Annotated in this window: 44 protein-coding genes and 7 pseudogenes (1 of these 51 running past the window's edge); 12 read left to right on the top strand and 39 right to left on the bottom strand. The window is 60.8% G+C overall.

Going from position 1 to position 57,671, the window contains the following annotated elements:
* The 33 genes and pseudogenes from HT737_RS23650 to HT737_RS23490 all read right to left on the bottom strand — a co-directional run.
* On the bottom strand, positions 1-1,364 hold the 5' portion of the coding sequence (locus tag HT737_RS23650) for a sigma-54 dependent transcriptional regulator (protein WP_041073001.1). 112 nt of this gene lie to the left of the window's left edge; the window shows 1,364 of its 1,476 coding nt (coding positions 1-1,364); its start codon is at positions 1,362-1,364; the stop codon falls past the left edge of the window.
* 172 nt (positions 1,365-1,536) lie between these two features.
* The gene (locus HT737_RS23645; RefSeq protein ID WP_003222861.1) at positions 1,537-1,833 is read right to left on the bottom strand and encodes a hypothetical protein; all 297 of its coding nucleotides are present in this window, start codon (positions 1,831-1,833) and stop codon (positions 1,537-1,539) included.
* Positions 1,834-1,844: 11 nt separating this feature from the next.
* A complete protein-coding gene (gene fliS / locus HT737_RS23640; protein ID WP_027614233.1) occupies positions 1,845-2,243 on the bottom strand; it encodes a flagellar export chaperone FliS in 399 nt (132 codons plus the stop codon).
* A gap of 129 nt (positions 2,244-2,372) precedes the next feature.
* The gene (fliD, locus tag HT737_RS23635; RefSeq protein WP_047292526.1) at positions 2,373-3,845 is read right to left on the bottom strand and encodes a flagellar filament capping protein FliD; all 1,473 of its coding nucleotides are present in this window, start codon (positions 3,843-3,845) and stop codon (positions 2,373-2,375) included.
* A gap of 83 nt (positions 3,846-3,928) precedes the next feature.
* Complete coding sequence (locus HT737_RS23630) at positions 3,929-4,288, bottom strand: flagellar protein FlaG (RefSeq protein ID WP_047292524.1); 360 nt, start codon at positions 4,286-4,288, stop codon at positions 3,929-3,931.
* 72 nt (positions 4,289-4,360) lie between these two features.
* The gene (locus tag HT737_RS23625; protein WP_007958307.1) at positions 4,361-5,221 is read right to left on the bottom strand and encodes a flagellin domain-containing protein; all 861 of its coding nucleotides are present in this window, start codon (positions 5,219-5,221) and stop codon (positions 4,361-4,363) included.
* A 236-nt stretch (positions 5,222-5,457) separates the two neighbouring features.
* Positions 5,458-5,730, bottom strand: a complete 273-nt coding sequence (locus tag HT737_RS23620) for a hypothetical protein (RefSeq protein WP_095667183.1) — start codon at positions 5,728-5,730, stop codon at positions 5,458-5,460.
* Positions 5,727-7,016 carry a 6-hydroxymethylpterin diphosphokinase MptE-like protein gene (locus HT737_RS23615; RefSeq protein WP_182404124.1) on the bottom strand — a complete coding sequence of 430 codons (1,290 nt, stop codon included), beginning with the start codon at positions 7,014-7,016 and terminating at the stop codon, positions 5,727-5,729. Before HT737_RS23615 ends, HT737_RS23620 begins: the two co-directional genes overlap by 4 nt.
* Positions 7,017-7,102: 86 nt before the next feature.
* A complete protein-coding gene (locus HT737_RS23610; RefSeq protein ID WP_182404123.1) occupies positions 7,103-8,029 on the bottom strand; it encodes a ketoacyl-ACP synthase III in 927 nt (308 codons plus the stop codon).
* A gap of 228 nt (positions 8,030-8,257) precedes the next feature.
* Positions 8,258-9,310, bottom strand: a complete 1,053-nt coding sequence (gene pseI, locus HT737_RS23605) for a pseudaminic acid synthase (RefSeq protein ID WP_145593073.1) — start codon at positions 9,308-9,310, stop codon at positions 8,258-8,260.
* Positions 9,303-10,809 (bottom strand): annotated as a pseudogene (gene pseG, locus HT737_RS23600) (UDP-2,4-diacetamido-2,4,6-trideoxy-beta-L-altropyranose hydrolase). The gene pseI and the pseudogene pseG overlap by 8 nt, the downstream one beginning before the upstream one ends.
* Entirely contained in the window at positions 10,806-11,501 is a 696-nt protein-coding gene (gene pseF / locus HT737_RS23595; protein WP_047292511.1) for a pseudaminic acid cytidylyltransferase, read from the bottom strand. The pseudogene pseG and the gene pseF overlap by 4 nt, the downstream one beginning before the upstream one ends.
* Complete coding sequence (locus HT737_RS23590) at positions 11,498-12,118, bottom strand: pseudaminic acid biosynthesis-associated methylase (protein WP_182404122.1); 621 nt, start codon at positions 12,116-12,118, stop codon at positions 11,498-11,500. The genes pseF and HT737_RS23590 overlap by 4 nt, the downstream gene beginning before the upstream one ends.
* Before the next feature lie 31 nt (positions 12,119-12,149).
* Positions 12,150-13,307, bottom strand: coding sequence for a UDP-4-amino-4,6-dideoxy-N-acetyl-beta-L-altrosamine transaminase (gene pseC, locus HT737_RS23585; RefSeq protein WP_182404121.1), 1,158 nt, complete (start codon positions 13,305-13,307; stop codon positions 12,150-12,152).
* A complete protein-coding gene (gene pseB / locus HT737_RS23580; protein ID WP_027614222.1) occupies positions 13,304-14,305 on the bottom strand; it encodes a UDP-N-acetylglucosamine 4,6-dehydratase (inverting) in 1,002 nt (333 codons plus the stop codon). The genes pseC and pseB overlap by 4 nt, the downstream gene beginning before the upstream one ends.
* Before the next feature lie 28 nt (positions 14,306-14,333).
* Positions 14,334-17,248 (bottom strand): annotated as a pseudogene (locus HT737_RS23575) (TIGR00180 family glycosyltransferase).
* A gap of 55 nt (positions 17,249-17,303) precedes the next feature.
* A complete protein-coding gene (locus tag HT737_RS23570) occupies positions 17,304-18,041 on the bottom strand; it encodes a cephalosporin hydroxylase family protein (RefSeq protein ID WP_047292500.1) in 738 nt (245 codons plus the stop codon).
* A gap of 17 nt (positions 18,042-18,058) precedes the next feature.
* The gene (locus tag HT737_RS23565) at positions 18,059-19,129 is read right to left on the bottom strand and encodes a class I SAM-dependent methyltransferase (protein WP_047292498.1); all 1,071 of its coding nucleotides are present in this window, start codon (positions 19,127-19,129) and stop codon (positions 18,059-18,061) included.
* Positions 19,126-19,977 carry an NAD(P)-dependent oxidoreductase gene (locus HT737_RS23560; RefSeq protein WP_182404120.1) on the bottom strand — a complete coding sequence of 284 codons (852 nt, stop codon included), beginning with the start codon at positions 19,975-19,977 and terminating at the stop codon, positions 19,126-19,128. Before HT737_RS23560 ends, HT737_RS23565 begins: the two co-directional genes overlap by 4 nt.
* Positions 19,974-21,201, bottom strand: a pseudogene (locus HT737_RS23555) (methyltransferase domain-containing protein). Before HT737_RS23555 ends, HT737_RS23560 begins: the two are co-directional and overlap by 4 nt.
* Positions 21,198-21,759, bottom strand: a pseudogene (gene rfbC, locus HT737_RS23550) (dTDP-4-dehydrorhamnose 3,5-epimerase). Before rfbC ends, HT737_RS23555 begins: the two co-directional pseudogenes overlap by 4 nt.
* The gene (gene rfbG, locus HT737_RS23545; RefSeq protein WP_182404119.1) at positions 21,756-22,838 is read right to left on the bottom strand and encodes a CDP-glucose 4,6-dehydratase; all 1,083 of its coding nucleotides are present in this window, start codon (positions 22,836-22,838) and stop codon (positions 21,756-21,758) included. Before rfbG ends, rfbC begins: the two are co-directional and overlap by 4 nt.
* A complete protein-coding gene (gene rfbF / locus HT737_RS23540) occupies positions 22,820-23,593 on the bottom strand; it encodes a glucose-1-phosphate cytidylyltransferase (RefSeq protein ID WP_095139348.1) in 774 nt (257 codons plus the stop codon). Before rfbF ends, rfbG begins: the two co-directional genes overlap by 19 nt.
* Positions 23,594-23,848: 255 nt before the next feature.
* Positions 23,849-25,855: a calcium-binding protein gene (locus tag HT737_RS23535; RefSeq protein WP_121184313.1), complete on the bottom strand. Its 2,007-nt coding sequence runs from the start codon at positions 25,853-25,855 to the stop codon at positions 23,849-23,851.
* A gap of 220 nt (positions 25,856-26,075) precedes the next feature.
* Complete coding sequence (locus HT737_RS23530; RefSeq protein ID WP_182404118.1) at positions 26,076-29,669, bottom strand: glycosyltransferase; 3,594 nt, start codon at positions 29,667-29,669, stop codon at positions 26,076-26,078.
* 109 nt (positions 29,670-29,778) lie between these two features.
* Positions 29,779-31,350, bottom strand: a complete 1,572-nt coding sequence (locus HT737_RS23525) for a flagellar hook-associated protein 3 (protein WP_047292481.1) — start codon at positions 31,348-31,350, stop codon at positions 29,779-29,781.
* Positions 31,351-31,363: 13 nt separating this feature from the next.
* Positions 31,364-33,409 (bottom strand): flagellar hook-associated protein FlgK, encoded by a 2,046-nt coding sequence (flgK, locus tag HT737_RS23520; RefSeq protein WP_182404117.1) that lies wholly within the window; start codon positions 33,407-33,409, stop codon positions 31,364-31,366.
* Positions 33,410-33,430: 21 nt separating this feature from the next.
* The gene (gene flgJ, locus HT737_RS23515) at positions 33,431-34,717 is read right to left on the bottom strand and encodes a flagellar assembly peptidoglycan hydrolase FlgJ (protein WP_182404116.1); all 1,287 of its coding nucleotides are present in this window, start codon (positions 34,715-34,717) and stop codon (positions 33,431-33,433) included.
* 11 nt (positions 34,718-34,728) lie between these two features.
* Positions 34,729-35,817, bottom strand: coding sequence for a flagellar basal body P-ring protein FlgI (locus HT737_RS23510; protein ID WP_161794916.1), 1,089 nt, complete (start codon positions 35,815-35,817; stop codon positions 34,729-34,731).
* 27 nt (positions 35,818-35,844) lie between these two features.
* Positions 35,845-36,540, bottom strand: coding sequence for a flagellar basal body L-ring protein FlgH (flgH, locus tag HT737_RS23505; protein ID WP_007965503.1), 696 nt, complete (start codon positions 36,538-36,540; stop codon positions 35,845-35,847).
* A gap of 51 nt (positions 36,541-36,591) precedes the next feature.
* A complete protein-coding gene (gene flgG / locus HT737_RS23500) occupies positions 36,592-37,377 on the bottom strand; it encodes a flagellar basal-body rod protein FlgG (RefSeq protein WP_003222804.1) in 786 nt (261 codons plus the stop codon).
* Between the two features lie 45 nt (positions 37,378-37,422).
* A complete protein-coding gene (locus tag HT737_RS23495; RefSeq protein WP_007965507.1) occupies positions 37,423-38,163 on the bottom strand; it encodes a flagellar basal body rod protein FlgF in 741 nt (246 codons plus the stop codon).
* A gap of 349 nt (positions 38,164-38,512) precedes the next feature.
* Positions 38,513-40,076: pseudogene (locus HT737_RS23490) on the bottom strand (sigma-54-dependent phenylalanine hydroxylase transcriptional regulator PhhR).
* Between the two features lie 389 nt (positions 40,077-40,465).
* Here HT737_RS23490 and phhA point away from each other — a divergent pair.
* From phhA to HT737_RS23465, 6 genes and pseudogenes are all read left to right on the top strand, one after another.
* Positions 40,466-41,257, top strand: a complete 792-nt coding sequence (gene phhA / locus HT737_RS23485) for a phenylalanine 4-monooxygenase (RefSeq protein ID WP_047292472.1) — start codon at positions 40,466-40,468, stop codon at positions 41,255-41,257.
* Positions 41,258-41,376: 119 nt separating this feature from the next.
* Positions 41,377-41,733, top strand: coding sequence for a 4a-hydroxytetrahydrobiopterin dehydratase (locus tag HT737_RS23480; RefSeq protein WP_003222798.1), 357 nt, complete (start codon positions 41,377-41,379; stop codon positions 41,731-41,733).
* Positions 41,733-42,926 (top strand): amino acid aminotransferase, encoded by a 1,194-nt coding sequence (locus HT737_RS23475; protein ID WP_182404115.1) that lies wholly within the window; start codon positions 41,733-41,735, stop codon positions 42,924-42,926. The genes HT737_RS23480 and HT737_RS23475 overlap by 1 nt, the downstream gene beginning before the upstream one ends.
* A 272-nt stretch (positions 42,927-43,198) precedes the next feature.
* Entirely contained in the window at positions 43,199-43,330 is a 132-nt protein-coding gene (locus HT737_RS31930) for a hypothetical protein (RefSeq protein ID WP_257012244.1), read from the top strand.
* Positions 43,331-43,400: 70 nt separating this feature from the next.
* On the top strand, positions 43,401-43,583 hold the full coding sequence (locus HT737_RS23470) for a hypothetical protein (protein ID WP_007965516.1): 183 nt from the start codon (positions 43,401-43,403) through the stop codon (positions 43,581-43,583).
* Between the two features lie 104 nt (positions 43,584-43,687).
* Positions 43,688-44,888 (top strand): annotated as a pseudogene (locus tag HT737_RS23465) (MFS transporter).
* On the opposite strand, the gene arfB reads toward HT737_RS23465, so the two are convergent.
* Both arfB and HT737_RS23455 read right to left on the bottom strand, forming a co-directional pair.
* Positions 44,885-45,298, bottom strand: coding sequence for an alternative ribosome rescue aminoacyl-tRNA hydrolase ArfB (gene arfB / locus HT737_RS23460; RefSeq protein WP_182404113.1), 414 nt, complete (start codon positions 45,296-45,298; stop codon positions 44,885-44,887). The pseudogene HT737_RS23465 and the gene arfB sit on opposite strands and share 4 nt — an antisense overlap.
* 167 nt (positions 45,299-45,465) lie before the next feature.
* Positions 45,466-46,833, bottom strand: a pseudogene (locus tag HT737_RS23455) (amino acid permease); the annotation flags it as partial.
* Positions 46,834-47,727: 894 nt separating this feature from the next.
* Here HT737_RS23455 and HT737_RS23450 point away from each other — a divergent pair.
* Both HT737_RS23450 and HT737_RS23445 read left to right on the top strand, forming a co-directional pair.
* On the top strand, positions 47,728-47,865 hold the full coding sequence (locus tag HT737_RS23450; RefSeq protein WP_003222780.1) for a hypothetical protein: 138 nt from the start codon (positions 47,728-47,730) through the stop codon (positions 47,863-47,865).
* A 70-nt stretch (positions 47,866-47,935) separates the two neighbouring features.
* Positions 47,936-48,901 (top strand): hypothetical protein, encoded by a 966-nt coding sequence (locus HT737_RS23445; RefSeq protein WP_041073062.1) that lies wholly within the window; start codon positions 47,936-47,938, stop codon positions 48,899-48,901.
* A gap of 225 nt (positions 48,902-49,126) precedes the next feature.
* On the opposite strand, the gene HT737_RS23440 is transcribed toward HT737_RS23445, so the two are convergent.
* On the bottom strand, positions 49,127-49,501 hold the full coding sequence (locus HT737_RS23440) for a DUF6124 family protein (protein WP_182404112.1): 375 nt from the start codon (positions 49,499-49,501) through the stop codon (positions 49,127-49,129).
* A 380-nt stretch (positions 49,502-49,881) separates the two neighbouring features.
* Positions 49,882-50,850, bottom strand: a complete 969-nt coding sequence (locus HT737_RS23435) for a LysR family transcriptional regulator (RefSeq protein WP_108181735.1) — start codon at positions 50,848-50,850, stop codon at positions 49,882-49,884.
* A gap of 280 nt (positions 50,851-51,130) precedes the next feature.
* Between HT737_RS23435 and HT737_RS23430 the strand changes: the two genes are divergently transcribed.
* From HT737_RS23430 to HT737_RS23415, 4 genes are all read left to right on the top strand, one after another.
* Positions 51,131-52,630: an efflux transporter outer membrane subunit gene (locus HT737_RS23430; protein WP_182404111.1), complete on the top strand. Its 1,500-nt coding sequence runs from the start codon at positions 51,131-51,133 to the stop codon at positions 52,628-52,630.
* 232 nt (positions 52,631-52,862) lie between these two features.
* Entirely contained in the window at positions 52,863-55,055 is a 2,193-nt protein-coding gene (locus HT737_RS23425) for an FUSC family protein (protein ID WP_108181737.1), read from the top strand.
* A complete protein-coding gene (locus tag HT737_RS23420; RefSeq protein WP_003221811.1) occupies positions 55,045-55,245 on the top strand; it encodes a DUF1656 domain-containing protein in 201 nt (66 codons plus the stop codon). Before HT737_RS23425 ends, HT737_RS23420 begins: the two co-directional genes overlap by 11 nt.
* Before the next feature lie 10 nt (positions 55,246-55,255).
* Positions 55,256-56,122: an HlyD family secretion protein gene (locus HT737_RS23415; RefSeq protein ID WP_182404110.1), complete on the top strand. Its 867-nt coding sequence runs from the start codon at positions 55,256-55,258 to the stop codon at positions 56,120-56,122.
* Positions 56,123-56,232: 110 nt separating this feature from the next.
* On the opposite strand, the gene HT737_RS23410 is transcribed toward HT737_RS23415, so the two are convergent.
* Both HT737_RS23410 and HT737_RS23405 read right to left on the bottom strand, forming a co-directional pair.
* Positions 56,233-57,057 carry an SDR family oxidoreductase gene (locus HT737_RS23410; RefSeq protein ID WP_182404109.1) on the bottom strand — a complete coding sequence of 275 codons (825 nt, stop codon included), beginning with the start codon at positions 57,055-57,057 and terminating at the stop codon, positions 56,233-56,235.
* Positions 57,058-57,092: 35 nt separating this feature from the next.
* On the bottom strand, positions 57,093-57,557 hold the full coding sequence (locus HT737_RS23405) for a multidrug transporter (protein ID WP_182404108.1): 465 nt from the start codon (positions 57,555-57,557) through the stop codon (positions 57,093-57,095).
* Between the last annotated feature and the right edge of the window lie 114 nt (positions 57,558-57,671).

Here is a 57,671-nt window from a genome sequence, read left to right as displayed (position 1 = left end):
CCATTGGCATCGTCCAGCGCCTGCTGGATCAGACCCTGCTCCAGACCACCGAGGTAGTCTTTGAGGTCCAGACCTTCCGGCGGCAGCAGAGCGTTGGCGGTGAAGTCCGGGGTATGACCGTTGATCGCCACGCGCTCTTCGAGATCGCTGCGCAGACTGTCGACCATCTGCTCGTCTTCATCATCGACGTAGCGGAACTTCTTCGGCAACTCGACCACACCGATGACCCCGTACGGGTGCATGATCGCCATGCGCTCCACCAGGTTGGCCAGCTCGCGGACGTTGCCCGGCCAGCCGTGACGGCACAGCGACATGATCGCTGCCGAGTTGAAACGGATCGAACCGCGCTTTTCGTGCTCCATGCGCGAGATCAGTTCGTTCATCAGCAGCGGGATGTCTTCAACGCGCTCACGCAACGGCGCCATCTCGATCGGGAACACATTCAAGCGATAGTAGAGGTCTTCGCGGAAGGTGCCGACCTCGATCATGCTTTCGAGGTTCTTGTGGGTCGCGGCAATGATGCGTACATCGACGCTCTGGGTCTTGTTGCTGCCCACACGCTCGAAGGTACGCTCCTGCAGCACGCGCAACAGTTTGACCTGCATCGGCAGCGGCATGTCGCCGATTTCATCGAGGAACAGCGTACCGCCGTTGGCCAGCTCGAAACGTCCGGCGCGGCTGGTGATCGCGCCGGTGAAGGCGCCCTTCTCGTGGCCGAACAGTTCGCTTTCCAGCAGCTCGGCCGGGATCGCCCCGCAGTTGACTGGCACGAATGGCGCGTCGCGACGTTTGGAGTGGTAATGCAGGTTGCGCGCAACCACTTCCTTGCCGGTGCCGGACTCGCCGAGGATCAGCACACTGGCGTCGGTATCGGCCACTTGCTGCATCATCTGACGGACATGCTGGATCGCCCGGCTGGTGCCGACGAGGCTACGGAACAGATTGGGTTCGCGATGACGGCCGCGCTCGCGGGCCTGGTCGTACATCTCGCGATAGACCTGGGCACGGTGCAGGGAGTCGAGCAGCTTGCTGTAGCTGGGTGGCATTTCCAGCGTTGAAAGCACCCGGCGGCGCTGGTCTTCCGGCAGGTCGACGGAAGAATTATCGCCCATCAGCAAAACAGGAAGGAACTCATCCCATGTCGAGAGTGTCTTTAACAAGCCCAACAGTGCACCCGGAGCATTTACCGTCCCGATCAGTACACAGATGACTTCACGACTTGATGACAAAGAGCCGACAGCCTGCTGCCAGTCATGGCTGCCGCAGGGTAAATTTTCTTCGCCGAGAAAATTTAAAATCACCGCCAGGTCGCGGCGGCGGACGCTATCGTCATCGATCAGCAGAATTTTGGTTTCACGCCACATGCAATAGCAACTTCCCTAGTCAACTCAATGCCCGAAAAATGGGGCAAGCGAGACGCTTGCAGGACACCTTGTGCCTGTAGACGCCTGAAATCTGAAAACAGCCACTAGTTAAGTCAAAAAACCGTGCACAGTCAAATTTATGGCGCACATGTCTGGATTAACTGGGGGTTAATTAACCAAACAGATGGTAAACCTTTGCCGCCTTTTGCGCTTGGGTGATCTGCGACATCTCGTTGGCTATCGCCTGCCGCTCACCCATCGCCGCCTCCAGAAGCTCCTTGTAGACGTGGAGCAGCTCCTCAAGGTTATTGCGCAGGGCCTCCTCATCCAGCGAGGCCTCGGCCATGACGTCTTCCATGCAGGATCGGCAAGCCAGATCCAGCTCGCCAATGGCTTCCCAGTTGCGTTCGGCCAGCGCACTGACCAGCGCTTCACGGGTGTCGGCGATTCGCTGCAATACAAGACTCATGGTGCTCTCCTTCAAAACTGCGGAGCAGGCTCGGGGGCGATGGCATCCCAGCCTTCTTTGACCGTGCTCAGCAAGCCGGCAACCTCATCGAGAATGCGCGGATCGCTGTTGATGTTGGCCTCGGCGAGGCGCTTCATCATGTAGATGTACAGCCCGTCCAGATCGGCCAGTTCATCGGCACACTTTTCCAGGTCCAGACCTTCACGCAGCCCGCTGACAATGCCAATGGCCTTGCTGATCGAGGTGCACTTGCCAGGAATGTCCTTGCGCTCGATGGCACCCTTGGCCTGAGCGATGCGGGCCAGCCCGCCTTCCATCAACATTTGTACCAGACGGTGCGGACTCGCCTCGGAGGTCTGGGCGTGCGCGCCGACTTTCTGATATTGCCGAAGGGCTAACATTGGGTTCATGTTCTACCTCATTGCCACAATGACTCGTATAACCAGTGTATCGCCAACGAATCACAGAACTTTAGATCAAAAGACAAAAACCCGGCGCACGCCGATAAAGCGTAGCCGGGTTTTTGTCGTTCTTGCAGGTTACTTCGCGGATTGCTGAGCGTTCAGCGAGCTGAAGAACGACGTGATGTTGCTGGCCGTCGCTTTCATCTGCCCTACCAGCAAGTCCATGGCGTTGTACTTGGCCGTCAACGTCTTGGTCAGGTTGGCCACACGCAAATCCAGCGCCAATTGCTGACTGGTCAGGCTCTTGGTGTTGTTGTTCAGGATGGACATGCGCTGATCAAGCAGGCCTACGGCAGTAGGTGCGCTACCGGCAGGTGCCTTCAGATACGGGTCCACCGCCTTGTTCATGCGCGCCAGCAGACCGTTGGTATCGTTAGTCCCGGTGAACATCTGCTGCACCTGGCCAGCCTTCCCGGGCTGAGCCATGGTTTTGGTGAACGCAGCAGTATCAAACGTCAGGTTGCCGGTGTTGCGATCGGTCATCACACCGATCTCCGACAGATAGGACAAAGAACCCTCTGCACCAGCACCAGGAGCAGTCAACTGGCCACGGATGTCGGAGATCAGCGAGCGCGGCAACGAGTCACCGGTGAAAGCGGCCTGCACCGTCAGTTTGCCATCGGCGTCCGGTGTTGCCTTGGACAGGGTGTCGATGGTGGTCTTCAGGGTGTTGTAGGCGTCAACAAACGCCTGAACCGAAGCCTGCAGCCCTTTGGTGTTGGTATCGACGCTGACAACGGTCGGCGTGGCAACGCCACCAACGACAGGGCTGACAGTGGTCAGATTCAGGGTCAGGCCGCTGATTGCACCACTGACCGTGTTACTTTTGCTGGAAACCTGCAGGCCGTCGATGGTCACCTTGGCATCTTGTGCAAGGCCATTGACGTTGCCCGAGGCGCCTGCCGCCGGATTAGTACCCATCGACTGAGTACCGTCGATCTCCAGACCGGCGATCCCGCTGACAGAGAGATCGGTACCCGCGCCAGTCTTGTTGGAGCTGATCACCAGGCGCGAAGCACCACTGCTGTCAGTCACGATGTTGGCAGAAATGCCATTGGCGCCCTGAGCCGTGTTGATCGCATCACGCGTGCTCTGCAAGGTCGCATTGGCCGGGATCGTGACATTGTAATCAGTGCCATTCTGACTGATTTTCAGGGTACCACTCGGAATGGCACTGGCAGCACCGCCGGCGAAAGAAGCGCTGGCAACTTTCGAGCCAGTGGCCAATTGGTTGACAACAACGTTGTAAGTCCCCGACACCGCAGTGTTATCGGAGGTGGCGCCGAGAATCGCTGTGTTGCTCGAGGTCGCCGTGAAGCCGGCAAATGCCGGGTTGGTCTTGCTGCCCAGGTTGGTCATCGCCGTCTGGTACGCGGTCAGCGCACTCTTCAACGTGCCGACACCGGAAATCTTCAGGGTATTGGTCTTGGTCGCGGAATCGATCTGCGTCTGTTTCGGCGACTTGTCGGCGTTGACCAGCGCGGTCACGATCGCGCCGATGTCCAGGCCGGAACCCAGTCCGGAACCCGGTAGAATTGGACTTGCCATGTGCATCTCCCTTCAGATTGTTGCCAGACTTTTGACCCATCCAGGCGTCATTCAAGAAAGACAAACACTATTCATGCCAGCTATCAGACTTTGGCGTCGAACAACACATGGCTTGCGTTGGCGAGGCTGTCTGCGAGCTTGAGTGCTTCTGCGGAGGGGATCTGGCGTACGACCTCACCCGTCTCGCTTGCGATCACCTTGACGATGACCTTGCCAGAGTGCTCGTCGATCGAGAACTCCAGGTTACGCTTGATCGATTGAACGAACTTCTCGATCTCTTGCACGGCCAGTTTCAACTTGGCGTCATCCGTTTGCTGACTTTTCCTGTCAGCGACCGGAGCGTCGGCCGATGCAACTTTTGGCGTCTCCGACGGCTTGTCAGCAACAGGCGTCGCTGGCTTGGGAGCCGGATAAGACACGTTAAGCTTTACGCTCATGTCCATGCTCATCACCTCCTAACGTAAAAAAGCGAGAGAGCGCGACCAGCGCACCCTCCCGCCCAAACTCATTCCGAATTACTGAAGCAGCTTCAGTACAGCGGAAGGCAGTTGGTTGGCTTGAGCCAGAACAGAGGTCGAAGCCTGTTGCAGGGTTTGCTGCTTGGTCAGGTTAGCAGTCTCTGCGGCGAAGTCGGTATCTTGTACGCGACCTTGTGCAGCAGTGGTGTTCTCGGTGATGTTCTGCAAGTTCTGGATGGTGCTGGTCAGACGGTTTTGCGAAGCACCCAGGCTGGCACGAGTTGCACCGATTGCAGCGATAGCGGCGTCGATTGCAGTGATCGCGTTGTCGATGTTCTGCGAAGCAGAACCAGCGCCAGTACCGGTGGTACCGGTCAGAACTACAGTACCGCTACCTACGGACAAGCTGACGGCGTCGAACTTGGAGCTCAGTACCAGGTCGATGTGGTTAGCCGAACCGGTGTTTGCGCCGACTTGCAGGGTCACAGTACCAGCCGAACCGTCCAGCAGGTTTTTGCCGTTCAGGTTGGTAGCAGCCGAGATACGGGTGATTTCGTCAGACATCTGAGCGAATTCAGCGTTGGTCGCGGTCTGGTCAGCAGTACCGTTGGTGCCGTTACGTGCTTTAACAGCCAGTTCACGCATACGCTGCAGGATGTCGGTCGAAGCTTGCAGAGCGCCTTCAGCGGTCTGAGCAACGGAGATACCGTCGTTGGCGTTCTGGATGGCTTGGGTGTTACCACGGATCTGCGAAGACATACGGTTCGAGATCTGCAGGCCAGCAGCGTCGTCTTTAGCGCTGTTGATTTTCAGGCCGGAAGACAGGCGCTGCATCGAAGTCGACAGAGCGTCGGAAGCGCGGTTCAGGTTCTTTTGAACGTTCAGCGACGTGGTGTTGGTGTTTACTGTTAAAGCCATGACGAATTCCTCGTTGGTTGGGTACTGCGGCTTCCGGCCCTGGCAACCGCCTGGAATGGCCTAGAGAACCTTCGTAATAGTTATCGTCGGGTTGGCAGGTTGCTTGAGGGCTTTTTGAAAAAAATTTGCCATCACCCTGCCACCCCCGAGAAAACAAGGGCTTAGCGCCCCCCACCTGCGAAAAAATGACGCCATAAAACCGACCCGCGCGCAAAGCCGCGGGCCAGCGCGGTCGGTCAGTTTGCCGATCGTGCTTTTTGCAACACTTCGATCAACTCGAACTCCATCCAGTCAGCCAGGCCCAACCAGTCCTGACGCTCCTGACAGTCGAGCATCTGCGTGAGTATCAAGGCCCAGTCCTGCTGTACCGTCGCCGGTGCGGACATCAGCAACTGCTGCGCCCCCTCGAACACCTCGACCATATCCAGCGCCGCCTCAACGTCACGCCCCAGACGAAACAGCCCGGCGCACTGACGGCACTCGTCGACGCACTGCTCAATCGTCGTCATTGCACAAACTCCTGATTGAACTGTGTCCCGGCGATCAGTGCACCTGCCCGACTGCTGTTGAAGAACTGCACCTGCGGATGCGCGGCGATATAACGCTCGAGTACGCACAGATAGCCGCGAAAGTTCAGCTGGGTGCTGACCCGCCGGCCATGGCCGTCCTGCACCCAATGCCGCGCCTGATCGACCCCCGGCCCCAGATCACCGTCATTCCAGCCGGCATGGGTCTTGTTCATCGGGAAGGCGAAGTCGGCGCCGAACAGGGTAATGCGCGATGCACCCATCTTTACTGCCAGATCCACCGCCGGATGAATCACGCTGCCACCGACATGCAGTTGCCCGCGCGGATATTGCTCGCGCAACGCGGCGTACACCGGACTGGCCGAGTAACCGCCGTAGCGTTTGCCCTTCCACGCGGTCATCACCGCAGGATCGCTCATGGGCAGATACACCAGCGGGATGCCAGCGGAGTCCTCGAACGGCAGATGCCGGAAGCTGATGCGCTGATCAATGGTGACCACCAGATCCGGGACGATCCCGTGCTCACGCAATGGCCGGTAAGCGGTATCCACACACATCAACAACGGACGTTCAGCCTGCGCGCGCACCGCCGCCAGACGCTGGAAATGTCCTTCGAGCGTCGGCCCGGTGCCAATCACATAGATTTCCCGGCCACTGGCCGTGCCGAACAACTGCGCCACATCATCATCGCCCAGCAACACCGGCAAACACTCCTGCAGACGCTGCTGAATGAACGGCAAATGTGGATCGAATTCACGATTGTTGAAGCTCAAGTGCACTTCGCTGACCAGCCGATCACGGATCTTCGCGTTGAAGTCATCAGCCAGCAGCATCTCCGCCGGCAACGCGAAAAACGGTGTGCAGATGTCTGACAGATCACCGGCATAGAACAGCTGCACACGCGGATCTTCCAGCCATTGGCGTTGATCGAGCAGTTGCAGCACCAGGGCGAACAACGAGCCATTGAGGATATGAACGTACAACCGCTCAAGGCCGGCGCGCTCCAGCAGAACCGATGGCAGGTCGCCGAGGCCGGTGCCATAGACGTGCAACTGCGGCTTTTCCGCCAGGCTGGCCGCCTGGATGCGGGCTTCGTGGACGCGGTCGTGGCGACTGGTCAGTTGAATGCCATTAACGCTGAGCGTCGAGCCCAAGCCCTGCACCAGCTCGGCTTGAACGACTGAGGTGTCTTCAGCCTGCAAGCGCTCAAACAACGCCGGCCAGCGTTGCTGGATGACCTGGGCATTGGGTTGGAAAAACTCGCTCATGCCGCCTAGCGCTCCATTCAGGCAAAAAAAATAGCGTTCAAGGGTAACCTTGAACGCTATTTTTGTATTCGCCGTTTTTGACCGGATCAAGGACGATAGATGATCGCCGAGCCCCACGACAGACCGACACCGAAACCGCTCAGGGCAATGCGCTGCCAGTCGGAGTCGAGCACGTGTTTTTCCAGCAGCAGCGGAATGCTCGACGACACGGTGTTACCGGTTTCGACCATGTCCTTGATGAACTTCTCCGGCTCGCCTTCGAAACGCCGCGCCACCGCATCGACAATCGCCGCACTGCCCTGGTGAATGCAGAAGGCGTCGATGTCGTCAGCCTTGAGGCCAGAGTCGTCGAGCAATTCGTGCAAGTGCGCCGGGACTTTGAGCAGCGCGAAGTTGAACACCTGACGCCCATTCATGAAGAACACGCCATCGGTGACTTTCAGGTGTGGCGCGCCGGAACCGTCGGTGCCGAACTTGGCCTTGCCCAGCGCCCAGGCCGGGTCTTCGCCCATCCAGGTCGCCGTGGCGGCATCGCCGAAGAGCATGGTGGTGTTGCGGTCTTCCGGGTCGACGATTTTCGAATACGGGTCAGCGGTGATCAGCAGGCCGTTCTTCAAGCCGGCGGCTTCCATGAAGCCCTTGATCGCGTAGATGCCGTAGACGTATCCGGAGCAGCCCAGGGAAATATCGAACGCCGCGACATTAGTCGGCAGACCGAGCTTGTCCTGGACGATCGCAGCGGTGTGCGGCAGACCTTCTTCGTCACCGTTCTGGGTAACGACGATCAGCGCGTCGATCGACTCACGCTTCAGTTCAGGGTTGTTGGCAAACAGCGCATTGGCCGCTTCCACGCACAGATCGGAGGTTTCCTGTTCAGCGTCTTTGCGCGGCAGGAAGGCCGAACCGATTTTACCGAGGATGAATTCTTCATCCTTCTCGAATTTTGCACCTTGTGCGTAATTGTCCACGCCGGCTACAGGAACGTAGCTCGCAATGCTTTTTATGCCAATCATTACGGCTTCCCAATAAAAAAACAGCCCAAAACCACCGCTCGCAAGGATTCGAGGGGCGCCGACAAACAGAAAACGGCCACCACAAAGGGCAGCCACGGGGAGCGCAAAGGGCTATCACTGGAACCGAATACACGGCCAGGCGCCATCTCCCCGGTCAATACAATACAGTGAAGATGCGCGTTATGACTCGCAGGTCACGCTATTTTGCCGAATCGGTGGCAGATCGGGTTATTCGACCAACGACCAGTCCAGCGGCGTGCCACGTTTGATCGCCTGACGAGCGCGGCGACCGAGGACGGCATCGGTGTGCTTGGGCGGCAGACCGAGACCAGGGCGAATGGCGCGCAGATTGTCCCCGGAAAAGGGCTCACCGGCCGCCATATCGGCAGTGACGTACAGCGAGCGGCGATAGACCAGCGACTTGCGCTCGGCCTCGGTGACGCCGTAATGCACCTGGCCCATGGCTTGCCAGGCGCGTTCGGTTTCGACCACCAGACTGGCCAGCTCCGCAGGTTCCAGCGAGAAACTGGCGTCGACGCCACCTGCCGAACGGTCGAGGGTAAAGTGCTTTTCCACCACCGTTGCGCCGAGTGCCACGGCGGCCACGGACACACCCACGCCCATGGAGTGATCGGACAGCCCGACTTCACAACCGAACAGTTCGCGCAGATGCGGGATCGTGCGCACGTTGCTGTTGAGCGGCGTTGCCGGGTAAGTGCTGGTGCATTTGAGCAGCACCAGATCCTTGCACCCCGCCTCGCGGGCGGCGCGCACGGTTTCGTCGAGTTCGGCGATGCTGGCCATGCCGGTGGAGATGATCAGCGGTTTGCCTGTCGCCGCCACACGGCGGATCAACGGCAGGTCGGTGTTTTCGAAACTGGCGATCTTGTACGCCGGCACGTCGAGGCTTTCGAGAAAGTCCACCGCCGTGTCATCGAACGGCGTCGAGAACGCGAGCATGCCCAGTTCTTTGGCCCGAGCGAAAATCGGCGCGTGCCACTCCCATGGGGTGTGGGCCTTCTCATACAGGTCGTACAGCGAAGTACCCGCCCACAGGCTATTCGGGTCCTTGATGAAAAACTCGCCCTCGGCCAGATCCAGGGTCATGGTCTGCGCGGTGTAAGTCTGCAACTTCAAGGCGTGCGCCCCAGCTTTGGCGGCAGCTTCGACAATCTGCAGCGCCAGCTCCAGCGACTGATTATGGTTGCCGCTCATCTCGGCAATGATGAACGGCGGCGCATCGGCACCGATCAGACGCTCGCCAATCTTGAAACTACTCATCGCGGTGATCCTTCAAAACCTTGGTGAACGCGCAGGCACTCTGGGTGAATCCGGCGTCACGAAACACATTCAAAGACGGACGATTGCCCGGCAGCACCTGAGCGGTGATAACGGTCATCTGCGGCCAGTGCCCGCGGACGAACGCCTCGCCTCGCGCCAGCAGCGCCCTGCCCCAACCCAGACCAAAAACGCCCGTGCAGCAGATACAGCGACACTTCAGCCTCGAATCCACGCAAGTCATAACGCAGGACGCCGACCGCACCGTCATCGGCCTCGGCAATCAACAGCAGACGCTGCGGGTTGCGCAGGCTCGCCGTCAGCCAGTTCAGGTGCTGCGGCCATTCGATTGCAGCCGTGTCCAATGACCACCGGCGCACAGCCTCGGCATTGCGCCCGTCGAACAGCAATTGCGCATCATCGAGGGTCGCCGGGCGCAGCCTGAGCACGGCACCGGCCAGCGCTGCCGCCACGCGCAACGCACCGCGCCCATCGACCAGTTGCCGTGAACGCTCGGCCAGACTCTGGCGCAGATAGGCATTGTCGACGACAAAACCGATGGCATCGCGCAGCTGTTCGACGCTGACCTGCTCGCGAGCCCCCATGAACACATGCGCCCCCGCCGCCGCCATGACTTCGCCGTTGGCTTGCTGGTTGTTCGATACCGCGATGCAAAGGGTCGGCAGGCCCAGCGCCGCGCGCTCCCAACTGGTGCCGCCACCGGCGCCGATAAACAGATCGGCTGCGGTCATGCGTTGCTGGAAATCGCTGACGAAACTGTGCAGGCGCCAGTGCGGCCGTGTTGCGGCCAGTGCCTGCATTTGTGCCCACGCCGGGTTGTCCGCACCGGCGACGAAATCCACTTCCAGTTCGGTGAAGTCCTTCAACGCCAACATCGCGTGATGGGTCTGCATCGCCGCATCGAAACCACCGAAATTCACCAGCACCCGCCGCGCCTTGGGTTGGATCGCGATGGCCGGGCAGACGAACTCTTCACGCAGCATGGCGTAGCGCGGGCCGAGCAAGGTACGGCAGCCTTCGGGCAGCAGCGGCGCATAGTTTGCGCTGAGACCGGACAGGTTCTGATTGAGCAGCAGATCGACGCTGTACTGGCGAGTGGCGAGATCGTCTACTGCCGCGATCCGAGGTGCCCAACGGCGCGCTGCGGTTTGCCAGTGATGATCGAGGCCGTAGTGATCGGCGATGATCCAGTCGAATGCGGCGTGACCTGCCAGCAAGGCGTCCAGCGCATCGATGTCCGCCTGCCACGGCAGCATCGATTCGATGGCCTGTTGCGGGTCTTCGCCGGGGTAAATGTCCGGCAAGGCAAAGATCTCGAAACCTTCGGCAGCCAGGGCATCGAGCCGATGCCCGGGCAACCGCCGACAGGCAAACGCGACATGACTGCCCTGTTTGCGCAGCACCCGCGCCAGCGTCAGACAACGGGCAATGTGGCCACTGCCAATGGTCGGCGAAGCATCAGCGCGGATCAGCACTTTCATTGCAGTTCTCCGCCGGCCTTGAGCGCGGCGTAGAGGTATTCGGCGCGTTTCCAGTCTTGCAGGGTGTCGATGTCCTGCACCAGATGCCGCGGCAGAATGACCGGCAGACTCGCGGACGAATACAACACGTCACCGCGCAACCATGCCTCACTGCGGCCCCAGTAGAACTGGCCGGCGTCCTGAAAGGCTTCGGGCAGATCCTGCGAGCGGGTTTGGCGAAATTCCGGGTACAACGCGGTCAATGCGCCCTGCCCGTCCAGCGTCAGTGCCCGCTGTACGGGGAAACCAAAGCTGCACACCGAAAAAGCAAACGACCTCTGCGGATGCTGCTGCAACAACTCGAATCCCTCGCGCAGAAATCGCGCCTGCAACAACGGCGCCGTGGCGTACACGCAGCAGGCGTAATCGAACGCGGGCAGTTGCTGCAAGGCATGCACGATCACCGCAGCGGTGCCGGTGAAATCATCCGCCAGTTCAGCCGGGCGCAGGAACGGCACTTGCGCACCGTGAGCCAGCGCCAGCTCGGCAATTTCCGCGTCATCGGTACTGACTACGACCTGTTCGAACAGGCCACTGTCGAGCGCCGTGCGGATCGAGCGGACAATCATCGGCACGCCGTCGAACGGCAACAGATTCTTGCGCGGGATGCGCTTGCTGCCGCCACGGGCCGGGATGATTGCGACGCTGTTCAAGGACGTTTTTCCAGCAGAAACCAGGTGATGTCATCCACCGGGAATTGTGGGTCACGGTGATAACCAAAGCCGTAATCGAGCAATTGCAGGTCGGCATAACGATCAAGCATTTCCCCGGCGAAATCGCGCTTGAACAGCTTGCCGCTGTTGCCGCGATAGGATACTTCCACCGGTGCCGGATTGTAGTACTCGGCGATCAGGATGTAGCGCTGGCTCAACGCATACAACTGCGCATAGGCGGTCGGCAGCAGCTCCGGCGCCAGATGGATCAGCACGCCTTTGCTCAGGGTCAGGTCGTAACTGCGCTCGCGCGGAAAGTCGAACAGCGAGCCGTGCCAGATCTGCGCGATGCCCAGTGCCCCCGCCTGCGCACAGGCGCTTTCATTGATCTCGACGCCGAACAATTCACTGTGCGGCAGCAGTTGACGCAGCGCCTGCAGGTTGTTGCCGGCATTGGTGCCCAGCTCAACCACACTGTCGATGCGCCCGGCGCGGCTCAGGGCCTTGGCGAACAACGCCAGGTTGGCCGCGACCAGCGGCTGACCGACGTTGCGATCGACGTACTGGTTGCCGAAATCGCCCTGCCAGAATTTTTCCTGCTCACTCAGATCACGCATTGCACAGTCTCATTCGCCGCCGCAGCGGGGTTTATTCGGTCAGCCGGCGCAATTGCTCGACCACATGATCCTGCTGCTCGTCAGTGAGCAACGGATACAGCGGCAGGCTGATCGCCTCGGCGTAATAACGCTCGGCTTCGGGGAAGTCGCCTTCGGCAAACCCCAGGTCGCGATAGTACGGCTGCAAATGCACAGGAATATAGTGCAGGTTCACGCCGATGCCGGCGGCACGCAAGCCTTCGAACACCTGACGGTGGGTCAGGCCGACACGCCCGGTCTGCAAGCGCACCACGTACAGGTGCCACGCCGATTCCGCCTCCGGCTGCGCGCTGGGCAAAGTCAGTGGCAGGTAGGCCAGCAACCGGTCGTAACGCGCCGCCAGTTCACGGCGACGGGCGATGAAGCCGTCCAGCCTGGCCAGTTGCGACAGACCCAGCGCCGCCTGCAAATCGGTGATCCGGTAATTGAAGCCCAACTCGATCTGCTGGTAATACCACGGACCGTGGCTGGGTTCGCTCATCTGCTGCGGATCGCGGGTCATGCCGTGGCTGCGCAGGCGTTGCAGACGCTCCGCCAGTTGCGGGCGGTTGGTCAGGACCATGCCACCTTCGGCGCTGGTGATGATCTTCACCGGGTGGAAACTGAACACGGTCATCGCCGCGAATTCCCCGCACCCCACGGGGCGCCCGGCGTAGCTGGCGCCCACTGCGTGCGAGGCGTCTTCGATCACGGTGAAGTTGTAGCGCTCGGCCAGTTCAGCAATCTTGCGCAGATCGCAACTCTGCCCGGAGAACGCCACCGCCACCAACACTTTCGGCAGTGTGCCGTCCTGCTCGGCCTGATCAAGTTTCGCGGCGAGGGCGAAGGCATCGAGGTTCCAGGTCAGCGGATCGATGTCAACGAAATCCACCTCGGCGCCGCAGTAGCGCCCGCAGTTGGCCGAAGCCAGAAAGGTGTTCGGCGTGGTCCACAAGCGATCACCCGGGCCAAGGCCGGCAGCGAGGCAAGCGATGTGCAGCGCCGCCGTGGCGTTGCACACCGCCACGGCGAAGTCGGCCTGGCAACGTTCGGCCATTGCCTGCTCGAAACGCTCGATGGTCGGGCCCTGGGTCAGCCAGTCCGATTGCAGCACCTCGACCACGGCATCGATGTCCGCCTGATCAACGCTCTGCCGACCGTAGGGAATCATGCCGACAACTTCGCGTGCAGCTCGGCGATCTGCCCGACCGAGAGGTAGTGCGGATTGGTGTCGGAGCGGTATTCGAAATCCTCACTCACCGGCCGGCCATGTTCGCCGAGCTTGTCGATGGAGAAATCGACATCGACGCTGGTAAAGCGGATGGAAGGCTGGATGGTGTAGTGATCCTCGAATTCCAGGGTCATCCGCGCATCGTCCAGCGGCACCATCAGTTCATGCAGTTTTTCCCCGGGACGAATACCGACGTTCTTGTGCGGCAGATGTTCGGCCATGCCCCGCGCCAGATCGACGATGCGAATCGACGGGATCTTCGGCACGAACACTTCGCCGCCGTGCATCCGCGCAAAGCTGTCGAGGACAAACTGCACGCCGTGATCGAGGGTGATCCAGAAGCGGGTCATGCGCTCGTCGGTGATCGGCAGCTCCTGCGCACCATCGGCAATCAGCTTGCTGAAGAACGGCACCACCGAACCCCGCGAGCCCGCCACGTTGCCGTAGCGCACCACGGCAAAACGCGTTTGTTGTTCACCGGCAATGTTGTTGGCGGCGACGAACAGCTTGTCCGACAGCAGCTTGGTTGCGCCGTACAGGTTGATCGGGCTGGCCGCCTTGTCGGTGGACAGCGCCACAACCTTTTTCACGCCGTTGTCGATGGCGGCGGCGATGATGTTCTCCGCGCCATTGACGTTGGTGCGGATGCACTCGGTGGGGTTGTACTCCGCCGCCGGCACCTGCTTGAGCGCCGCCGCGTGCACCACGTAGTCGATGCCGCGCATGGCCTGCCGCAGACGGTCGGCGTCGCGCACGTCACCAAGGAAGTAACGCATGCACGGCGCGTTGAACGTCTGCTGCATTTCGTACTGCTTGAGCTCATCGCGGGAGAACACCACCACGCGCTTGGGCTGGTATTGCTCAAGCAGACGGGCGATGAACTTGCGCCCGAACGAGCCGGTGCCGCCGGAGATGAAGATCGATTTACCGTTGAACATATTTTGTATTCCGTTCCTTGGGCGCGGCTCAGGCGAGTAACTGCGACCAGTCCAGCGACGTACTGTCGTTCAGACCATACCCTTTGCCGCTCAAGCTCAGGTTGGCGTTGTACGCCTGATCCTGAGCGAACGCGGCGGCCCATTTTTCCTGTAGCGCGGCCAGTGCCCGGGGTGCCTGGGCAATCGCGCCTTGATGCAGGACCTGCACCGATGGCGTCCATACCGTGAGGTAACCGGCCTGAGCTGCTTTCAGACACAGATCGACATCGTTGAAAGCGTCGCCGAATGTGCTGTCGTCCAGACCACCCAGCGCTTCAAACAGTTCTTTGCGCACCATCAGGCACACGTTCGATACCGCTGAGCAGTTCTGCTCCACCGACAACCGGTACAGATAGCCGTCGGCATCATGTTTTTCACCGACGAACGCCGACCCCACCCCGCCATGCATACCGAGGATCAGCCCGGCCTGGCTGACTTTGCCATCGCGATCAACCAGCTTCGGCCCGACCACGCCGATTTCCGGACGCAGGGCATGGTTGAGCAGCGAGTCCAGCCAGTTCGGGTTGACCACTTCCGCGTCGGCCGCGAGCAATACCAGATACTCGCCCTGCGCCTGGCGGCTGGCAGCGTTGAGCAATGCCGGTACGCTCAGCGATTGCTCGGCACGCAGCACCTGGACTTTCGGATGCTGGTAAGTACCCAGCCAGTCATTGACCTGGGCCGACTGCGTGGCCGTGGTGGCGATCAGGATCTCGTAATGCTGATAACGGGTGCGCAGCTGCACCCCTTCGAGACAGCGTTGCAAGGCTGGCAGGTCATCGCCGGCCGGAATCACGATCGATACCAGCGGACGATCACTGTGGTGGTAATCGATCTGATAAATGCCCGGCACCGCCGAGGTGACCTTGGCCTTGTAGCCGCGATTGCCCAGGTGGCGCAACAGCGCCAGACGCTCATGCGCGTTTTCTTCCAGCGACGCGGCTTCGGTGATCAGCAGCGGTTCGTCGAGGTGGGCCAGGCTGTTCAAACCGTGCTCTTCGATGATGCGCAGCAGCACGTCAAATTCCAGTGCCTTGTTGAAATCGGCGCGGTAGCCACCCACCTCGACCAACGTGTCACGGCGCACCAGCCAGTGCCGTGCCATCAGCCCCGGCAGGCTCAAGAGCAGATCGAGGTTGAAGCCGGGACGGAACACATCCACCAGCGCGCCCTTCTCCCCGCGCTGGATCTCGTCGGTGGAAACGGCACGGCAATCGCCCGCGGACATCAACTCCAGACTGGCGCGCAACAAACCACTGGCGGTGAACTCATCGCCCGCCTCAGCCAGCAGCACCCAGTCGCACGGCGACTGACTGGCACTCTGATTGAGTTTGTCGACCAGGTTGGCCGGCGTAACCCGGACAAAGTGCAAAGTGTTCTGCGCCGTGGTAGCCGCCGGTGCTTCGCCAGTGGTGAACACGACAATTCTGAAAGCCTTGCATTGACCTTCAAGCAAGCTGTCGAGGCTGACCTGCAACTTGTCGATGTCGTTGTCCAGATCCAGCAGGAAAATGCCGAACTGCGGGCCACCGCCGTTGACCGACAGGTGCTCGGCAATCGATGCCAACTGAGCGCCATCGGCCTGACGCGAATCCAGCCACTTGAGCAGTCGACCCGACTGCGTCTGGTCGAATACCTGATGATGGTCTTCCACCGTCAACGCATCGAGACGAGCATTCCAGTCGCGCATGTTCTGCGCTTCTTCGTCCTCGCCGGCCAGTTCCAGCTGTTGCGCCAGACGCTTGACCACGGTGCGGTTGAACGCATTCAGGTCGTGCGCCTGCCACAAACGATCCAGAACACTTTCCGGGGTATCGTTGTTGCGCGCCTGCAGCAAGTGCGCCTGACGGGTCCACACACCCTCCAGGTCCCGCAGTTGAATGCGCCCGGCGGGCATGGCGTGCAGCATGAATTCGAACTGTTCGAGACGATCAAAAAATGGCTGGTTGTAGAACGGCATCTCGACGTACTGCAAAGGCCCGAACCGCCGATCAGGCCTCTTGAGCGACTGATTCCAGGTGGACTGGATAATCAGCTCCGCCGTGAGTGCCCTGCCGCTTTGCAGACTGTCGACCATCGCCTCGAAGCTCTGCAGGGCAAACGCCTTGCCCTGTTGCGCATCAAGATCCTTGATGCCGGTGGGCAGTGAGGCAAGGAACTCGGCAAAGGCTTCACGCTCGGCGACCGATTTGGCATCAACATAGGTCAGCGAGTGATACACCTCGGTGCTGTGCTCGGAATTGCCATAGTTGATCTCGCGCACCACATAGGGCATCGGCAGAATCCGCGCCTTGGCACTCGCCAGCAGGAAGTACACGTGGCCGATTTCCTGCCACTGGAAATTGGTCCCCGCCGGCAATGCCGAGTGCCAGGTTTTCATCAGATCAGTACGGGTCACCGCATAGAACGGCGGGATGTACTGACTCATGTAGTCGATAACCCGATCCTGAGCCCGCTCGGACGCATAGTCTTCCTGGACTTTCTTGTCGCGGCGGTAATAGCTCACTCCACCCGACAGCGTCAGGTACATCAGGCAATAGCGTGGCACATGCCATAGTCCGGATTCGCCTTAAGGAAACCGACGGACTCGGCCAGCGAATCATGCAGGATGAAATCGTCGTCAGCCGCCAGCACCATGTACGGCGTGGTCAGTCGCTCTACACCGTACGCCAGTTTGGCCTGCATGCCCCAGTAGGCGAACTGCGGCACGTGATGGTAATCGACGGCGGAAAAGTCCCCTTCCGGCCGCTCGGGTGTGGAGTCGAGCACCATGATCCGGCAGGGCAAGCTGCTGTAATACTTCACCGCCCGACGCAGGAACGCCGGCCGATTGTGAGTAATCAGCACCACGGTCAACAGCTCGTTGAGCGGTAGCGCCAGTTCAGAACTGTACTTGCCTTGCATAACTTCTCTCCACAACCGGCGACTCGCCGAGATAACGCTTTGGTGATGTTGCGAATTAACGAACGCGACGCAGATAGCCGTCCGGCGCCACGGTGATCAGCAGCTTGTTTTGCAGTTGCTGGTCGATTTCGAAGTCCTGGTTTTCTTCCAGGTATTTCCACACCGCGGTTTTCGGGTTGTCGCCCGGGCCCCATGGGCGATCCGGGAAGAAATCGGCCGGCATGTCTTCAACCACGGTGTCCATCACCACGCAGTAGCTGTCGACCGAGACCAGCGGCGCATACAGGCGCAGCTCTTCGAGCACGTGGTCGTGGGTGTGGTTGGAGTCGAGCACCAGAATGACCTTCTTGCCCTTGGCCGCAGCCTGCACCTGAGCAGCGATGGCCGGGTCGATGCTCGAGCCTTCGATCATCTTGATGCGCTTGGCCATCGGGTGGCTTTCGATCGCTTCACGGTTGTGCGGGCGGATGTCGAGGTCGATGCCCAGCACTTCGCCGTGACCTTGCAGCTCCAGCAGAGAGGCGTAATAGATGATCGAACCGCCGTGGGCGATGCCGCACTCGATGACCAGATCCGGCTTGACCTGCCAGATGATCTCCTGCATTGCCATCATGTCCTGCGGCAGCTGGATGATCGGGCGGCCCATCCACGAGAAGTGATAGCTGTACTTGTGTTTGGCCGATTCGTTGAAGAAATCACGGGCCAGGCCAGTCAGTTTCTGGTCGTCACCCTGCTGGGCGATCTGTTCCCGGCACTCGGCTTCGAAGGCTTTGTTGATACTGTTGTCGGTCATTTTCAAAATCTCAAGGGTCACTGGAACGAAGCGCTGTCAACGGCGTGATAGACGTAACGTCCACCGGTCATCCGCTTGATTTCTTCGAGGTAATTGGAGTTCATCACAAACAGGTTGGCGCCTTCGGGCAAGGCGTCCATGGCCTCTTGCGGCGAGGACACCCGCGCGCCGCTCAGTGGCAGATAACGTCCCTGCTTGGCGGGGTTGATATCCACCACGCGATCCACCGCGACACCCGCGCGCTGCAGGAACAGCGAATAGATCACGCCTTTGGACGACGCGCCCCAGATCGCCGAACCCTGTTCAGGTGCGGACTGGATGATCTGCACTGCACGCTCAAGGCTCGCCGTGAAACCGTCCGGCAGCGTCAGGCGTGGCACCGGTTGTTCCGGGGTCAGGCGCAACGTCGAAAGGTCGGCGACGATGTACAGGTACTGGCCGCCAAACAGGTGGCCGGCCTCGTGCACGGTGCCGAACATCCGGCGCAGGTCATCGAGGCGGAAATAATTGACGTGCTCGTAGAACAGGTCGAACCACGCTTTGTGCTCGAGGATCCAGTCGAAGCACGGCACTTCGATGTAGATCTGCCCGCCTTGGTTGGCTTCGGCGATCACCGACAGGAAGCTGACCGGGTCTTCGATGTGTTCCAGCACATGACGCAGCACGATGGCGTCCGCGGCCAGGCCGAGACCTCGGGTGAACGGCGCCTTGATTACGTCGGCGTTTTCGCCTTCGTAGGCCGGATCAATCCCGGTGATCGAATAACCGAGGCCCTTGAGCAGCTCAAGAAAGTAGCCCTTGCCGCAGCCGACTTCGATCAGCTCCCGGCCCTTGAAGTGTTTGGCGATGATGCCTTCGACGTCGCTCAGGTGCTTCTGGAACTGGCCCGAATGGGCCTGTTCGTTCTGATAGTCGGCGTCATAGCTGAGCTTGTCGGCATCGAACGCGGCGTTGAAGATCAGGCCGCTGCGCTCATCCTGCACCAGCAACATGTCGGCGCTGGCCGACGCCTTTGCCGATTCAGGGTCGGCAAAGGTGCGGTTCTGCAACACCGGCAGGTCGGTGACCCGATACAACTCGTGCCTCATTGCGGCTCTCCCAGTAGCTGTTGCAAACGCTCGGTCACGGCCCAGAACGCCATCGGTTCATGGCTCGGATAGGGGTAATGGCCGAGGTTCAGATTCAGTGCCGCACCGCGCTCGCGCAGACGTTGTTCAACCAGTGCGCGCACCGATACCGGCTGGCCGCTGGCGCAATTGATCACGCCATTGAAATCACGTTGGTGCAGGATCGCGGCGAGGTAATCAGCAGCGCTGGCGATCGGCAAAAAGTCCCGCAGCTGCTCGCCGCCAGACATGTTGAATGACGCGTCGCCGCTATCGATCGCCCGATCCAGCGCTGCCAGCAGACTGTTGGGGTTCTGCCCTTCGCCATGCAAATAGAACAGGCGCGCCCACTGCAAAGTGAACGGATGTTCTTGCGCAAGGTTCTGCAAAAACAGGTGCAAGGTGTGCTTGGCCAACCCGTAAGGATTGCTCGGCTGCGGCTCGACGCTTTCGCTGAGCGGGCCGCTTTGCATGCCGTACTCGAAGCAGGTGCCGGTCACCAGCACTTGCTTCACACCCGCTTCGACCGCGCCTTTGATAAAGCGGTAGTCGGCCATCAGGTTGTGCTCGAAATGGAACAGCGCCCGATAGTTCGGCAACCCCGGCCAGGCCAGGTGCGCGAGGACGTCAATACCGTCGGTGAGCGCCGCCATGTCGAGATCCGACGCGTGAATATCCGCCGCGACGAATTCGACGTCGCTGATCCACGGCATGCTCGCAGCCGTATCTGTATTGCGCGCCACCGCGCGCACGGCGCAGCCACGCGCCAGCAACGCCGCGACCAGATGCCGACCGACGAAGCCCGTGGCCCCGGTGACCAGGACTTTCACAGGACTTTCATCTCAGGCACGGCGATCACGAAGCGCCCGTCCCACTGACGCACCTGCGCCAGTTGCTGACTGACTTCGTGCAGCAGGTTCCACGGCAACACCAGCACGTAGTCCGGTTTTTCGCTGTCGATCTGCGTCGGCGCGACAATTGGAATACGACTGCCCGGCAAAAACTTGCCCTGCTTGTGCGGGTTGGCATCGGCCACCCACGCCAGCAGATCCGGTTTGACCCCGGCGTAGTTGAGCAAGGTGTTGCCCTTGGCTGCCGCGCCATAACCGACCACACGCTTGCCCTCGGCCTTGGCCTGCAACAGGAAGCGCAGCAGTTCATGTTTGATGCGTTCGGCAGCCGGCGCGAGGGTCGCGTAGTACTCAGGGGTTTTCACCCCGGCATCCAGTTCGGCCTGCAACTGTTGCTGCACCGCTGGCTGCACCGCACGACGCTCACCGCCCTGGCGCTGCACGAACACCCGCAGCGAACCGCCGTGGGTGCTCAACTGACTGACGTCGAACACTTCCAGACCATTGCGCTCGCACAAAAGTCTGCACCGCGGTCAGCGACAGGTAGGAATAGTGTTCGTGGTACAGCGTGTCGAACTGCGCGCCGGCCATCAGCGTCAGCAGTTGCGGAAATTCGAAGGTAGCGACGCCGGTCGGCTTGAGCAGCGTGGCAAAACCACCGAGGAAATCATTGATGTCCGGCACATGCGCGAGCACGTTGTTGGCGGCCATCAGGTCGGCGCCCCAGCCTTCGCTGTGCAGTTGCGCAGCGCTGTCGCGACCGAAGAACACTTCACGAATCTGCAGGCCCTTTTCCCGCGCCGCTTGCGCGGTGCTGCGGGTCGGCTCGACACCCAGGCACGGGATGCCGCGAGCAGCGACGTACTGCAGCAGATAACCATCGTTGGCGGCGACTTCCACTACGCGGCTTTCGGCGTTCAGGCTAAAGCGCTCGACCATCTCGGCGACATAGCATTCGGCATGGGCCAGCCAGGTGCTGGAGAACGAACTGAAGTAGGCGTACTCGGCGTCGAAGAGGCTGTCGGCGCGGGTGTAATCCTCGGTCTGCACCAGCCAGCATTGCTGGCACACGGCGACCTTCAGCGGCACCCATTGCTCGGCCTGTTCCAGGCGCTCGGCGTGCACGTAGGCGTTGGACGGTGGCGAGGTGCCGAGGTCGATCAGCGGCAGGCTCAGCGGTGCGGCGCACCCACGGCAGTTCATAGACGCACTCCGGCAAAGTGTTGATCAAGCGCGGGATGGCTGGAATCCCGCGCTGACAAATTATTGACAGGCAACGGCCAGGCAATCGCCAGCCGTGGATCGTTCACCGACAAGCCGCCCTCATGCTCCGGCGCGTAATCGGCGCTGTGCAGGTAAAGCAGTTCGGCGTCATCGGTCAGGGTCTGGAAACCGTGGGCGAAGCCGGCCGGGATCAACAGGCTGCGACCATCGCCAGCCTTGAGGTGCTCGGCGTGCCAGTGCAGAAAGGTCTCGGAATCCGGACGCAGATCCACCGCCACGTCCCACACTTCACCGCGCAGGCAGGTGATCAGCTTGGCTTCCGGCGCATTGGCATTCTGGTAATGCAGACCGCGCACGCTGCCCTTTTTCACGGGTGCAGGAATGGTTGATCTGGCGGATATGAAATTCGCGGCCGAACGCGCTCAGGCTGCCTTCGCAGAACAGCCGGGCGAAATGCCCGCGCTGATCTTCGAAGCGTTTGTGCTGGACGCTGAACAGCCCGGCCAGCGGCAACGGTTTCAAGGAAAACTCGCTCACAGCGCGCCTCGGTACAGGTTCAGTTGGCCGAGAGTGACGTTGCGCATGTCATCGCCGTTCTGCCACGCCAGGTGCCAGTCGAGGGTCTGCGTCAGGCATTGCTGCAAGGTCCAGCGTGGCTGCCAGCCGAGTACCTGACGGGCGCGACTGCTGTCCAGACGCAACAGACCGGCCTCGTGCAATTCGCTTTTCTCAATGCGCAAACCGCGTGCCTGTGGCCAGCGACTGGCGAGCAGTTCGACCACTTCGCCGACGCTGCACATGTCCACCTCGCCCGGGCCGAAGTTCCACGCCCCGGCGTATTCCGGGCCTTGTTCGTAGAGGCCGGCAGCCAGTTGCAGGTAACCGGCCAGCGGTTCCAGCGCGTGTTGCCACGGGCGCACGGCTTGCGGGTAACGCAAGGTCACCGGCTCGTCGGCAGTCCAGGCCTTGAGCACGTCGGGAATCAACCGCTCAGGGGCGAAGTCACCGCCACCCAAGACGTTGCCGGCGCGCGCGGTGGCCAAGGCCAGACCGTGTTCAGCGTACTTGTCGGCCGGGAAAAACGACGCGGCGTAAGACTGCGCCAACAGTTCGCAGCAAGCCTTGCTGCTGCTGTAGGGATCGTGGCCGCCGAGGGCTTCGTCCTCGCGGTACGGCCACAGCCATTCCTTGTTGGCGTAGACCTTGTCGGTCGTCACCAGCACGCAGGCGCGCACGCAACCGACCTGACGAATCGCTTCGAGCAGGTTCAGCGTGCCCATGACGTTGCTGGAATAAGTGCCCAGCGGGTCGCGATAGCCTTCACGCACCAGTGGCTGCGCAGCCAGGTGCAGAACGATCTCCGGCTCGGTGTCGGCAATGATCTCCAGCAACGCGCCGAGATCGCGCAGATCACCGCGTTGATCGTTGATCCCTTCGTGAACCCGCGCCAGTTCATACAGGCTCGGTTCGGTCGACGGATCCAGCGAAAAACCGCTGACTTGCGCGCCGAGGCTTTGCAGCCACAGGGTCAGCCAACTGCCCTTGAAACCGGTGTGACCGGTGACCAGTACGCGCTTGCCGCGCCAGAAATCCGCACTCAGGCCCATTGCTTCCATGGGGCCTCCCCGCTCTGCCACAGCGCTTCGAGGTGGTTCTTGTCGCGCAGGGTGTCCATCGGATGCCAGAAGCCTTCGTGTTCGAAGGCGTTGAGCTGTTCATCCTCTGCCAGACGCGCCAGCGGCTCGGCCTCCCAGGTGGTTTCATCGCCAGCGATGTAGGACAGGACTTTGGGTGACAGCACGAAGAAGCCGCCGTTGATCCAGCCACCGTCGCCGCGCGGTTTCTCGGTGAAACCCAGCACCTGATCGCCCTGCCGCTCGAGGGCGCCGTAACGTCCCGGCGGCTGCACCGCGGTGACGGTTGCCAGGCGACCGTGGGCTTTGTGGTAATCGACGAGTTGAGCAATGTTGATGTCGGAAACACCGTCGCCGTAGGTGAAGCAGAACGCCTCTTCATCCTTGAGGTAACGCCCGGCACGCAGCAGACGGCCACCGGTCATGGTTTCCTCGCCGGTGTCGATCAGGGTGACGCTCCACGGCTCGCTGTAGTTCTGGTGCACGTCCATGCGGTTGTTGCGCATGTCGAACGTGACGTCGGAGGTGTGCAGGAAGTAGTTGGCGAAGAAGTCTTTGATCGCATAGCCCTTGTAGCCCAGGCAGATCACGAAGTCGTGAATTCCGTGAGCGGAATACTGCTTCATGATGTGCCAGAGAATTGGCTTGCCGCCGATCTCGATCATGGGCTTGGGCTTGAGGTGCGACTCTTCACTGATGCGCGTGCCGAGGCCACCCGCCAAAATAACTGCCTTCATCGTCTCCCCTCTCGTTCGTCACCGGGCTGCGCATGGCTTGGTTGAGCGATGCGGGCCGTCTGGCTAACCCTTTTGCCGCCTGCGGCGCCGCTGCGATGACCGCGAGCGCTCGTTTTATGGCGATTTGAGGGGGACTTGCAGGAAACGCGCCAGCTCCGCGAGCGCTGCGTCGGGTGCGCCGTAAGGCATGAAAAAAGGGATGAATCCAGCAGCGGATTCATCCCTTTCATTGCGTTGCATCAACAGATCGAGTGATCAGCCGAACATGGCGAACCCATCAACCGTCGCCGGCAGGTCGTAGACCTGGCCGTCGGCAGTCTGCAGGTGCTCGATGTTGTTGAACCCGGCGTACCATCCCGCCAGTTTCACGCCGTTGTCCGGCACACCGGCGCTGCCGTCGTTGGCACCATGCAGATAGGCGTCGTCACCGATGCGGGTGACGTTCAACTGGCTGATATTGGCGATGGTGTTCAGGATCAGGGTGTCGTTGAGATCCCAGCCCTCGTCCTGAATCGATACCAGCCCGGTGCTGTTCACAATGTAGGTATCGTCACCCATACCGCCCAGTGCGGTGCCGCCAGTACCGGACTGCCCCTGAAGATTGAGGTTCAGCACGTCGTTGCCACTGCCACCTGACAACAGATAACTGTTGCCGGTGCCGGTGAGCACGTCAAAACCGTCATCACCAAAGGCACTGCCGTTGTGGACCGTGATGGTGTCACTGCCTTGTCCACCGTCCGCCACAGTGCCCAGGTCATTCGCAGCACTAACGATGACGTCATCGCCGTTGCCGCCGAACAATTTGTCAGCCTGCGCCGCGTCGCCGTCGAGACCGGACTTCAGCCCGCCATAGAGATGATCGTTGCCATCGTTGCCGTTCAGGGTATCGTCACCACTGCTGCCTTCCAGAATCGTATCTTCCCTGTTGGCACCCAGCTCATCGTTAAAATGACTGCCACGCAAGCCTTCGACATCGTAATGCGTGTCACCGTCAGCCGTGCCGTTCTGGCCGATTCTCCACAGCGTGGCCACCACACCCGTGTCGCTGTCCTCATAGCTGACGATGTCCGTTCCCGCGCCGCCCACGAAGACATCCCGTCCAGCGCCACCGTAGAACAGGTCATCGCCGCTGCCGCCGAAGATGTAGTTGTCGGAATCATTGCCATAACCGGTGAAATCGGCTGTACCGGTGTAGGTCATTTTCTCGATGAACGGGTCCATCTTCATGACCGACAGGCTGGTGTACAGCTCGTCAAACCCCATGCCTGATTCTGTCTCGACGATGGTCACACCCTCGCTGTTGATCGTGTAGACGTCGCTGCCCCAGCCACCTTCGAAGGTCACGCCGCCCGAGTTGGCAGTGAAGTGATCGTCCAGGTTAGTCCCGACAACCTTTTCCACATTGATCAAGGTGTCGCCCTCGGCGTAACCGCCGGAACCGAAGCCCTTGCCATCACGAAACTCGATGCTGACCGCATCGTTGGAACGGCTGTAATCGACGGCGTCAAAGCCATCGGCACCGTCCATGACCATTGCGCTTGCGCCGGCAAAGATCACATCGTTGAAATTCGAACCCTGCACGGCCTCGATGCTCGAGTAGGTATCGCCGAATGCAATACCAGTGGCGCCCCAAATGCTCGAGAGCTCGATACTGACGCCTTCAAGGCTGTCGGTGTAGCTGACGGTGTCGAAGCCCTCGCCGCCAATGAACTGATCGCCGCCGTCGCCACCCCACAGCCAGTCATTACCGGCGCCGGCAATGATCACGTTGTGCTCGGCATTGCCGTAGCCCTTGAAGTCGCCGGTTCCGGTGAAGGTCATTTTGTCGAGGAACGGGTCCATCTTCTGGATGTTAACGCTGGTGCGCAACTCGTCGTAGCCGCCGCGCTCGTCTTCGATGATCGTCACGCCCTCACTGCCGATGATGTAAACGTCATCCCCGCCACTGCCTTCCAGCGTGACGCCGGAAACCGAACTGGCAAGGGTGTCATCGAGGAAGCTGCCGACCACTTTTTCGATGGCAACCAGCGTGTCAATGGAACCATCTGCCTTCGTGACGCTGGCAAGCCCTTGGCGGATATCGACGCTGACGCCCGAAGACATGATTCGATAATCCACAGAATCAAAACCCTCGCCACCATCCAACAGATCGGCTCCGGCAGTCCCCCAGATCTGATCATCCGATTCCAGTCCGAAGAGCTCGTCGTTGCCTTCACTGCCGCTCATGACATCGGCTTCACTCGTCCCATAAATCACTGCCATTTGCTTCTTCCTTGCATTGTTGTTGAATCCGGAAACCTGCCTCCCGGTAACAAGCCGATCACGCCAGCAGCAACCGTCCGAGGTCAGCGAATAGAGAAGTATCGACAGGAAAAGCGCTATGCTTGAGGCTCTGCGGTAAAAAAGTGTCGATACTGATACAAACAGGATATTGAAGACGCAAAAAAGGCGACTCGAAAGTCGCCTTTTTCAGCAGTGCCGGTCAATCCGCCAGCCAGCCGTTTTCCCAATAGCGCAGGTTGTCGCCCCGCAGTACGTAGTCGCGCAATACGATTTCTCGCAGTTCATCGCCCATGCGATAGCTCGCATCGGGATCGGCCAGGTGCATGCGGATCGCCTGCAGCCATTCATCGGTGCTGTTGGTCTTGACCCGGGTGCACGGCAGGTAGCCGCGATAGGCCTCGGTATCGGTGCAGATCACCGGGTAACCGCAGGCGCCGTACTCCAGCAGACGCAGGTTGCTCTTGCAGTCGTTGAAGATGTGGAATTCCAGTGGTGCCAGCGCCAGATCGAGATTCAGGCTTGCCAGTTTGGCCGGGTACACTTCCAACGGGATTACCCCGTGGAATTCATGCATGTACGGACGCAGATCATCCGGGCACATGCCGAAGAACACCCAGTCGACTTCATTGGCCAGCTCACGCACGACATCGGCGATCACCGCCAGGTCGCCGTGGTGACTGGTCCCCCCGCCCCAGCCGACCCGTGGTTTTTTCGACGTGCGGCGCTGGCTGCGCAAGTCAGTCCACAAGTTGCGCGCGAGCATATTGGGGACGACGCGAATATCGTGGTGCATGTCCGACAACGCATTGGCCAGTGGCTGGGTCGATACCACCACGCGATCACACAGGTTGATCGCACTGCGCACCATCCGCGCCATTTCCTGTTTATTGGGCATGTTGCGAATATGCGCATTGCGATGGGGAACGTCGATCACATAATCATCGAGTTCAAAAATGCGCCGGGCGTGGCAGAACTTCTTCAGCGGCGGAATTTCATCGATGGCACTTTGCGAATAACGCCCTTGCAGAACAATCACGTCCGGGGACTGACGCTCGATATCAATGATCGACGGCAGGCCATAGCAAATCCGCCCTTCAGCGCGGTTGGCCGCTTCCAGTTCAATCAGCGGCTGGCTCATGCGGTAGTGACCGATGGCCGAGGCGTTGATCGGCACGGCAAGCACGTTCGGCAACTGCGCCCGGGAAAATGCACTCCAGCCCGTACGCAGGCCCGGCTCCAGACTGAAGCTCGTCGCACCGACACCCTGCAACGACAAATTGACGTTGAAGGCCGGATCACGGGCAATGCGCGGCAACCAGCGCTGATAGAAGGTTTCCTGCTCCTGAAGCTGCAGTTGCTCCTCTTCTGCCGTCGCCTGGACACTGGGGCGTGCGCCCAGCGCCAGCAAGGCATAAGGAGTCCACACCACCAGATATCCTTCCTGACCAATCCGCAGGCACAGATCCACGACATTCAGCGCCTGTTTCAGCGCTTGCTCATCAAGACCGGCGACAGACTCGTAAACCGCCTTGCGCACCATCAGGCAATCGCCACCGACGGCACTCAGGTCATGGACCGCTTGCAGCCGGAACATGTAACCATCCGAATGCAACGACTGACCATAGAACGGCAAACCCACTGCACCTTGCAGACCAAGTATCAGACCCGCGTGCAGCACGCACCCATCAGGATTGAACAGCTTGGCGCCGACCACGCCGACTTCCGGGCGCTGCGCATGATTGAGCAGTTCGTCGAGCCAGTCGGCCTGGGTAATTACCGCAAACGAATTGAGCAGCAGCACGTATTCACCACGCGCCTGCCCTACCGCAAAATTATGCAGCGCCGCCGCGTTGCCCTGCTGCGGGTAGTTCAGGACACGAATCCGCTCGCCGCCCAGCTGCGCCATGCCGTCCAGCCAGGCCCGCGCCTCGTGGCTTTCACTGCCGTTGTCGACCAGCAACAACTCGTACTCGGAGTAAGCGGTCTTCTCCAACAGCGTCTCGACGCAGCGCTGCAAGGCAGCCGTCTGATCCTTGGTCACAATAATGATCGACACCAGCGGACGCCGGACATGGTGATAGTCGACACGATTGAGCAGCTCGGAACTGCCACGGCGGATCTCATGGGCAATCCCCAAGCGCTGCAGATGGGCCTCGAGTACACGCGGATTTTGCTCGATGACCGCCGGAGCGGCGAGCCAGGCGGACAGATCGAATGGCGATTGCAGCAGAACTTCGGCGACATGTCCGACCACCTGCGTACCGTCACTTTCGACCATGCGCCACAGCACGTCGTGGGGGGCCAACTCGGCAAACGTCGCCGCGAACCCGCCCAGCGCCAGAAAGCGTTCGCGCTTGAACGCCAGCGCGCGACCGACGTACGGGTAACTGCGCAGCAGGTCGAGGTTGAAATCCGGCTTGAACGCAGGCTCCGCCGATTCGCCGTTGCGCAGGCTGCCTTCATCGCTGTACAGACACGTCAGCGCCGCAGAATGGGCGATGCGCTCGGCCATGATCAACAACGCCGGCACCACCGGACGATCGCCGGCCTGCAACAGGTAGAACCAGTCGGCCCCTTCCAGTTGCGGCAACAACGCATTGATCTGCTCCAGTCCGTCGTCCTGCAACGGCATGCGGAACACTCGACCATCGAGCTCGGCCTCGGAACAGGCAGTGGACAGCACCAGAATCAGTTCCGGCAGATAATCCTGTGCGGCAAGCGCCTCCAGCGTGCGCTCGACGCCGTCGCGACTGCCGTCGCGATCGATGACGATCGGTACGATGCGCGGCTGATGCGACCAGCCAGCCAGGGTCTCCGGCAGCAACTTGCGCTGCCCCTCGGTGAGCACCCGGCACTCCAGCCATTGCGCGTAAAGCTCGGCAAAACTCCAGCTGTCGATGCCGACACACCACTCCTGCCGACTCTGCTTGGTACCCAGGGTGCGGCTCAGGGGCAACTCCTCCCAGACCCGTGGCGCCTCATCAACCTTGGTCAGTGGGATGTAGCGAACCCAGCCCGGGGCAGGCGCAGATTCGCCGCTGCGCGCCTTGAGCATTTGCAGAATCCACTCGCGCTCGACTTCAACCGCATCTTTCATCGACTGCTGGGCGCTCAGGCGCTCCGGGTACAGACGCTCGGCACTGAGCACATTGTTGGACACCGCCACATTGCCGCGCCGCATCAGACAGACGAACAGCGCGAAATCCAGGGTTGCCACAAAACAGTGGCCTTCCTGAGTCAACGCCGGCAGCAACTCGACAAGATCTTCCCGGCGGAACAGCGCATTGGTGAACCCACCCAGCACATTGACCGGAAATTTTTCAAAGATGCCCAGCAGGTCGTCACCCTTGAACAAGCCACTGAGCGGAGACAGCGAAGTGTTTTCCAGACGCGCCGGAAGAATGATGTCGTCAGCGTCCCAGAACAGACGCTGAGCCAGCACCAGTCGGACTTCCTCACGCACCATTTCCTGCGCTTGCTGTTCAACACAGGCGGCGTAGAGATGGTCGTCGTCGCACAGAAATTTGACCAATTGGCCCTGCGCCTGTTCCAGGCAGGCCTTGAGATTGCCGACCATGCCCAGGGTGCGCGGATTGCGTACGTAACGCACGGCGACGCCGGACTGCTCGACTACCGCCGCAACGATGGCTTCAATCTCGCGGCCGCGGCTGTCGTCGCAAACGATGATTTCGAGTTGGCCATAAGTCTGGCTCACCGCACTGTTCAACGTCCGCTCGAAGAAGCGCGGATTGAAGGCGGGAATGACCAGACTGACGAGAGGAAGTGAATTCACGGCGGGCTCACAGGCGGTACGAGCCCGCTCGGTAAAGCGAGCCCATGAAACCGCAAAAAAACATTAACTGAGGGACGAGACAAACGGGCACCGAGGCGCCCGTCCAACGTCAGATCTTGTTGAACAGACCCAACTGACTGATCTTGCTGAACGCCAGTTGCGAGGCTTGCAGCATGGTCTGTTGCAACGTCAGGCGGGTCATCACCTCGGCCGGATCCGAATCACGGATCGAACCCTGAGTCGTGGTGTTGGCCTGGATCAGGCTCTGGTTGGTGGTGTCCTGGTCATCCAGCGACTGACCGCGCGCACCGATCGAGGTCACGGCGGCGCCAATCTGGTTGGAGGCGCTGTCGATGTTGCTCAACGCCGACTCCATGGCCCCCTGGAATTGCTGTTTGACCACCGGATCACCGTCGACCGGCAGGTTCAGCGCCGTGACCATCTGGCCCAGGGTGTCGAGCACGTTCTGGGTCTGGTGGTTGTTGGACTGGATCGAGAACTGATCGCCCGCGCCCGGCGTACCGCCAATGGCGAAGGTCACACCGGCGGCCGTGGCGTTACCGCCGACCATGGTGCCCGACGACACCGGCTTGCTGTCGGCGGTAACAGGTGCCGCGTACAGGTCGAAATCGGTGGCGCTGGTGAACTTCAGCACTGCCCCGCCGCCCGACGGGAAGGCTGCGCTGTAGGCTGCCTGGTTGGTGACGCTGGAGCCGGTGATGACGGCAGTCGACGGGTTGCCCGGGCTGCGCGCGGTGGTGAACGAGTCAGGCGTGGCCGACAGTTGGAAGCTGTGACCGGCGATTACCGCGTCCGGGTTGGTGTCACCGGCCTTGAGGTTGATGTTCAACTTCATGTCGACGCCACGGAAGCTGACCGTCTGGTTGGCACCATTGCTGTTGCTGATCAGGCCGTTCTGGCTGGCCTCGGACGTCACGTCGTTGCCCAGGGCATCGGTGATTTTCAACTGCGTGCTGCTGATGAAATCCACGGTGTATGGCTGGCCCGCCGTGAACTTGGCGTTGTAGGTCGCCGCGGTGCCAACCGTACCGTTGGACAGCACCACACGACCGTCATCCACCGCCGGAGCGGTCATGTTGGTCTGCGTACGGCTGGTGTTGATGGTCTGCTGGAACGCATCCCAACCGGTGGTGTTGGTCGCGACCGACATACCGTCACCAATGCCCAGGTTGATCTGGGTCTGGTCACCGTTGTAGGTGTAGGTGCCGTCGACGTTTTGCGAGTACGGCGCGGTATCGGTCTTGGAACCGGAGAACAGATAGTTGCCGTTGGCATCCTTGGAGTTCATCAGGCCCAGCACTTGTTGCTGGATCTGGCTCAGTTCTGCCGCATAGGCCTTGCGGTTGTCGTCGGTGGCGATACCGTTGTTGGCCGCCAGGCCGATTTCCTTGGCGCGCTGCAAAGCTGTAGTGATGGAGTTCAGAGTGGACTCCTGCACGGTCAGCGCACTCTTGGTGGTGTCGATGTTGCCCTGATACTGGTCGAGCATCGCACTTTGCTGACCCAGCTTGAGCAGACGACCGGCGCCGATCGGATCGTCGGCAGCGGTGTTGATGCGCTGCAGGCTGCTCGCTTCGTTGGCGGTCGCGACCGTCTTGCTGTAGTTGCGCTGATATTGAGCAGCTTGCGTCGCGTAATACTGGGCGGTGGAAATGCGCATGAATTACGACTCCTTAAAGACTGTTGATCAGCGTGGCGAAAGTTTCCTGCGCAGCTTTGATGATCTGCGAAGACGCTGTGTAGTACTGCTGATACTTGACCAGGTTACCGGTCTCTTCATCGAGGTTGACCTGGGACAGCGAATCACGCGCGCCCTTGGCCTGATCGAGGATCACCGAGGTGGCGTCGTTGTCGGACTTGCTCTGCGCAGCCTTGGTACCGACGTTGGTCACCAGTTTGTTGTAGGCGTCGGTCAGGCTGATGCCTTTGCTGCCGCTGCCGGTGTCCACGGTCTGTTTGGTCTGCAGGCCAACCAGTGCCTGGGCGTTGCGGTTGTCCGAAGAGGCCGCGCCGGTCAGGTTGATGGTGAAGGTTTCGCCGGATTTTGGTGTCGCCCCCACGGTGGTCTGCACAGTGAAAGTCTTCTGCACGTTCGGCGTGACCGTGGTGTCCATCACCGGAGCACCGGAGGAGTCGACCATGCCGACCTTGAGGTTCAAGGTGTTGGCCTGCCCCGGCACGATGGTGCCCGAACCGATGGTGTTGCCCTTGGCGTCGACCATGTTGTACGACTGGCTGCCACTGGCGACCGCACCGAACACCAGCTTGACCGGCGTTGAATATTTGAGCGCATTTTGCAACTCGGTCTGCGACGCCGGGTTGTAGATGTCGACGGTGTCGGTCAGCGTCGGCTGGGTGTAGGTACCGGAATTGTTGGCACTGGCCACGCCGGTCAACGGCGCTGCCGCCGCGACTTTCTTCGGATCGGTCAATACGGTCTGAATCGAGCTCGCCGCGTTACGGGTCGGGGTCACCTTGAAGGTGTCGCCCGCGCTCAGGGCGCCGCCGTTGAGGGCCAGGGTGAAACCGTCAATCACAGGTGGCGGCGAGGTCGTGGTGCTGAACGAGCCCATGTCAGTGCCATCGGAGCGCTTGACCGAATAATTGGTGGCGCTGGTGAAGGTCACCTGATAATCGCTGGTGGTCAGCTTGCCGGTGTCCTTGATTGTGACATCGAGGTTGCCAGAGCCGGCGCTGTTGCCAGACTGCGCAATGCTGCGCTGGCTGATCAGCGCGGCACTGTTGATGTTGTTGAAAATCGCTGCACCGAAGTCACCGTTCTTGTCGATGCCCTGGGCTTGCTGGCTGTTGACCTGATCGGCCACCACCAGCGCGACACGACCCAGCTCGTTGAGCGATGGATCGAGCACTTCTTTGCGATAGGTCAGCAGACCACCGATTTCGCCACCGCTCATGGCCGAGGTGATGTCGATGACGCTTGAGCCACGGTCCATTTGAATGGCCATGCGCGTCGGATCGTCCTTGCTCGGCACGGTGCTTAGGGTGTTGGTGGTGTTGCCGATCACCAGCGGTTGGCCGGTGCCGATGTACACATCAAAACTGGTACCCCGTTCAACGACCTGCGCGCCGGTCAGCTCGGAGAGCTGGCGCACGGCTTCGTTACGGCTGTCGAGCAAATCGTTCGGCTGACCGCCGCTGGTGGAAATCTCGCCGATCTTCTGGTTGAGATTGGCAATCGAGGTGGCCAGTTTGTTCACTTGCGACGTCATGTCCGCAAGGTTGCCGTTGATCGTGGTGTTCTGATCGTTCAGCTGTTTGGCCAGGGCATTGAAACGGCTGGTCAGCGCCTGCGCACCGGTCAGCACCGACTGACGGGAGGTGTCGTCCGTGGCCGAGGTCGCCACGCCCTGCATCGAGGTGAAGAACTTCTGCAGCACACCGGTCAGGCCGGTGTTGGTGTCGGACATCGAGGCATCCAGCGCAGTGGCCTGGGCACCGTACGCAGCCGCTTCGCTATTGAGCGAGGTGGCGGTATGCAGCTGGTTTTCGAGGTAAGAGTTGTAGACCCGGCGCACGTCGGCCAGGGTCGTCCCCGTCCCGATGAAGACGTTGCCGAACTGCTGCGAGGACTTGGTGCTCTGCACGGTTTGCTGGCGTGAATAACCGGCGGTGTCGACGTTGGCAATGTTGTTACCTGTGGTCGCGAGAGAGGAAGAACTCGCGGACAACCCCGACATCCCGATATTGAGCAAACTCATGATTCAAACCTTACCGTGTGTTTATAGAGGCGTCGTTGAAACGCCGGCCGCAGCGTAGTTTTCGAAACTGTTCATCTGCTTGGCTATCTGCGAAATCTTCGTCGCGTAGTTCGGGTCGGTCGCGTAACCGGCCTTTTGCAACTCGCGTACAAACTGTTCTGGGTTATCGGCCGACTTCACCACATCTTGATAGCGATTGTTGGTCTGCAGCAAAGTCACCAGATCGTGGAAACTGTCCTTGTACGAGGCATAGGAACGGAACTGCGCCGTCTCCTTGACCATCTGCCCGTTGCGGAACTCGCTGGTGATCGCCCGGGCCGAATCGCCAGTCCAGTTGCTGCTGGCCTTGATGCCGAACAGGTTGTGGCTGCTGCTGCCATCCTGGGCACGCATGACCGATTTGCCCCAGCCGGTTTCCAGTGCGGCTTGTGCCACCAGATAACGCGGATCGACGCCAATACGCGCGGCGGCTTCCTTGGCCATCGGCAGCATGGTGTTGACGAATTCATCGGCGGAGCTGAACGCGCGCTTGGCCGGCGCCAGCGGAATCTGCGCCATCGCCCGGCCGTAAATCTGCATCTGCCCGCCGGACGCCTTGGCGTCTTCGGCACGGGTCAGCCAGTCGCCGTTGTACAGCGGACCGGCGCCGGTGGTGGCCGTCGTCGTAGACCGTTGTGGCAAGGCATTGGTGACGGCCGACGTGGCGGAAGGCACCAGACCGGCGAGCAAACGATCGGCCAGTTTCGGCGGCAGGGCCAGACGACGCTTGTTGATCATGGCCATGTCATTGCTGTGCGAGGCTTCGGTCGTGGCGACACGCCCGGAACGCGACGCCCACAACGGACGCTCGCCATTGAGGCGCGATAACGGCCCGTGGGTGGCGGTCGTGCCGGCGGCAATTGGCGTTTGCACCGCAGCCGCTTTCGCCGCCTCTTGCTTGGCGGCGGATGCGGCCGCCGCCTCACCTGGCGCCAGCGGTTTATTCCTCGACATCTGCTTCATCAGCACGTCGGCCAGACCGATACCCCCGCCCTCACGGGACAGCGAGACCGCCAGTTGCTGGTCGTACATTTCCTGATATTGCTTGGCCGCCGGGGTGTTCATCGGGTTGTCTTTACCCAACGCCTCGGTGGCCGAACGCATCGACTTGAGCATTTCACCAAGGAACAGCGATTCGAATTCCTGCGCCACCTTGCGCATGTTCGCATCGCTGTTCTTGTCGCCGACCTTGAGCTGGTTCAGACGATTGAGGTCGGAGTACGAACCCGAATCGCCCGTGCCCACCAGACTGCCTTTGCGCATATCCATGGTCGCCGTCCTCAGATCACGATCAGGTCGGCTTGCAACGCACCGGCCTGCTTCAGAGCTTCGAGAATGGCCATCAGGTCACCCGGTGCCGCGCCCACCTGGTTCACTGCCCGCACGATCTCGTCGAGGGTAGTGCCCGGGCCGAACTTGAACATCGGCTTGGCTTCCTGCTGGGCGTTGACCCGCGAGCGTGGCACCACGGCCGTCTGCCCATTGGACAACGGACCCGGCTGACTGACGATCGGGTCTTCGGTGATGGTCACGGTCAGGCTGCCGTGGGTCACGGCGGCCGGCGAAACTTTCACGTTCTGACCGATGACGATGGTGCCGGTGCGCGAGTTGATGATGACTTTTGCCACCGCCTGACCCGGGTCGACTTCGAGGTTCTCCAGGATCGACAGATAGTCGACACGCTGGCTCGGGTCGAGCGGCGCCGTCACACGAATCGAGCCACCGTCGATGGCTTGCGCCACGCCAGGGCCGAGCATGTCGTTGATCTTGTCGACGATGCGCTTGGCGGTGGTGAAGTCGGAGCGGTTGAGGTTCAGCGTCAGGCTGTTGCCCTGGTTGAAACCGCTCGGTACCGAACGTTCTACCGAAGCACCGCCCGGAATACGACCGGCCGACGGAACGTTGACGGTGATCTTCGAACCGTCACGCCCTTCGGCATCGAAACCGCCGACCACCAGGTTGCCCTGAGCAATGGCGTAGACGTTGCCGTCGATACCTTTGAGCGGGGTCAGCAACAGGGTGCCGCCGCGCAGGCTCTTGGAGTTACCGATCGAAGACACGGTGATGTCGACCTGCTGACCCGGTTTGGCGAACGCCGGCAGATCGGCACTCACCGACACCGCCGCGACGTTTTTCAACTGCACGTTGCCCGACCCAGGCGGCACCTTGATGCCGAACTGCGAGAGCATGTTGTTGAAGGTCTGCAGGGTGAACGGGGTTTGCGTCGTCTGGTCGCCAGTGCCGTTAAGCCCGACCACCAGGCCATAACCGATCAATTGGTTGGAACGCACGCCGGAGATGCTGGCGATATCTTTCAGCCGCTCGGCGTGGGCACCAAAGGCTGCGGACAACAGGGCCGCCGCCAGCATGAGGCTCTTGAAATTCAAAGTCGCCACCTAGAAAGGGAACAGCGGGCTGAGGAAGAAACGGTCGAACCAGCCTGGCTGACTCGCATCGGCAAACGAACCGGTGCCCGAGTAGGTGATGCGCGCATCGGCGACACGGGTCGACGACACGGTGTTGTCGGTGGCGATGTCATCGGCACGCACCAGACCTGCGATCCGCACCAGCTCGTCGCCGGTGTTGAGGGTCATCCACTTCTCGCCGCGCACGGCGATGATGCCGTTGGGCAGCACGTCGGCCACGGTCACGGTGATCGAGCCGGTCAGGGTGTTGCCCTGCGCGGCCTTGCTGTCGCCCTTGGTCGCGCGGTCGCCGCTGTAGCCGACGTCGAGGCTCAGGTCATTGCCACCCAACGGGTTGTTGGTGGTGCCACTGCCGCCGAACAGCGAGGTCAGGCCGATGCCGGTCTTGCTGTTCTTGGCCACCTGGGAGTTGGCGTTCTTGCTCGCCTGAGTCTTCTCGTTCAGGGTGATGGTGATGATGTCACCAACGCGGAACGCCTTGCGGTCGCTGTACAGGTTTTGCTCGAAGCCGGCCTGATAGATCGAGCCGTTGTTGGCCGCCGCCGGCAGTGGCGTGCGCGGCAACACCGGAGCGTAGTAAGGGTCATTGGGCTTGGGCGTCGGTGCGACGCAGCCCGCGAGCGAGACGACCCCACCCAATGCCAGAACAGATACGAAGCGTTTCATGACCCTACCTCACGGTGTTGCTGGCGGCCTCAGGCCGCCCCATAGACTTGATTACAGATTCTGCGTTACGAACGAGAGCATCTGGTCGGCGGTGGAGATCACCTTGGAGTTCATCTCGTAGGCGCGCTGAGTGGTGATCATGTTGACCATCTCTTCAACCGTGCTGACGTTGGAACCTTCCAGGGTGTTCTGCAGCGTGGTACCGAAACCGTTCAGGCCCGGGGTGCCGATTTGCGGCGCGCCGGAAGCAGCGGTTTCCAGGAACAGGTTGTTGCCCACCGCCTGCAGACCGGCCGGGTTGATGAAGTCGGCGGTTTGCAGGTTGCCGATCACCTGAGCGGCCGGGTTGCCTGGCACAGTGATCGACACGGTGCCGTCGGTGCCGACGGTGAAGCTCTGGGCGTTGTTCGGGATGACGATGGCCGGCTCCAGGGCGAAACCGCTGGCGTTGACGATCTGGCCATTGGAATCGAGGTGGAAAGTACCGTCACGGGTGTAGGACGTGGTGCCGTCCGGCTGCAGGATCTGGAAGAAACCGCGACCGTCGATGGCCATGTCCAGCGGCTGCTCGGTGGTTTGCAGGCTGCCGGCGGTGAAGTTTTTCTGGGTGCCGACGATGCGCACACCGGTACCCAGTTGCAGACCCGATGGCAGTTCGCTGTCCTGGGTCGACTGGGCGCCTGGCTGACGCTTGATCTGATACAGCAGGTCCTGGAACTCGGCACGGTCACGCTTGAAACCCGTGGTCGAGACGTTCGCCAGGTTGTTGGAAATGGTGGTCAGGTTGGTGTCCTGGGCGGACAGACCGGTTTTGGCAACCCATAGAGCCGGAAGCATTCGATTCTCCTCGTGCGCCTGTTTTACGGCGCAACGTTCTGATAATTAGCTGATCTGCAAGACCCGAGCCATGGCCTGGTCGTCGTCTTTGGCGGTGTTCATCATCTTGACGTGCAACTCGAACTGCTTGGCCAGAGCCAGCACCGAGGTCATTTCTTCCACGGCATTGACGTTGCTCGACTCAAGGAAACCCGACACCAGTTTGACGTTCGCATCGGCCGGCGCCGGCTGACCGTCCTTGGTGTAGATCGAGCCGTCGAGGCCTTTGTTGAGGTTCTTGATGTCCGGGTTGACCAGTTTGATCCGGTCGACTTCCGCCATGACGCGCGGGCCTTCGCCCATCGCACGAATACTGATGGTGCCGTCTTCGCCGACTTCGACCTGCTGCTCCGGCGGCACGGCGATCGGACCGCCGTTGCCGAGTACCGGCATGCCATTGCCGGCGCGCAATACGCCGAGGGCGTCGATGTTGAGGCTGCCGGTGCGCACGTAGCTTTCGCCGCCGTTGGGGTTCTGCACGGCGATAAAACCGTTGCCGGTCACGGCGACGTCGAGGTCGCGACCGGTCTGCACCAGCGAACCGGCGGTGAAATCAGTGGCGGGCCGTTCGCTCATGGCAAACGCACGCGCCGGAAAGCTGTCACCGAACACCGGCATCGAACGCGCCTGCTCCAGGTCGCGCTGAAAACCATTGGTGGAGATGTTCGCCAGGTTGTTGGCATGGGCCTTCTGCGCCAGTGCGTTCTGACTGGCGCCGGTCATTGCCACATAAAGGTACTTGTCCACACTCTTTCCTCTGCATGCCGGACGTTTGCCGCCCACCGCTGTACTGCTGAGCCATAAGCAATTTGCAGACCAACTTTTTTCTGGCGGCTTGCAGCCCGGTAAACAAGGGACTTGAGGGGGTTTGCGGGGAAATTTGAAATGTATCGAAGTCGAAAAACCGGCGGTGTTATGCCGCTTGGCGGCAATCCCGACTTGCGGATGGAAATAAAACCTGTGGTGAGGGAGCTTGCTCCCGCTGGGTTGCGTAGCAACCCCAAACCCATTCAATACGGTGTATCAGATAAACCGTATTGTTCGGGCTTACGACTGCTGCGCAGCCGAGCGGGAGCAAGCTCCCTCGCCACAATGGTTACTCGGCAGGGTCTTTACCGACCTCATACTCGCGCAGCTTATTAGCGATGGTGGTATGCGAAACCCCCAACCGCTTACCCAGTTGCCGACTGCTCGGGTGCTCGGAATACAGGCGCTCCAGCACCGCTTTTTCAAAACGCCCGACGATTTCGTCCAGCCCGCCTTCCAGCGAGAAATCGCCAAGCGGCTGACGCACGCCGTAGTCCGGCAAGCGAATATGCTCGGCCTTGACCGTGCCGCCGTCACACAGCGAAACCGCCTGAAACAGCACGTTCTCCAGCTGCCGCACGTTGCCCGGCCAGTGATAGTGACTGAGGCGCTCCATCGCCGCCGGCGCCAGTTTCGGCAGCGAGCAACCGATCTGCCGACTGGCCTGATCGAGGAAGTGTTCCACCAGCGGGGTCAAACCGTCGAGGCATTCGCGCAGCGGCGGGATGTGCAGCGACAGCACATTCAAGCGGTGATACAGATCCTGACGAAACTCGCCGCGCGCGCACAGCTCGGACAAGTCGACCTGAGTGGCGCAGATCACCCGCACATCCAGATAGACCTCTTCATCGCTGCCGACCCGGCGGAAGCAGCCGTCCTGCAGAAAGCGCAGCAACTTCACCTGCAAGCGCGGACTCATTTCGCCGACGCCATCGAGAAACAGCGTACCGCCCGCCGTCAGTTCCAGCAGACCGAGTTTTGCCTTCGGCGCGCGCGCCTTCGAACGCGCCGGGGCCGTAGCCGAACAGTTCGGTCTCGGCCATCGACTCCGGCAGCCCCGCGCAGTTGAGCGCCATCAATGGCGACTGCCCACGCGGACTGGCGAGGTGACAGGCCCGCGCCAGCAATTCTTTGCCGGTGCCGGTTTCGCCTTCGATCAACAGCGGCGCATCCAGTGGCGCCATGCGCCGGGCCTCACGCACCACCGCCGCCATCACCTTCGAACTCTGGAAGATACTGTCGAAGCCACGCAGCTCCTGTTTGCGCACGTTATAGATGCGCTCACCGACGCGGTCAGCGCGGTGCAGGGTCAGCACCGCACCGGCCATGGCTTCGCTGTCGTCGTGCTCCGATTGCAGTGGCGCGATGTCGGCGAGAAAGATGTCGCCCTTGACCTTGACGCGCATGCCGTTGATTCGCGATTTGTTGGCGCGTACCAGTTCCGGCAGATCGAAATCCTCGGCGTAGCGCGACAGCGGAATCCCCGGCACCTCGTCCACGCGCACCCCGAGCAACTGCGCGGCCGCGCGGTTGGCAGCAACGATCGAGCCGCCCATGTCGATCGACAGCACCGGAAATTCCAGCGCGCCAAGCAACGCGTTCAACTCCATGTGCCGACGCTCACTGGGCATCAACCCGACGCGCTTGACCCCAAATACCCCGGCAATCGCTTCGAACTTCGGCCGCAGCGCCTGGAACTGAATGTTGATCAGGTTCGGGCAGTGCAGGTAGATCGCATTGCCGTGCTCGCCGCCGACCTCACCGCGCGCCACGTTGATCCCGTACTCCACCAACAGGTTGAGAATGTCGCGCAGGATGCCGATGCGGTTCTGGCAGTGGACTTTGATACGCATATGAATGACCCGACAAATTGGGATTGAACACAATTCCTGTGGGAGCGAGCTTGCTCGCGAATGCTTCAGCACATCCAACATTGATGTGTCAGACCTACCACTTTCGCGAGCAAGCTCGCTCCCACAGGTATCGCGGTGCGCCCGAAACCCATTTTTCTGTCGAGGCGCGCAGATTGTTGTCAAGATTATGTGACAGCCACGGCCCTTTTCAAACCTGCAAATCAGCGCAAACGCGAGATATCCGCCAAAGCGTAACGATTTATTTACAAAATACGCTGATTGTTCCTACAACGATCGCGTTCAACCTGCTGCATCCCACCCCACTCTCGGGTAATTCTCAGTCCATCGCTGGACATAACAAGAACGAATTCCCCTAGCAGGAGAGCAGTATGAAGCAGACGCAATACGTGGCCCGCGAGCCCGATGCGCAAGGTTTTATCGACTACCCCGCCGAAGAACATGCGGTGTGGAACACGCTGATCACCCGCCAGCTGAAAGTGATCGAGGGTCGCGCGTGCCAGGAATACCTGGACGGTATCGAAAAACTCGGTCTGCCCCACGACCGCATTCCGCAACTGGGCGAGATCAACAAGGTGCTCGGTGAGACCACCGGTTGGCAGGTTGCCCGCGTCCCGGCACTGATCCCCTTCCAGACCTTCTTCGAACTGCTCGCCAGCAAGCAGTTTCCGGTCGCCACGTTCATTCGTACCCGCGAAGAACTGGACTACCTGCAAGAGCCGGACATCTTCCACGAGATCTTCGGTCATTGCCCGCTGCTGACCAATCCATGGTTCGCCGAGTTCACCCACACTTACGGCAAGCTCGGCCTGCAGGCCACCAAGGAAGAGCGCGTGTATCTGGCGCGCCTGTACTGGATGACCATCGAGTTCGGCCTGGTCGACACCCCGCAAGGCCAACGCATCTACGGCGGCGGCATCCTGTCCTCGCCGAAGGAAACCGTTTATTCGCTGTCGGACGAGCCCGAGCATCAGGCCTTCGACCCGCTGGAAGCCATGCGCACGCCGTATCGCATCGACATCCTGCAGCCGCTTTATTTTGTCCTGCCCAACCTCAAGCGTCTGTTCGACCTGGCCCACGAAGACATCATGGGCATGGTCAAGCAAGGCATGCAGTTGGGGTTGCACGCACCGAAGTTTCCGCCAAAACCGAAAGCCGCGTGATCCGCGACTTTTGCTGACAATTGAGTCTGTCAGTCGCCGCCACTTTGGTTTAGCGTGACGGCATTGACGGGCCGATAGTTTCTATAAAAAAAAACACACTCGATTTCAGGAATCACACCATGTCCACTTTGAACCAAGCCCACTGCGAAGCCTGCCGTGCCGATGCGCCACAAGTCAGCGACGAAGAACTGCCGATCCTGATCAAGCAGATCCCTGACTGGAACATCGAAGTGCGCGACAGCATCATGCAGCTGGAGAAAGTCTTCCTGTTCAAGAACTTCAAGCACGCACTGGCCTTCACCAACGCCGTCGGCGAGATCTCCGAGGCCGAAGGTCACCACCCGGGTCTGCTGACCGAGTGGGGCAAAGTCACCGTGACCTGGTGGAGCCACTCGATCAAGGGCCTGCACCGTAACGACTTCATCATGGCCGCGCGCACTGATGAAGTGGCCAAGACCGCAGAAGGACGCAAGTAATGCACTTTGACGCCATCGGCCGGGTACCCGGCGACCCGATCCTCGGTTTGATGGAGGCCTATGCGCAGGACACCAACCCGCGCAAATTCGACTTGGGCGTTGGCGTCTACAAGGATGCCCAGGGCCTGACGCCGATCCCCGAAGCGGTGAAAATCGCCGAGGCGCGACTGGTCGAAAGCCAGGACACCAAGACCTACATCGGTGGTCACGGCAATCCGCTGTTCGGCAAAGTCATCAATGAGCTGGTGCTTGGCGCCGACTCGAAGCTGATCGCCGAACGGCGCGCCGGCGCCACCCAGACTCCGGGCGGCACTGGCGCGCTGCGTCTGGCCGCCGACTTCATCGCCCAGTGCCTGCCGGGCAAGGGCGTGTGGTTGAGCAATCCGACCTGGCCAATCCACGAAACAATCTTCGCTGCGGCAGGGGTCAAGGTCAGTCACTACCCGTACGTGGGCAGCGACAACCGCCTCGACGTCGATGCGATGCTTGCCGTGCTCAACGAAGTGCCGCAAGGCGACGTGGTGCTGCTGCATGCCTGCTGCCACAACCCGACCGGTTTCGACCTGAGTCACGACGACTGGCAGCGTGTGCTCGACGTCGTGCGCCGGCGTGACCTGCTGCCACTGATCGACTTCGCCTACCAGGGCTTTGGCGACGGGCTGGAGCAGGACGCATGGTCGACCCGGCTGTTCGCTGCCGAAGTGCCCGAGTTGCTGATCACCAGCTCCTGCTCGAAAAACTTCGGCCTGTACCGCGACCGCACCGGGGCGCTGATTGTTTGCGCGAAAACCGCCGACAAACTGATCGACATTCGCAGCCAACTGGCCCACATCGCGCGCAACCTGTGGTCGACACCACCGGATCACGGCGCGGCCGTGGTCGCGACCATCCTCGCCGATCCGGAGCTGAAAGCACGCTGGGCCGACGAAGTGGAAGCCATGCGCCTACGCATCGCGCAGTTGCGCAGCGGTCTGGTCGAAGCACTGGAACCGCACGGTCTGCGCGAGCGCTTTGCGCACATTGGCGTGCAACGCGGCATGTTCTCCTACACCGGGCTGTCGCCGGAGCAGGTCAAACAACTGCGTGAGCAGCACAGCGTGTACATGGTCAGCTCGGGACGGGCGAACGTCGCCGGCATAGATGCCACGCGTCTGGCACTGCTGGCCGACGCCATCGCCAACGTCTGCAAATAACGCTGCAACAGCAATTGATCGCTCCCGATCTACACGGCAATACCCTGTAGGAGCTGCCGAAGGCTGCGATCTTTTTGATCTTTTGTTTTTWAAAATCAAAAGATCGCACCTTCGGCAGCTCCTACATTGGTTCGCGGCGCTCCCCTGCGGCCATCTGTCGCATTAATTTGAATTAAAAGTCTGATTGTCATTTTTCCTGCTGTATCCTGCGCAGGCTTTCAAGAAGCGCGGATCTACCAGATCTATCAACAGACTTAGCGAGGAGCGCAACCATGCACGAGATTCCTAATCTCCCCTTCCCAAGCCTGCACGTACCTGAGCAGACGACCACGCAACAAGCCGGTGCCCAACAGCCCGAGCCGAAAGAAGCCGCTGAACGCCGCCAGGCTGACAACGAAGAGTAAAACCCCGCCGTACAGACCGTGTGGAAAGCGCTAAGATGCGCTTTCCACACTGCCTGAAACCGAGCCCGCCATGACCGACGAATTCTCCGAAAGCCAAGCCGCCGTCCTGATCGGCGCTACCGAGAAAATGATCGAGATCTGGCAGCGCCTTTCTCCGGAAAAACAGGCTGCCTTGCTCGCCCGTTTCGGCAGCGAAGAAAACGCCCTCGCCGCCCTCGTCACCACGCAACTGGTCGCCCCGGCCAAACCCTGATCCCCCCTATCCGGCAAATAGTTTTACTTTTCCCCGCCCCAGATGCGTTCGCGCCGGTATCATAAGCAGCCTATCTAATCCTGCTTTGCCGTGGATCGTTCCCCATGTCGTCCTCTATGCCACAACCCCAGCGCCCCCCTGGCGGTCACGCTGCAAGTCGTTTCCATCGTCCTCTTCACTTTCATCGGCTACCTGAACATCGGCATTCCGCTCGCGGTGTTGCCCGGGTACGTCCACAGTGATCTGGGCTTTGGCGCGGTGATCGCCGGGCTGGTGATCAGCGTGCAATACCTCGCCACCCTGCTCAGCCGTCCGTACGCCGGCAAGATCATCGACAACCAGGGCAGCAAGCGCGCGGTGATGATTGGTCTGGCCGGTTGCGGCTTGAGTGGCGTGTTCATGCTGATTTCGGCGTGGACACCGAACCTGCCGATGCTCAGCCTGATCAGCCTGTTGATCGGCCGTCTGGTGCTGGGCAGCGCGGAAAGCCTGGTCGGCTCCGGTTCAATCGGCTGGGGCATCGGCCGCGTTGGCGCGGCGAATACCGCCAAAGTCATCTCGTGGAACGGCATCGCCAGTTACGGCGCGCTGGCGGTGGGTGCGCCGTTCGGCGTGTGGCTGGTCGGCCAGTTGGGGCTGTGGAGCATGGGCGTCAGCATCATTCTGCTGGCGGCGCTGGGCTTGCTGCTGGCGTGGCCGAAAACCGCAGCGCCGATTGTCGCCGGCGAGCGTCTGCCGTTCATGCATGTGCTCGGTCGCGTGTTCCCGCACGGCTGCGGTCTGGCACTGGGCTCGATCGGTTTCGGCACCATCGCCACCTTCATCACCCTGTATTACGCCACTCGGCACTGGGATAACGCGGTGTTGTGCCTGAGCCTGTTCGGCGCCAGCTTCATCGGCGCGCGTCTGCTGTTCGGCAACCTGATCAACCGCCTCGGCGGCTTTCGCGTGGCGATCGCCTGCCTGTCGGTGGAAACCCTCGGCCTGTTACTGCTGTGGCTGGCACCGGATGCACATTGGGCACTGGCCGGGGCGGCGCTGAGCGGTTTCGGCTTCTCGCTGGTGTTCCCGGCGCTGGGCGTGGAAGCGGTGAACCTGGTGCCGGCCTCCAGCCGAGGCGCGGCCGTTGGCGCTTATTCGCTGTTCATCGACTTGTCTTTGGGGATTACCGGGCCGTTGGCCGGGGCCATTGCGTCGGGTTTCGGTTTCGCTTCGATCTTCCTGTTCGCCGCCCTCGCTGCGCTGAGCGGCCTGGCGTTGAGCGTGTACCTTTACAAGCACACGGCGAAGTACCTCGAAGATTAGAAATCCACCTTGCCCCGCCCGGCCTTGATGCTGCCACGCTTGGTCTTGGATTCGAGCCGGCGCTTCTTCGAGCCGAGGGTCGGTTTGGTCGGGCGGCGTTTCTTTTCGAGCTTGGTGGCGCTGAGAATCAGCTCGACCAGACGCTGCAGCGCATCGGCGCGGTTGGCTTCCTGCGTGCGGTATTGCTGAGCCTTGATAATCAGCACGCCATCGCTGGTGATGCGGCTGTCACGCAGTGCCAGCAGCCGCTCCTTGTAGAACTCGGGCAAGGACGAGGCCGGAATGTCGAAGCGCAGGTGCACAGCGCTGGAGACCTTGTTGACATTCTGCCCACCGGCGCCTTGCGCGCGAATGGCCGTCAGTTCGATCTCGGCATCCGGCAGATGCACGTTGTTGGAAATCACCAGCATGGAAAAGCGTCCGTATTCAGAAGCAGCAGGATACGCCATCAACCCTGTAGGAGCTGCCGAATGGGCAATAAAAAACCCGGCGCATTGGCCGGGTTTGTCGTTTTTGCCTCAGCGCTTACTTGGAAGCACTGGGCCGCGTGCAGCGCCTGCTGCGCACCGCGTTTGTTCTTGATCACGTAGCAGACCCACATGAACACGACCCACACCGGAATCGCGTACACCGAGATCTGGATGCCCGGGATCAGCAACATCACGCCGAGGATGAACGCGACGAACGCCAGGCAGACGTAGTTACCGTACGGGTACCACAGCGCCTTGAACAGCGGCGTCTGCTGCGTCTTGTTCATGTGCTGGCGGAACTTGAAGTGCGAGAAGCTGATCATCGCCCAGTTGATCACCAGGGTGGCCACCACCAGCGACATCAGCAGTTCCAGCGCCTGTTGCGGCATCAGGTAGTTAAGCAACACCGCCACCAGCGTGACCGCCGCGGACGCGAGGATCGAACGCACTGGCACGCCGCGTTTGTCGATTTTCGCCAGACCTTTCGGCGCATCACCCTGCTCAGCCATGCCCAGCAGCATGCGGCTGTTGCAGTAAGTACCGCTGTTGTACACCGACAGCGCCGCGGTCAGTACCACAAAGTTGAGGATGTGCGCGGCGGTGTTGCTGCCGAGCATCGAGAACACCTGTACGAACGGGCTGCCGCTGTACGAATCGCCGGACGCGTTGAGAGTCGCCAGCAAGCTGTCCCATGGGGTCAGCGACAGCAGGATCACCAGCGCGCCGATGTAGAAAATCAGGATCCGGTAGATCACCTGGTTGATCGCTTTCGGAATCACGGTTTTCGGCTTGTCGGCCTCGGCTGCAGTGAAACCGAGCATTTCCAGACCGCCGAAGGAGAACATGATGATCGCCATCGCCATCACCAGACCGCTGACGCCGTTGGGGAAGAACCCGCCGTGCGACCACAGGTTGCTGACCGAGGCCTGCGGACCGCCGTGGCCGCTGACCAGCAGGTAGCTGCCCAGCGCGATCATGCCGACGATCGCCACGACCTTGATGATCGCGAACCAGAATTCGGCCTCCCCGAAGACTTTGACGTTGGCCAGGTTGATCGCGTTGATCAGCACGAAGAATGCAGCGGCGGTGACCCAGGTCGGGATGTCCGGCGCCCAGTAGTGGATGTACTTGCCGACCGCTGTCAGCTCCGACATGCCCACCAGAATGTACAGAATCCAGCAGTTCCAGCCCGACAGGAAACCGGCAAAACCGCCCCAGTACTTGTGCGCGAAATGGCTGAAGGAACCGGCCACCGGCTCTTCGACGATCATCTCGCCGAGCTGGCGCATGATCATGAAGGCGATGAAGCCGCAGATGGCGTAGCCGAGGATCATCGACGGGCCGGCGGATTTCAGGACCCCGGCCGAGCCAAGGAACAATCCGGTACCGATCGCGCCACCGAGGGCGATCAGTTGAATATGGCGATTTTTCAGGCCGCGTTTCAGCTCGCCTGATTGCGAGTTTTGTCCACTCATGAAAAAGGTCCCACGCAAGGTTTGATGATGTTCAGTAGACGTTGCTGCAAGGTTGCGATTTCAGACAACCCCGATCAAACCCCAGCGCAAGCACCAGGAATTCAGCGTTTTTACAACGGTCATGCGTCACCTGTTTGTTTTTTATCTGTGACGAAATCGAACCCGACACGCTTGTGACGTGGCGGAGTGAACAAGGCGGATAGCCTTGAGGTTTGCGCGATTACGCAGAGGGTCACAGTTAAAACGCGGCGCATTGTACACCGCTAACCCCCTGCTGCCAGACCCCGCTGGATCAGCGTGGCGCCTGCCGGGATTGCATGGGGCCGCCTCGAGACACTCGGGCGACTGCAAAAATTGAGTCAGGCCTTTGCAGGCCATCGACGGGGACGAGCGAAAAACCGCCCCACGGAGAGAAGTGAAGATCAATCTCGGCGTTCATTGCGCCTCCTTCTTGTTATGCACCTGCACGACAGGCATGAGGCGCATCTCACCCTGCAAACGAGGCTGAAACAAGCACGCCAGAGCCCTGCGCAAGGCCTTTGCAGGCGGGCGTCGGCAGGTTTTTCTTACAGCGTCGGCAACGGGGTGAATCCACTGGACTTCATCGGCGTTTTCGTAAATTTTTCTTTACAAGGCGTAACGCAGATTTTCCATTTCGGAAAATTCTGTAGGACGTCTGCAAATTGACGGTAGCAAGCTTGCTAATGAAAGTGGCGGCTTAGTTTTTTGTTTTCAAATAAGAAAATCGCCGCCTAAAAACAGAATAAAAAGTTTATTTAAATTTTAAATAAATAATTTTTTGCATTACAAAACACCCTGAACTAGGTTCTTCACGTCTTGCCGGCCACCTCGACCGGCCAGTCATAACCGTGAATGTCATCTAGGAGATCGACCATGCAAGCACTGGAAAAAGACCTGGACACCGAACTGCAACTGGACGAATGGTTTGAAGCGCCAACCCATGAGGCCGCCGTGGAAATGATGCAAGCCGACGCGGTGGTTCCGTTCGGCACGGCGATGTGGCCTCTGTAAGACATCCCCGGGCAGGCACGATCCGGCCGGTCGTGCCTGCCGCTTTCTCACGGTCAGTCAGGGAGGACTCATGGATAAGCCCCGCGCGATCTCGCATTTCCTTTACTACCTCGAACATCACCCTGCCCTTGCCGGTCTCGACTCGGCGAAGGTACTGCTCGGCCACACCGCCGATTACGAAGCCCTGACCGGCGCCATCGCCGAACAGGCCGGCGATCATCCCCGCTTCACCTTCAGCGCCAGACGCCTGGACCTGGAAAGCACCGCAACGCTGACCGCGGCGATTGCCGACAGCGATCTGTACATTTTCTTCTACGACTCTTCCACGCTGCCCAACCCGCGCCCCGACGGCCCGGAGTTCGTCCGCGCCCTGCAAGGCGTGATGGCGGAAAACTGGAAGAAGTCGCTGTTGTTCAAGGATTACGGCGACTATTTTTACGACACCTTCAGCGTGACGCCGCAGCGTATCGCCGGGCTCAACAGTCACTTGATCCAGCGCATGTCCCAAGCGACCACGCTGAGTTTCAAGGACGACCACGGCTCATGGTTTGAAACGCCGCTGAGCAGCATCAAGAAGTGGACCGACATCAACGGCGTCGGCAACTTCGACCTGGCCCCCGGCGAGATCGCCACCCACAGCGAAGCCATCAACGGCCATGTGAAATTCAAGGGCACGTTCCTCAGCACTATCCCGTTTGCGCGCAAGTACGGCGTGCTGGAGTCGCCACTGGAACTGTGGATCGAGAACTCGACCATCAGCCGCATCGCCACTGATGTGCCGGGGCTGGAGCATGATTTCAACAAGTACCTGGACGCCAATCCGTCAAACCGGCGCATTGAGGAATTGGGGATTGGTACCAACGAAGGCGTGAAGGATCTGTATGCGCGCAACGCCGGCTTCGAGGAGCGCCATTGCGGCCTGCACCTGGGCCTCGGCGGCGGGGCCAAGGGCAGTCATCATTTGGACCTGATTTTCTCCGGCGGGGTGTTGGCGCTGGATGACAAGCCGGTGTTTGACGGACGTTTTGTCTTCTAAGCAGACATTTCCATTCTGAAGCCACTGCCCCCCCCCCTGTAGGAGCTGTCGAGTGAAACGAGGCTGCGATCTTTTTGATCTTGTTTTTGCAGATCAAGATCAAAAAGATCGCAGCGTGCCGCAGCTCCTACAGGAACAGCGCGCAACCCAGCCAATAATCCAGACGGATGCATTGTGTTTCAGGCGACTGGCGCCTTCGCGAGCAGGCTCGCTCCCACAGGGGGATTAGTTATGTGTTGGAGATTGCGAGATTTCGTGGTTATCCAGCACCCGATTCACCGCCAGTTCGGCGAGCATGATGATTTGCTGGATCGCCAGTATCGTTTGTCGCTGCGGGCTGTCGACGTAGGCCGCAATGTCGCTGGTCATGATGCTCGCCGAGGCCAGTGATTCGCAGGCGTGAACCAGCAGGCTTTCGTTGTCCATGTCGGGGGCGACCTGGAACATGCTGCTGGGTTTGTGGAATCTCACGGTGGTGGCGGACGGTTTCAGGTAGTGGTCGAGGGCGCGTTCGGCGGCGTCGTGGAGCTTTTTTGAATCGAGGGATTCGTAGGGGGAGGTGCTTTCCGCTGGGGGCGGGTTGGGTGTGGGTTTGATCATGCTGGAACTCCATTCGGGATGTGGAGTTCGCCACGTACTGCGACCAAGCAATAGGGTGGCGAACCGTACGCAGGTTGGTCGACCAGGGAATGGAAACCCGGCAGGGCCAAGGCCCTCCCACGCACAGCTCGCCATTAAGCAAGCTTAAAAAGTGCGCCATTCTAAACCCGGACGACCAAGTCCGGTCGTTGATTTGTCAACGACCCCCTGAGCCTATCCACCCCACTTCCGAGCCACAACCGTCAAAACCTGTCGGAAAACTCCCTTCAAATCACCGATTCTGTAGGAGCTGCCGTAGGCTGCGATCTTTTGATTGTTAAACATCAAAGGCAAAGATCGCAGCCTGCGGCAGCTCCTACAGGTTTGGCGGTGTGTTTAAGTCAGGTGGCGACGCGGGCGCCGGCGAGGCTGCCGCTGAGTTCGTAGGCGGCCAGTTCTGCCTGGTGCGCGGCAAGGATTTCCGGCAGCGAGCCGCGCAAATACTCGACCCAGGTCTTGATCTTCGCGTCCAGGTATTGCCGCGACGGATAGATCGCGTACAGGTTGAGTTCCTGCGAGCGGTAGTTGGGCATCATCCGCACCAGCGTGCCGTTGCGCAGGCCTTCGATGGCGGCGTAGACCGGCAGGACGCCGACGCCCATGCCGCTGATGATCGCGGCTTTCATGGCGTCGGCGGAGTTCACCAGGAACGGCGAGCTGTTGATGGTGACCATTTCCTGGCCATCGGGGCCGTTGAAGGCCCATTTTTCCAGGGGGATCACCGGGCTGACGAGGCGCAGGCAGGCGTGGTTCAGCAGGTCGCTGGGTTTTTGCGCGCAGCCGTTGGCTTTCACGTAGGCCGGGGAGGCGCAGACGATGCTGTAGGTGATGCCCAGGCGTTGCGAGACGAAGCCCGAGTCCGGCAGTTCGCTGGCCAGCACGATGGACACGTCATAGCCCTCGTCGAGCAGGTCCGGCACGCGGTTGGCCATGGTCAGGTCGAAGGTCACGTCCGGGTGGGTCTTGCGGTAGCGGGCGATGGCGTCGATCACGAAGTGCTGACCGATGCCGGTCATGGTGTGCACTTTCAGTTGCCCGGCGGGGCGCGCGTGGGCTTCGCTGGCCTCGGCTTCGGCTTCTTCGACATAGGCCAGGATCTGTTCGCAACGCAGCAGGTAGCGCTTGCCGGCCTCGGTCAGGGCGATGCGCCGGGTCGTGCGATTGAGCAGGCGGGTTTGCAGGTGGGCTTCCAGGTTGGAGACCGCGCGCGAGACGTTGGCAGTGGTGGTGTCGAGTTGCACGGCGGCGGCGGTGAAGCTGCCAGCTTCGGCCACACAACTGAAGGCGCGCATGTTTTGCAATGTGTCCATGGGGTGCTCTCAAGGGAGATGGCAAATTGTGACACGAAGTTTCAGGGGCTGAGACCCCCGACCAAGGGATTATCTCGTTAACGGTAACAAAGATTCACAGGAATCCCAGCTTATCGCCACCAAGGCGTCCACCTAGAATTGCGCCGTTCCCTGTAGGAGCTGCCGAAGGTGCGATCTTTTGATTCTGTTTTAAGGGAATCAGGATCAAAGATCGCAGCCTTCGGCAGCTCCTACAGAAGGGAACACGTCCCGCCTTATCCTCTTTCAGGAATTCGCAGCTGTGCCGCGTCGCATCAACAGAGCGCTTTTGCCGCTCAGTGTTCTGGCTTTTACTTTGGGTCTTGGCGGCTGCATCGGTACCGGAGGAATTGCCCCGCAGGGCAAGGCACTGGAGGCCAATACCCTGGCCACCGACGACGCGATTGCCCACGCCGCCAAAGACGCCAATTGGCCCACCGCACAATGGTGGCAAGCCTACGGCGACCCGCAACTCAATCGCTGGATCGACCTCGCCGTGCAGGGCAGTCCGAGCATGGCCATGGCCGCGGCGCGGGTGCGTCAGGCCAAGGCCATGGCCGGTGTCGCCGAGGCCGCCGAGTCGTTACAGGTCAATGGCGAGTCGACGCTCAAGCGCCACAACTGGCCGACCGACCAGTTCTACGGCCCGGGCGAGCTGGCCAACACCACCACCTGGGACAACAACGCCGCGCTGGGTTTCAGCTACGCCCTCGACCTCTGGGGGCGTGAAAGCAATGCCAGCGAACGCGCGGTGGATCTGGCGCACATGAGCGCCGCCGAAGCGCGGCTGGCGCAGCTGGAATTGCAGAACAATATTGTGCGCGCCTACATCGAGCTGTCGCTGCACTATGCCCAGCGCGATATCGTCGCCGCGACCCTCAAGCAGCAACAGCAGATTCTGGATCTGGCGCAGAAGCGTCTGGATGGCGGGATCGGTACGCACTTCGAAGTCAGTCAGGCCGAAACACCGTTGCCGGAAACCCATCGGCAACTGGATGCGCTCGACGAAGCCATCGCCCTGAGCCGCAACCAGATCGCCGCGCTGGCCGGTAAGGGCCCGGGCGACGGCGCGCAGTTGCAGCGACCGACTTTGGCCCTGGGGGCTGCGTTGAAACTGCCGTCGGCATTGCCCGCCGAGTTGCTCGGTCAACGCCCGGACGTGGTTGCCAGTCGTTGGCAAGTGGCAGCGCAGGCACGCGGGATCGACGTGGCGCACGCCGGGTTTTATCCCAACGTCGATCTGGTCGGCAGCCTCGGCTACATGGCCACCGGCGGCGGGGCGCTGGAGTTTTTGACTGGCAAGAAGCTCAACTACAACGTCGGCCCGGCGATCTCCTTGCCGATCTTCGACGGTGGCCGTTTGCGCAGCGAATTGGGCGAAGCGTCCGCCGGGTATGACATCGCTGTGGCGCATTACAACCAGACGCTGGTCAATGCGCTGAAGAACATCTCCGACCAGTTGATCCGCCGCGAGTCGATGGACAAGCAGCAAGCCTTCGCTGCCGAGTCGGTGGCCACCGCGCAGAAGACCTACGACATCGCGATGATCGCCTACCAGCGCGGCCTCACCGATTACCTCAACGTGCTCAATGCGCAGACCTTGCTGTTCAAGCAACAGCAAGTGCAGCAGCAAGTGCAGGCGGCGCGCTTGAGTGCGCATGCCGAGCTGGTGACGGCGTTGGGTGGCGGCCTCGGGGCGGGTAATGACGTGCCGACTGCCGAGCAAACAGCAGCCCCGAAAACCCCGACTCTGCTGCGGTGAACACACAACTCACTACACAAAACCTTTGTGGCGAGGGGATTCATCCCCGATGGGTTGCGGAGCAGCCCCAAAACCTGCAAACCGGTTCTGCTTGGCACACCGCATTGGCTTTTCTTGGGGCTGCTGCGCAACCCATCGGGGATAAATCCCCTCACCACAGAGTTTGTGTTCACCACAAAAATTGATGTTTGCCACAGATAACTCTTCAGTCCTCAATCATTGAGCAGATTTAATGACTCCCTTGCCCGCACCTCTACGCTGGCTCTCCTCCCTGGAATGGCGCCGTGGCTTCTTTGACTGGGCGCGCAGTGATGGCGTGACCTGGGTGTATATCTTCAAGGTATTGCTCGCCGCGTTCCTGACGCTGTGGCTGGCGATGCGCCTGGAGCTGCCGCAACCGCGCACGGCGATGATCACCGTATTCATCGTCATGCAGCCGCAGAGCGGCCAGGTGTTCGCCAAGAGTTTCTATCGCTTCCTCGGCACTCTGGCCGGGTCGGCGATGATGGTCACGCTGATCGCGCTGTTCGCGCAGAACACCGAATTGTTCCTGGGCTCGCTGGCAATCTGGGTCGGCATTTGTTCGGCGGGTGCGGCGCGCTGCCGTAATTTTCGTGCCTACGGTTTTGTCCTCGCTGGCTACACCGCGGCGATGGTCGGACTGCCGGCGCTGGCGCATCCGGACGGTGCGTTCATGGCCGCTGTGTGGCGGGTGCTGGAAATCTCGTTGGGGATTCTCTGCTCGACCGTGATCAGCGCCGCGATCCTGCCGCAAACCGCCAGCGCAGCCATGCGCAACGCCCTGTATCAGCGCTTCGGTGTGTTCGCGCTGTTCGTCACCGATGGCCTGCGCGGGCGCAGCAAGGCCGAGTCGTTCGAAGCGAGCAACGTGCGCTTCATCGCCGAAGCCGTAGGCCTGGAAGGGCTGCGCAGCGTGACCGTGTTCGAAGACCCGCACATGCGCCGGCGCAACGGTCGCCTCAGTCGTTTGAACAGCGAGTTCATGGGCATCACCACACGCTTCAACGCCCTGCATCAGTTGCTCGAGCGCCTGCGCGGCAATGGCGAAGAACATGTGGTGGCCGCGATCAAACCGGGCCTGCAGGACCTGGCCGAAGTGCTCGACGGCTTCAGTGGCCGTGCCTTGACCAGCCCGGACGCGGCACGTCTGGCGACGGCGTTGGCGACGTACAAGGAAGGCCTACCGACACGCGTGCGAACCTTGCGCGGCATTTTCCAGGAAACCGCTCCGAGTGAAGCCGAGCAACTGGACTTCCACACCGCCTACGAATTGCTCTATCGCTTCGTCGATGACTTGCACAGTTATGCACAGACCCACGCCTCGCTGGCCGATCACCGCCACGAGCGTGAGCGCTGGGACGAGCCGTTCACCCCGCAAACCAACTGGTGGGCCGCGGCGGCTTCGGGGATCCGCGCGTCGTTCATCCTGATTGTGCTGGGCAGCTATTGGGTGGCCACCGCGTGGCCGAGTGGCGCGACCATGACCTTGATTGCCGCCGCCACCGTGGGTTTGTCCGCCGCCACACCGAACCCGAAACGCATGGCGTTCCAGATGGCCTGCGGGACGTTCCTCGGGGCGCTGATCGGCTTCGTCGAGATGTTTTTCATCTTCCCGTGGATCGACGGTTTTCCGCTGTTGTGCGTGATGCTCGCGCCGGTGATCGTGCTCGGTTCGTTCCTCACGTCGCGGCCGCAATATGCCGGGGTCGGCCTGGGGTTGCTGATCTTCTTCAGCACAGGTTCCGTGCCGGACAACCTGACCGTCTACAACCCTTACACCTTCATCAACGACTACATCGCCATGGTCATGGGCATGCTGGTGTGCGCGGCGGCGGGGGCAATCATTCTGCCGCCGAACAGCCGCTGGTTATGGAAGCGGCTGGAACAGGACCTGCGCGGTCAGGTGGTCTACGCCATCAGCGGCAAACTCAAGGGGCTGGCGTCGAGTTTCGAGAGTCGCACCCGCGATCTGTTGCATCAGGCATACGGCCTCGCTGCCGGTCAGCCGAAGGTACAAAAAAACCTGCTGCGCTGGATGTTCGTGGTGCTCGAAGTCGGCCACGCGATCATCGAGTTGCGCAAGGAACAGGCGATCCTCCCGGTGCACCCGGCGTACGCCGAATCGCAGCCGTGGCGCCAGGCGATCCGGGTGATGGGTCGGGCGCTGGTGCGGCTGTTCCTGCAACCGAACCCGAGCAATCTGGAGCGCGCACTGGTGGCGGTCGATCACGCGATCAGCCGGGTCGCCGCGACCGACGAGCCGTTCGCGCCGCACTTCGACACCTCCGCGCTGCGTCGGGTGAAGAGCTACCTGCACTTCATCCGCACCTCGTTGCTCGACCCGCAATCACCGCTCGCCGCCTATGCCGTCGCCAAACCCGAAGGACTTGCCCATGCCTCGTGAAATCGCCTTCCACGGCGTGTACATGCCGACCATGACCCTGATGTTCTTTGTCGCTGCGGCGCTGGCCTGGGCGCTCGACCGGTTCCTCTCGGGGTTCGACCTGTACCGCTTTTTCTGGCACCCGGCGCTGCTGCGCCTGAGTCTGTTTACCTGTCTGTTCGGCGCCATGGCGCTGACCGTCTACCGTTGAGAACGTTCTGATGAAAAAGTTTTTCAGCCTGCTCGCGACCCTGCTGGTGTTGGCCCTGGCACTGTGGATTGGCCGGACCCTGTGGGAGCACTACATGAACACCCCGTGGACCCGTGACGGCCGGGTGCGGGCGGACATCATCAACGTCGCGGCTGACGTCACCGGTGAAGTCATCGATGTGCCCGTGCGCGACAACCAGTTGGTGAAGAAGGGCGACCTGTTGATGCAGATCGACCCCGAGCACTACCGCATCGCGGTCAAGCAGGCGCAGTCGCTGGTCGCTTCGCGCAAGTCGACGTGGGAGATGCGCAAAGTCAACGCACATCGCCGCGCCGACCTCGACAACCTGGTGATCTCCAAGGAAAATCGCGACGACGCCAGCAATATCGCCGACGCCGCGCTGGCCGATTACCAACACGCGCAAGCGCAACTGGAAGCCGCCGAACTTAACCTCAAACGCACCGAAGTGCGCGCGGCGGTGGACGGTTACGTGACCAACCTCAACGTGCATCGCGGCGACTACGCGCGCATTGGCGAAGCGAAAATGGCCGTGGTCGACATGAACTCGTTCTGGGTCTACGGCTTCTTCGAAGAGACCAAACTGCCGCACGTGCGCGTGGGTGACAAGGCCGACATGCAACTGATGAGCGGCGAAGTGTTGAAGGGCCACGTGGAGAGCATTTCCCGCGGCATCTACGACCGCGACAACCCGGAAAGCCGCGAGCTGATCGCCGACGTGAACCCGACCTTCAACTGGGTGCGTCTGGCGCAGCGGGTACCGGTGCGCATTCACATCGATGACGTGCCGGAGGGGGTGTTGTTGGCGGCGGGGATTACTTGCACGGTGGTGGTGAAGCAGGAGCCTGTGGATAACTGACAGACCGCGTGGCTGCCATTCGCGAGCAGGCTCGCTCCCACAGGGGATCTTCGATGTGTCACAGATCCAGTGTGGGGAGCGAGCTTGCTCGCGAAAGCGTCAATCCGGTCTCAGAGCTTCCCACGCAACCCGAACCGCCGCATCAACGTCGACTCCAGCAACCCCTTGGGCAACAACGTCGCCAGCAACGGCAACGCGCGGCTGCCATTACCGATACGAATCAAGCGTGGCGGCTTGTCCCGCTGCACAGCCTTGAGCAACTCAGCCGCAAACTCACTGGCTGGCGTCGGCTTGTCCTGCGAGGCCTTGGCCCGTGCGCGGATTCCCTCACGCAAGGGAAACCACGGCGACTGCTCGTTGATCAGTTGCTCGGCTTCGTGCCCGGCATTCTTGGCGAAGCTCGACTGAATCGCCCCGGGCTGGACCTCCATCACGCGAATGCCGAACGGCGCCAGTTCCATACGCAGTGCTTCGCTCAACGCATGCACCGCCGCTTTCGAGGCGCAATACGCGCCAGCGAACGGCGTCACCAGCACGCCTGAGACACTGCCGATGTTCACCACCAGCCCCTTGGCACGGCGCAGCACCGGAAACAGGGCACGAGTCACGCCGACAATCGAGAACACATTGGTTTCGAACTGGCGCTGCATGGCCGGCACGCCGCCGTCGAGCAGCGGCCCCATCGCGCCATAACCGGCGTTGTTGATCAGCACATCGAGGCCGCCGTGTTGCTGGTTGAGGCGTTCGGCGAGCTGTTCCAGCGCCAGGCTGTCATTGACGTCCAGCGCGATGGCGGTGAATCCGGCAGCGGCGAGGGCCGCGACATCTTCGGTTTTGCGCGCAGTGGCCCAGACTTCGTAGCCGGCGGCTTTGAATGCATCGGCGAGGGCGCGGCCAATGCCGCTGGAGCAACCGGTAATCAACGCAACGGGCATGGCGCATTCCTTGTGCAAAAAGGTGGGGAGGGGGATCAGTCGGAGAAACTGCCCTGCAAACGCTCTGCGCGAAACTCCAGGGTTTGCGGACGGTAACCGGGGCGCAGCGGTGGCATCGGCAGGCAGTCCACCCATTCGCCGCCGGCCTGCAGTTCGCCGGGGCCGCGATAGCGTGGGGCGGAGTATTGGTTGTCGGCCAGATTGACCGTGTCCCCGGGCGCGTAGGCTGCGATGCGCCAGCGCAGTTCGGTCAGCGGCACGTCGTTGCCGTTGTTCATTTTCAGTTGCAGCGGGCGATCCGCCGGGCATTGTTCGGGCGCATAGACAATGCGCATCTCAAGGCGTGCCAGTTGCTTGAGCTCGCGGTTGTCCAGCCACACCACCCAGACCGCGACCAGTCCCAGACCTACGGCGGCCGCGACCGACACCGGCACGGCCTTGGCCGGATAGCGTAGCAAGAGGATCAGCCAGGTAATGACCAGCAAGACGCCGATGAACATGTCGCACAACCTCGCAGGGATAGAGGGGCATCCTACCTAAGCGTAGGTGAGGTTGGCGATGGGCAGGGTAAAGTCAAAAGATCGCAACCTGCGGCAGCTCCTACAGTTTGAACG

This window comes from Pseudomonas sp. MD195_PC81_125 (genome assembly GCF_014060985.1).
Classification (GTDB): domain Bacteria; phylum Pseudomonadota; class Gammaproteobacteria; order Pseudomonadales; family Pseudomonadaceae; genus Aquipseudomonas; species Aquipseudomonas parakoreensis.
Note: the sequence above shows the minus strand (reverse complement) of the source record. Positions and strands in the feature narration are given on the sequence as shown.

Excerpts from the sequence above, each read along its gene's own strand:
- flgK (WP_182404117.1), bottom strand. The coding sequence starts at position 33,409 with ATGAGTTTGCTCAATATCGGGATGTCGGGGTTGTCCGCGAGTTCTTCC.
- pseB (WP_027614222.1), bottom strand. The coding sequence starts at position 14,305 with ATGTTCAACGGTAAATCGATCTTCATCTCCGGCGGCACCGGCTCGTTC.
- HT737_RS23615 (WP_182404124.1), bottom strand. The coding sequence starts at position 7,016 with ATGAGCGAGTTTTTCCAACCCAATGCCCAGGTCATCCAGCAACGCTGG.
- HT737_RS23405 (WP_182404108.1), bottom strand. The coding sequence starts at position 57,557 with ATGTTCATCGGCGTCTTGCTGGTCATTACCTGGCTGATCCTCTTGCTA.
- rfbG (WP_182404119.1), bottom strand. The coding sequence starts at position 22,838 with ATGGAAGCAATGGGCCTGAGTGCGGATTTCTGGCGCGGCAAGCGCGTA.
- HT737_RS23435 (WP_108181735.1), bottom strand. The coding sequence starts at position 50,850 with ATGGACACATTGCAAAACATGCGCGCCTTCAGTTGTGTGGCCGAAGCT.
- HT737_RS23425 (WP_108181737.1), top strand. The coding sequence starts at position 52,863 with ATGACTCCCTTGCCCGCACCTCTACGCTGGCTCTCCTCCCTGGAATGG.
- HT737_RS23445 (WP_041073062.1), top strand. The coding sequence starts at position 47,936 with ATGGATAAGCCCCGCGCGATCTCGCATTTCCTTTACTACCTCGAACAT.
- HT737_RS23610 (WP_182404123.1), bottom strand. The coding sequence starts at position 8,029 with ATGATTGGCATAAAAAGCATTGCGAGCTACGTTCCTGTAGCCGGCGTG.
- HT737_RS23475 (WP_182404115.1), top strand. The coding sequence starts at position 41,733 with ATGCACTTTGACGCCATCGGCCGGGTACCCGGCGACCCGATCCTCGGT.
- HT737_RS23420 (WP_003221811.1), top strand. The coding sequence starts at position 55,045 with ATGCCTCGTGAAATCGCCTTCCACGGCGTGTACATGCCGACCATGACC.
- fliS (WP_027614233.1), bottom strand. The coding sequence starts at position 2,243 with ATGAACCCAATGTTAGCCCTTCGGCAATATCAGAAAGTCGGCGCGCAC.
- HT737_RS23470 (WP_007965516.1), top strand. The coding sequence starts at position 43,401 with ATGACCGACGAATTCTCCGAAAGCCAAGCCGCCGTCCTGATCGGCGCT.
- HT737_RS23510 (WP_161794916.1), bottom strand. The coding sequence starts at position 35,817 with ATGCTGGCGGCGGCCCTGTTGTCCGCAGCCTTTGGTGCCCACGCCGAG.
- pseC (WP_182404121.1), bottom strand. The coding sequence starts at position 13,307 with ATGATTCCCTACGGTCGGCAGAGCGTTGATCAGGCGGACATCGATGCC.
- HT737_RS23525 (WP_047292481.1), bottom strand. The coding sequence starts at position 31,350 with ATGCGCATTTCCACCGCCCAGTATTACGCGACGCAAGCTGCTCAATAT.
- HT737_RS23625 (WP_007958307.1), bottom strand. The coding sequence starts at position 5,221 with ATGGCTTTAACAGTAAACACCAACACCACGTCGCTGAACGTTCAAAAG.
- HT737_RS23645 (WP_003222861.1), bottom strand. The coding sequence starts at position 1,833 with ATGAGTCTTGTATTGCAGCGAATCGCCGACACCCGTGAAGCGCTGGTC.
- HT737_RS23415 (WP_182404110.1), top strand. The coding sequence starts at position 55,256 with ATGAAAAAGTTTTTCAGCCTGCTCGCGACCCTGCTGGTGTTGGCCCTG.
- HT737_RS23570 (WP_047292500.1), bottom strand. The coding sequence starts at position 18,041 with ATGACCGACAACAGTATCAACAAAGCCTTCGAAGCCGAGTGCCGGGAA.
- rfbF (WP_095139348.1), bottom strand. The coding sequence starts at position 23,593 with ATGAAGGCAGTTATTTTGGCGGGTGGCCTCGGCACGCGCATCAGTGAA.
- flgJ (WP_182404116.1), bottom strand. The coding sequence starts at position 34,717 with ATGGATATGCGCAAAGGCAGTCTGGTGGGCACGGGCGATTCGGGTTCG.
- HT737_RS23630 (WP_047292524.1), bottom strand. The coding sequence starts at position 4,288 with ATGGACATGAGCGTAAAGCTTAACGTGTCTTATCCGGCTCCCAAGCCA.
- HT737_RS23480 (WP_003222798.1), top strand. The coding sequence starts at position 41,377 with ATGTCCACTTTGAACCAAGCCCACTGCGAAGCCTGCCGTGCCGATGCG.
- flgH (WP_007965503.1), bottom strand. The coding sequence starts at position 36,540 with ATGAAACGCTTCGTATCTGTTCTGGCATTGGGTGGGGTCGTCTCGCTC.
- HT737_RS23535 (WP_121184313.1), bottom strand. The coding sequence starts at position 25,855 with ATGGCAGTGATTTATGGGACGAGTGAAGCCGATGTCATGAGCGGCAGT.
- HT737_RS31930 (WP_257012244.1), top strand. The coding sequence starts at position 43,199 with ATGCACGAGATTCCTAATCTCCCCTTCCCAAGCCTGCACGTACCTGAG.
- phhA (WP_047292472.1), top strand. The coding sequence starts at position 40,466 with ATGAAGCAGACGCAATACGTGGCCCGCGAGCCCGATGCGCAAGGTTTT.
- flgG (WP_003222804.1), bottom strand. The coding sequence starts at position 37,377 with ATGCTTCCGGCTCTATGGGTTGCCAAAACCGGTCTGTCCGCCCAGGAC.
- HT737_RS23565 (WP_047292498.1), bottom strand. The coding sequence starts at position 19,129 with ATGAGGCACGAGTTGTATCGGGTCACCGACCTGCCGGTGTTGCAGAAC.
- HT737_RS23590 (WP_182404122.1), bottom strand. The coding sequence starts at position 12,118 with ATGCGTGATCTGAGTGAGCAGGAAAAATTCTGGCAGGGCGATTTCGGC.
- arfB (WP_182404113.1), bottom strand. The coding sequence starts at position 45,298 with ATGCTGGTGATTTCCAACAACGTGCATCTGCCGGATGCCGAGATCGAA.
- HT737_RS23450 (WP_003222780.1), top strand. The coding sequence starts at position 47,728 with ATGCAAGCACTGGAAAAAGACCTGGACACCGAACTGCAACTGGACGAA.
- HT737_RS23410 (WP_182404109.1), bottom strand. The coding sequence starts at position 57,057 with ATGCCCGTTGCGTTGATTACCGGTTGCTCCAGCGGCATTGGCCGCGCC.
- HT737_RS23440 (WP_182404112.1), bottom strand. The coding sequence starts at position 49,501 with ATGATCAAACCCACACCCAACCCGCCCCCAGCGGAAAGCACCTCCCCC.
- HT737_RS23620 (WP_095667183.1), bottom strand. The coding sequence starts at position 5,730 with ATGACGACGATTGAGCAGTGCGTCGACGAGTGCCGTCAGTGCGCCGGG.
- fliD (WP_047292526.1), bottom strand. The coding sequence starts at position 3,845 with ATGGCAAGTCCAATTCTACCGGGTTCCGGACTGGGTTCCGGCCTGGAC.
- pseI (WP_145593073.1), bottom strand. The coding sequence starts at position 9,310 with ATGAGTAGTTTCAAGATTGGCGAGCGTCTGATCGGTGCCGATGCGCCG.